At 42.4% G+C, this 57,671-nt stretch carries 59 protein-coding genes (2 of these 59 cut by a window edge); 11 read left to right on the top strand and 48 right to left on the bottom strand.

What is annotated here, in order from left to right:
- The 15 genes from M1D65_RS07760 to M1D65_RS07690 all read right to left on the bottom strand — a co-directional run.
- Nucleotides 1–15, bottom strand: partial view of a PTS fructose transporter subunit IIABC gene (locus M1D65_RS07760; protein ID WP_038829599.1) — the 5' portion only. 1,893 nt of this gene lie to the left of the window's left edge; 15 of the gene's 1,908 nt are visible here — the first part of the coding sequence; the start codon lies at nt 13–15; the stop codon falls past the left edge of the window.
- A 14-nt stretch (nt 16–29) separates the two neighbouring features.
- Nucleotides 30–941 (bottom strand): 1-phosphofructokinase, encoded by a 912-nt coding sequence (gene pfkB, locus M1D65_RS07755; protein ID WP_064671339.1) that lies wholly within the window; start codon nt 939–941, stop codon nt 30–32.
- A complete protein-coding gene (locus tag M1D65_RS07750; RefSeq protein WP_014476685.1) occupies nt 938–1,693 on the bottom strand; it encodes a DeoR/GlpR family DNA-binding transcription regulator in 756 nt (251 codons plus the stop codon). The genes pfkB and M1D65_RS07750 overlap by 4 nt, the downstream gene beginning before the upstream one ends.
- Nucleotides 1,694–1,972: 279 nt before the next feature.
- On the bottom strand, nt 1,973–3,166 hold the full coding sequence (gene skiZ / locus M1D65_RS07745) for a sporulation-delaying-protein transporter subunit SkiZ (protein ID WP_064671338.1): 1,194 nt from the start codon (nt 3,164–3,166) through the stop codon (nt 1,973–1,975).
- Nucleotides 3,163–3,855, bottom strand: a complete 693-nt coding sequence (yknY, locus tag M1D65_RS07740) for an ABC transporter ATP-binding protein YknY (protein ID WP_003232356.1) — start codon at nt 3,853–3,855, stop codon at nt 3,163–3,165. The genes skiZ and yknY overlap by 4 nt, the downstream gene beginning before the upstream one ends.
- Nucleotides 3,856–4,989, bottom strand: a complete 1,134-nt coding sequence (locus M1D65_RS07735) for an efflux RND transporter periplasmic adaptor subunit (protein WP_064671337.1) — start codon at nt 4,987–4,989, stop codon at nt 3,856–3,858.
- Between the two features lie 4 nt (nt 4,990–4,993).
- The gene (gene yknW, locus M1D65_RS07730) at nt 4,994–5,689 is read right to left on the bottom strand and encodes a toxin SDP protection protein YknW (protein ID WP_064671336.1); all 696 of its coding nucleotides are present in this window, start codon (nt 5,687–5,689) and stop codon (nt 4,994–4,996) included.
- Nucleotides 5,690–5,798: 109 nt separating this feature from the next.
- Nucleotides 5,799–7,613 (bottom strand): ABC transporter ATP-binding protein, encoded by a 1,815-nt coding sequence (locus M1D65_RS07725; RefSeq protein ID WP_017696816.1) that lies wholly within the window; start codon nt 7,611–7,613, stop codon nt 5,799–5,801.
- Between the two features lie 11 nt (nt 7,614–7,624).
- Nucleotides 7,625–9,382, bottom strand: coding sequence for an ABC transporter ATP-binding protein (locus M1D65_RS07720; RefSeq protein ID WP_064671335.1), 1,758 nt, complete (start codon nt 9,380–9,382; stop codon nt 7,625–7,627).
- Nucleotides 9,383–9,605: 223 nt separating this feature from the next.
- Nucleotides 9,606–9,839, bottom strand: coding sequence for a molybdopterin converting factor subunit 1 (moaD, locus tag M1D65_RS07715; RefSeq protein WP_014476678.1), 234 nt, complete (start codon nt 9,837–9,839; stop codon nt 9,606–9,608).
- Entirely contained in the window at nt 9,832–10,305 is a 474-nt protein-coding gene (locus M1D65_RS07710; protein ID WP_064671334.1) for a molybdenum cofactor biosynthesis protein MoaE, read from the bottom strand. Before M1D65_RS07710 ends, moaD begins: the two co-directional genes overlap by 8 nt.
- Nucleotides 10,305–10,826 (bottom strand): molybdopterin-guanine dinucleotide biosynthesis protein B, encoded by a 522-nt coding sequence (gene mobB / locus M1D65_RS07705; RefSeq protein WP_064671333.1) that lies wholly within the window; start codon nt 10,824–10,826, stop codon nt 10,305–10,307. The genes M1D65_RS07710 and mobB overlap by 1 nt, the downstream gene beginning before the upstream one ends.
- Entirely contained in the window at nt 10,787–12,079 is a 1,293-nt protein-coding gene (locus tag M1D65_RS07700; protein WP_064671332.1) for a molybdopterin molybdotransferase MoeA, read from the bottom strand. The genes mobB and M1D65_RS07700 overlap by 40 nt, the downstream gene beginning before the upstream one ends.
- Nucleotides 12,080–12,096: 17 nt before the next feature.
- Entirely contained in the window at nt 12,097–13,116 is a 1,020-nt protein-coding gene (locus M1D65_RS07695; protein ID WP_014479671.1) for a molybdopterin-synthase adenylyltransferase MoeB, read from the bottom strand.
- A gap of 50 nt (nt 13,117–13,166) precedes the next feature.
- Entirely contained in the window at nt 13,167–13,766 is a 600-nt protein-coding gene (locus M1D65_RS07690; protein WP_456270828.1) for a molybdenum cofactor guanylyltransferase, read from the bottom strand.
- Between the two features lie 136 nt (nt 13,767–13,902).
- Between M1D65_RS07690 and cse15 the strand changes: the two genes are divergently transcribed.
- Nucleotides 13,903–14,868 (top strand): spore protein Cse15, encoded by a 966-nt coding sequence (cse15, locus tag M1D65_RS07685; protein ID WP_021479381.1) that lies wholly within the window; start codon nt 13,903–13,905, stop codon nt 14,866–14,868.
- A 40-nt stretch (nt 14,869–14,908) separates the two neighbouring features.
- On the opposite strand, the gene rok is transcribed toward cse15, so the two are convergent.
- The 3 genes from rok to ahpA form a co-directional block, all read right to left on the bottom strand.
- Nucleotides 14,909–15,493, bottom strand: a complete 585-nt coding sequence (gene rok, locus M1D65_RS07680) for a transcriptional regulator Rok (RefSeq protein WP_014113628.1) — start codon at nt 15,491–15,493, stop codon at nt 14,909–14,911.
- A gap of 465 nt (nt 15,494–15,958) precedes the next feature.
- On the bottom strand, nt 15,959–16,405 hold the full coding sequence (ykuV, locus tag M1D65_RS07675) for a thiol-disulfide oxidoreductase YkuV (protein ID WP_032725606.1): 447 nt from the start codon (nt 16,403–16,405) through the stop codon (nt 15,959–15,961).
- Between the two features lie 70 nt (nt 16,406–16,475).
- Complete coding sequence (ahpA, locus tag M1D65_RS07670; protein WP_003245371.1) at nt 16,476–17,018, bottom strand: biofilm-specific peroxidase AhpA; 543 nt, start codon at nt 17,016–17,018, stop codon at nt 16,476–16,478.
- A gap of 236 nt (nt 17,019–17,254) precedes the next feature.
- On the opposite strand from ahpA, the gene mscT reads away from it, so the two are divergent.
- The gene (gene mscT, locus M1D65_RS07665; protein WP_003244994.1) at nt 17,255–18,058 is read left to right on the top strand and encodes a small-conductance mechanosensitive channel protein MscT; all 804 of its coding nucleotides are present in this window, start codon (nt 17,255–17,257) and stop codon (nt 18,056–18,058) included.
- A gap of 36 nt (nt 18,059–18,094) precedes the next feature.
- On the opposite strand, the gene M1D65_RS07660 is transcribed toward mscT, so the two are convergent.
- The 13 genes from M1D65_RS07660 to fadH all read right to left on the bottom strand — a co-directional run bounded on the left by M1D65_RS07660 (nt 18,095) and on the right by fadH (nt 27,828).
- Nucleotides 18,095–18,340, bottom strand: a complete 246-nt coding sequence (locus M1D65_RS07660) for a YkuS family protein (protein WP_003232382.1) — start codon at nt 18,338–18,340, stop codon at nt 18,095–18,097.
- Nucleotides 18,341–18,401: 61 nt separating this feature from the next.
- The gene (locus M1D65_RS07655) at nt 18,402–19,526 is read right to left on the bottom strand and encodes an N-acetyldiaminopimelate deacetylase (protein WP_015252188.1); all 1,125 of its coding nucleotides are present in this window, start codon (nt 19,524–19,526) and stop codon (nt 18,402–18,404) included.
- Nucleotides 19,527–19,595: 69 nt separating this feature from the next.
- Complete coding sequence (gene dapD, locus M1D65_RS07650) at nt 19,596–20,306, bottom strand: 2,3,4,5-tetrahydropyridine-2,6-dicarboxylate N-acetyltransferase (RefSeq protein ID WP_003218680.1); 711 nt, start codon at nt 20,304–20,306, stop codon at nt 19,596–19,598.
- A gap of 104 nt (nt 20,307–20,410) precedes the next feature.
- Nucleotides 20,411–20,866: a flavodoxin gene (locus tag M1D65_RS07645; RefSeq protein WP_032721472.1), complete on the bottom strand. Its 456-nt coding sequence runs from the start codon at nt 20,864–20,866 to the stop codon at nt 20,411–20,413.
- Between the two features lie 15 nt (nt 20,867–20,881).
- Entirely contained in the window at nt 20,882–21,775 is an 894-nt protein-coding gene (locus M1D65_RS07640) for a WD40/YVTN/BNR-like repeat-containing protein (RefSeq protein ID WP_064671330.1), read from the bottom strand.
- On the bottom strand, nt 21,765–22,241 hold the full coding sequence (locus tag M1D65_RS07635; protein ID WP_032725603.1) for a flavodoxin: 477 nt from the start codon (nt 22,239–22,241) through the stop codon (nt 21,765–21,767). The genes M1D65_RS07640 and M1D65_RS07635 overlap by 11 nt, the downstream gene beginning before the upstream one ends.
- Nucleotides 22,242–22,351: 110 nt before the next feature.
- Nucleotides 22,352–23,233: a transcriptional regulator CcpC gene (gene ccpC / locus M1D65_RS07630; protein WP_003232387.1), complete on the bottom strand. Its 882-nt coding sequence runs from the start codon at nt 23,231–23,233 to the stop codon at nt 22,352–22,354.
- A gap of 146 nt (nt 23,234–23,379) precedes the next feature.
- The gene (cbpB, locus tag M1D65_RS07625; protein WP_003218674.1) at nt 23,380–23,823 is read right to left on the bottom strand and encodes a cyclic-di-AMP-binding protein CbpB; all 444 of its coding nucleotides are present in this window, start codon (nt 23,821–23,823) and stop codon (nt 23,380–23,382) included.
- A gap of 137 nt (nt 23,824–23,960) precedes the next feature.
- On the bottom strand, nt 23,961–24,158 hold the full coding sequence (gene abbA, locus M1D65_RS07620; RefSeq protein WP_010886502.1) for an AbrB antirepressor AbbA: 198 nt from the start codon (nt 24,156–24,158) through the stop codon (nt 23,961–23,963).
- 133 nt (nt 24,159–24,291) lie between these two features.
- The gene (locus M1D65_RS07615; protein WP_003232389.1) at nt 24,292–24,810 is read right to left on the bottom strand and encodes a ribonuclease H-like YkuK family protein; all 519 of its coding nucleotides are present in this window, start codon (nt 24,808–24,810) and stop codon (nt 24,292–24,294) included.
- A gap of 109 nt (nt 24,811–24,919) precedes the next feature.
- On the bottom strand, nt 24,920–25,159 hold the full coding sequence (locus M1D65_RS07610) for a YkuJ family protein (RefSeq protein WP_003218671.1): 240 nt from the start codon (nt 25,157–25,159) through the stop codon (nt 24,920–24,922).
- A 617-nt stretch (nt 25,160–25,776) separates the two neighbouring features.
- Nucleotides 25,777–27,000: an EAL domain-containing protein gene (locus tag M1D65_RS07605; protein WP_021479390.1), complete on the bottom strand. Its 1,224-nt coding sequence runs from the start codon at nt 26,998–27,000 to the stop codon at nt 25,777–25,779.
- A gap of 63 nt (nt 27,001–27,063) precedes the next feature.
- Entirely contained in the window at nt 27,064–27,828 is a 765-nt protein-coding gene (gene fadH / locus M1D65_RS07600; protein WP_015383534.1) for a 2,4-dienoyl-CoA reductase, read from the bottom strand.
- Nucleotides 27,829–27,970: 142 nt separating this feature from the next.
- On the opposite strand from fadH, the gene M1D65_RS07595 reads away from it, so the two are divergent.
- From M1D65_RS07595 to M1D65_RS07580, 4 genes are all read left to right on the top strand, one after another.
- Nucleotides 27,971–28,831, top strand: a complete 861-nt coding sequence (locus tag M1D65_RS07595; RefSeq protein ID WP_003232400.1) for a metallophosphoesterase — start codon at nt 27,971–27,973, stop codon at nt 28,829–28,831.
- A 56-nt stretch (nt 28,832–28,887) separates the two neighbouring features.
- Complete coding sequence (locus M1D65_RS07590) at nt 28,888–29,382, top strand: L,D-transpeptidase family protein (RefSeq protein ID WP_072174092.1); 495 nt, start codon at nt 28,888–28,890, stop codon at nt 29,380–29,382.
- A 75-nt stretch (nt 29,383–29,457) separates the two neighbouring features.
- A complete protein-coding gene (locus tag M1D65_RS07585; RefSeq protein WP_014479656.1) occupies nt 29,458–30,750 on the top strand; it encodes an MFS transporter in 1,293 nt (430 codons plus the stop codon).
- A gap of 125 nt (nt 30,751–30,875) precedes the next feature.
- On the top strand, nt 30,876–31,340 hold the full coding sequence (locus M1D65_RS07580) for a YkyB family protein (protein WP_003232406.1): 465 nt from the start codon (nt 30,876–30,878) through the stop codon (nt 31,338–31,340).
- Nucleotides 31,341–31,383: 43 nt separating this feature from the next.
- Here M1D65_RS07580 and cheV read toward each other — a convergent pair whose 3' ends face one another.
- A complete protein-coding gene (cheV, locus tag M1D65_RS07575; protein WP_014476655.1) occupies nt 31,384–32,295 on the bottom strand; it encodes a chemotaxis protein CheV in 912 nt (303 codons plus the stop codon).
- A 203-nt stretch (nt 32,296–32,498) separates the two neighbouring features.
- On the opposite strand from cheV, the gene M1D65_RS07570 reads away from it, so the two are divergent.
- Both M1D65_RS07570 and M1D65_RS07565 read left to right on the top strand, forming a co-directional pair.
- Nucleotides 32,499–32,660 (top strand): hypothetical protein, encoded by a 162-nt coding sequence (locus M1D65_RS07570; protein ID WP_014476654.1) that lies wholly within the window; start codon nt 32,499–32,501, stop codon nt 32,658–32,660.
- A gap of 201 nt (nt 32,661–32,861) precedes the next feature.
- Complete coding sequence (locus M1D65_RS07565; RefSeq protein WP_064671329.1) at nt 32,862–34,043, top strand: aminotransferase A; 1,182 nt, start codon at nt 32,862–32,864, stop codon at nt 34,041–34,043.
- A 9-nt stretch (nt 34,044–34,052) separates the two neighbouring features.
- On the opposite strand, the gene kinA is transcribed toward M1D65_RS07565, so the two are convergent.
- Nucleotides 34,053–35,873 carry a sporulation histidine kinase KinA gene (kinA, locus tag M1D65_RS07560; protein WP_015252197.1) on the bottom strand — a complete coding sequence of 607 codons (1,821 nt, stop codon included), beginning with the start codon at nt 35,871–35,873 and terminating at the stop codon, nt 34,053–34,055.
- A gap of 163 nt (nt 35,874–36,036) precedes the next feature.
- The gene (locus M1D65_RS07555; protein ID WP_064671328.1) at nt 36,037–38,160 is read right to left on the bottom strand and encodes a peptidoglycan D,D-transpeptidase FtsI family protein; all 2,124 of its coding nucleotides are present in this window, start codon (nt 38,158–38,160) and stop codon (nt 36,037–36,039) included.
- A gap of 336 nt (nt 38,161–38,496) precedes the next feature.
- Between M1D65_RS07555 and M1D65_RS07550 the strand changes: the two genes are divergently transcribed.
- The gene (locus M1D65_RS07550) at nt 38,497–39,270 is read left to right on the top strand and encodes a CAP domain-containing protein (protein ID WP_003232419.1); all 774 of its coding nucleotides are present in this window, start codon (nt 38,497–38,499) and stop codon (nt 39,268–39,270) included.
- Between the two features lie 325 nt (nt 39,271–39,595).
- Here the strand turns inward: M1D65_RS07550 and M1D65_RS07545 are convergent, their stop codons facing one another.
- The 3 genes from M1D65_RS07545 to mcpC form a co-directional block, all read right to left on the bottom strand.
- On the bottom strand, nt 39,596–40,486 hold the full coding sequence (locus M1D65_RS07545) for a Vgb family protein (RefSeq protein ID WP_064671327.1): 891 nt from the start codon (nt 40,484–40,486) through the stop codon (nt 39,596–39,598).
- 393 nt (nt 40,487–40,879) lie between these two features.
- Complete coding sequence (locus M1D65_RS07540; RefSeq protein ID WP_032725599.1) at nt 40,880–41,746, bottom strand: NAD(P)-dependent oxidoreductase; 867 nt, start codon at nt 41,744–41,746, stop codon at nt 40,880–40,882.
- Nucleotides 41,747–41,883: 137 nt separating this feature from the next.
- Nucleotides 41,884–43,851, bottom strand: a complete 1,968-nt coding sequence (mcpC, locus tag M1D65_RS07535; protein WP_064671325.1) for a methyl-accepting chemotaxis protein McpC — start codon at nt 43,849–43,851, stop codon at nt 41,884–41,886.
- Nucleotides 43,852–43,985: 134 nt separating this feature from the next.
- Between mcpC and M1D65_RS07530 the strand changes: the two genes are divergently transcribed.
- Nucleotides 43,986–44,687: a GNAT family N-acetyltransferase gene (locus M1D65_RS07530; RefSeq protein WP_064671324.1), complete on the top strand. Its 702-nt coding sequence runs from the start codon at nt 43,986–43,988 to the stop codon at nt 44,685–44,687.
- Here M1D65_RS07530 and splB read toward each other — a convergent pair.
- From splB to papB, 8 genes are all read right to left on the bottom strand, one after another.
- Nucleotides 44,680–45,708, bottom strand: a complete 1,029-nt coding sequence (gene splB / locus M1D65_RS07525; RefSeq protein ID WP_003232425.1) for a spore photoproduct lyase — start codon at nt 45,706–45,708, stop codon at nt 44,680–44,682. The two genes, M1D65_RS07530 and splB, sit on opposite strands and share 8 nt — an antisense overlap.
- Nucleotides 45,709–45,785: 77 nt before the next feature.
- Nucleotides 45,786–46,025, bottom strand: a complete 240-nt coding sequence (splA, locus tag M1D65_RS07520; RefSeq protein WP_003218644.1) for a splAB operon transcriptional regulator SplA — start codon at nt 46,023–46,025, stop codon at nt 45,786–45,788.
- 90 nt (nt 46,026–46,115) lie between these two features.
- Nucleotides 46,116–47,828 (bottom strand): phosphoenolpyruvate--protein phosphotransferase, encoded by a 1,713-nt coding sequence (ptsP, locus tag M1D65_RS07515; RefSeq protein ID WP_003218638.1) that lies wholly within the window; start codon nt 47,826–47,828, stop codon nt 46,116–46,118.
- Nucleotides 47,828–48,094, bottom strand: coding sequence for a phosphocarrier protein HPr (locus M1D65_RS07510; RefSeq protein ID WP_003154654.1), 267 nt, complete (start codon nt 48,092–48,094; stop codon nt 47,828–47,830). The genes ptsP and M1D65_RS07510 overlap by 1 nt, the downstream gene beginning before the upstream one ends.
- 97 nt (nt 48,095–48,191) lie before the next feature.
- Nucleotides 48,192–50,291, bottom strand: a complete 2,100-nt coding sequence (gene ptsG / locus M1D65_RS07505; RefSeq protein ID WP_070548889.1) for a PTS glucose transporter subunit IIABC — start codon at nt 50,289–50,291, stop codon at nt 48,192–48,194.
- Nucleotides 50,292–50,519: 228 nt separating this feature from the next.
- The gene (glcT, locus tag M1D65_RS07500) at nt 50,520–51,386 is read right to left on the bottom strand and encodes a glucose PTS transporter transcription antiterminator GlcT (protein WP_124073179.1); all 867 of its coding nucleotides are present in this window, start codon (nt 51,384–51,386) and stop codon (nt 50,520–50,522) included.
- Nucleotides 51,387–51,448: 62 nt separating this feature from the next.
- The gene (locus M1D65_RS07495) at nt 51,449–52,414 is read right to left on the bottom strand and encodes a LacI family DNA-binding transcriptional regulator (protein ID WP_086343779.1); all 966 of its coding nucleotides are present in this window, start codon (nt 52,412–52,414) and stop codon (nt 51,449–51,451) included.
- 282 nt (nt 52,415–52,696) lie between these two features.
- Nucleotides 52,697–53,791 (bottom strand): di/tri-peptidase, encoded by a 1,095-nt coding sequence (papB, locus tag M1D65_RS07490; protein WP_015252203.1) that lies wholly within the window; start codon nt 53,789–53,791, stop codon nt 52,697–52,699.
- Nucleotides 53,792–53,956: 165 nt separating this feature from the next.
- On the opposite strand from papB, the gene M1D65_RS07485 reads away from it, so the two are divergent.
- Nucleotides 53,957–54,160: a hypothetical protein gene (locus M1D65_RS07485; protein WP_014476643.1), complete on the top strand. Its 204-nt coding sequence runs from the start codon at nt 53,957–53,959 to the stop codon at nt 54,158–54,160.
- Between the two features lie 38 nt (nt 54,161–54,198).
- Here the strand turns inward: M1D65_RS07485 and pfeT are convergent, their stop codons facing one another.
- From pfeT to ykvU, 3 genes are all read right to left on the bottom strand, one after another.
- Nucleotides 54,199–56,112 carry a metal-transporting ATPase PfeT gene (pfeT, locus tag M1D65_RS07480; RefSeq protein ID WP_014479642.1) on the bottom strand — a complete coding sequence of 638 codons (1,914 nt, stop codon included), beginning with the start codon at nt 56,110–56,112 and terminating at the stop codon, nt 54,199–54,201.
- Nucleotides 56,113–56,347: 235 nt separating this feature from the next.
- The gene (stoA, locus tag M1D65_RS07475) at nt 56,348–56,845 is read right to left on the bottom strand and encodes a sporulation thiol-disulfide oxidoreductase StoA (RefSeq protein WP_014479641.1); all 498 of its coding nucleotides are present in this window, start codon (nt 56,843–56,845) and stop codon (nt 56,348–56,350) included.
- 50 nt (nt 56,846–56,895) lie between these two features.
- Nucleotides 56,896–57,671, bottom strand: the 3' portion of a protein-coding gene (ykvU, locus tag M1D65_RS07470; RefSeq protein WP_014476640.1) for a sporulation protein YkvU. 562 nt of this gene lie beyond the right edge of the window; 776 of the gene's 1,338 nt are visible here — the last part of the coding sequence; its start codon lies beyond the right edge, outside the window; it ends in the stop codon at nt 56,896–56,898.

Below are 57,671 nucleotides of genomic sequence, written 5' to 3'. Positions count from 1 at the left end.
CTCAGTTATTTTCACTTGTGTTTCCTCCTCTATAGACGTGTGACCTTAACTTCAGGAAGAAGCTGCTGGACAAATTCTTCTGTTCCAAGTTCTTCAGAGAACGCGGTAGCACTGCCTGAAGTAACTCCTAAGCGGAATGCTTCTTCAAGCGGCAGCTGTTTGGAAATTCCGGCAAGGAAACCTGCAACAACGGAATCCCCTGCTCCGACTGAGTTTACCAATTTCCCCTTTGGCACGTTAGCAAAATAAACAGCTTCGTTCGTAAACAGAAGCGCTCCGTCTCCGGCCATTGATACAATTACATGTTCAGCGCCTTGTTCTACAAGCTTTTTCCCATAAGGAACGGCTTCCTCAACAGATGTAATGGCCGTGCCGAACATTTCTCCAAGCTCATGATGATTTGGCTTCATCAAAAATGGTTTCATTTCTGTTGCTTTCAAAAGAGCCTCGCCTGAGATATCCAGAACAACTCGTGCGTTCTGCTGTTTGCAGGCCTCTGCGATTTTTTCATAAGTATCGTGAGGGAGTGAAGATGGAATGCTTCCTGCAAGAACGACGATATCTCCCTCTTGCAAAGATTGGAACTGTTCTAAAAAGGCTTGGAAATCTTCATCCGAAATTGTCGGTCCCTGCCCGTTAATTTCAGTTTCATCACCAGTTTTCAGCTTTACATTGATACGGGTATCCCCTTTTACTTCAGAAAAAGCTGTTTCCAGGTTTTCTTCCCGTAAAAATGTTTTGATATATTCTCCGGTAAATCCGCCGACGAATCCGAGCGCTTTAGACGCCACATGGTGTCTTTTCAGCAGTCTCGATACGTTGATGCCTTTGCCCCCTGGATACTTGGTATCATACGAAGAACGGTTCAGGCCTCCTACAGTAAAATCTTCAACGTGAACAATATAATCGACAGATGGATTAAGTGTTACAGTGTAAATCATGGTTTCACTACCTTTACGACAGTTTTTTCTTGGTAATTATCGAATGTAAGCTCTTCAGCGTCAGTCGTAATGATTGTTGCGTCGCCTATTCCGGCGAATGCCGAAAATGAAATTTCTCCGAACTTCGAAGGGTCTGCTAAGACGTAAGCGTGTTTTGCCTGTTTGATCGCTTTCTGTTTTAAAAGGGCCTCATCAGGGTCCGGCGTTGTAAATCCAGCCTCTGTATGGACACCGTTTGTCCCCAGAAAACTCTTGTCAAATCTGTACTGGTCCATGGCAATCAATGAAGCGCCTCCAATAATCGCGCCCGTTCTGTGCTTTACGTATCCTCCAAGCAGATAAAAAGAAATTTCTTTCCTTATTAATGCATCGATATGCATCACCCCGTTTGTGACAACGACAATATCTTTGGTTTTATCCATAAAATCAATCATGTGCAATGTCGTCGTGCCTGCATCAAGGTAAATGCAATCCCCTTCTTCTAAAAGAGAAGCTGCTTTTTCAGCAATCTTCAATTTATCGTGAAGGTTTTTGGATGATTTTTCAAGCATATCGGGTTCAAGTCTGATATCGGAAAGCTTGGCCGCTCCACCATGAACGCGCTTTAAAAAACCGCGTTCTTCAAGTGTCGATAAATCTCTTCTGATTGTTGATTCAGAAGCATTAGTCAGATTTATAAGCTCTTGAATCTTTACCACATCATGCTTTTCTATTTGATCAATAATCAATTGATGCCGTTCAGGAGTTAGCATGCTTCACCTCCTAATGAAAACGTATTCATTTTGAATACAATTTCATTGTAAACGCTATTTTCGGTTTAGGCAACTAAAATCATTCAAATTCATTCAATAACTATCAAAATCTTTCACGTTTCTCCATATTAACGTATGTCTATAGGGTTTGTAAACTGTAAATTCGACAAAAATAAGGACAATTGTACGACATTTTCTTCTTATTTTAATGAAAAAAGTCTTTTATATTCATAGTAGAAATCACTAAACATAAAAAAACCTCATGCATGTTGCATGAGGCTACTCATAACGCAGCGCTTCAATGGGATCAAGCTTTGCAGCTTTATTTGCAGGAAGCATGCCGAAAATAACACCAATGAGCATACTGAACAGCACGCCCCCGCATACAACCTGCCAGGATATGAGTGACGGCCAGCCCGCAATGGCTGAAACAAGCGCGGCCCCTCCGTATCCAATACCAATCCCGACCAGACCGCCAATCAGCGTCAATACGACTGACTCAATTAAAAACTGAGTCAGAATCTGTCCCCTCGTCGCACCGAGGGATTTTCTGATTCCAATTTCCCGTGTCCGTTCTGTGACTGATACGAGCATGATATTCATGACACCGATTCCGCCGACCAAAAGGGAAATACCTGCAATTGAGCCGATAATCGTCGTCATAATTGCCGTTACCTTGCCAATTCCAGCCGCAATCTCCTCCATGTTCATCACTTGATACGAATCCTCTGTGCCATGATTGTCATTTACCAGCTGTGCTGCTTCTTTTCCTGCCGATTTTATGTCGTCTGCTGATTCGACCTGCAATGATACGTTACTGAAATCACTTGTGCCAAAAGAGGATTTCATCATATTAAATGGCACATACATTTCACTTAAACCGAAAGAAAGCAAGCCTGTTTCTTTTTTCAGCACACCGATAATTTCAACGGGCTGTCCGTTTATCCAGACAACTTCACCTAAAGGGGAGGTTCTATCGAACAGTTCTTCAGCCATCTTTTGAGAGATGATTCCGGCTCTATTCCCCGCGAGAAAGTCATTGTCGGTAAATGTTCTGCCGCTTTCGATTTCTAAAGAATTGACATTCATGTATCCATCATTTATCCCGTTAACCGTAGCATCGGTTTCTTCTTCGTGATAACGCGCTTTCATACTTTCAGAAGTCGAAGCAACGACTTGTTTAATGCCTTCTATTCCTTTTAAACCTTTAATATCGTTTTCTGTAAACGTAGATTCAGCTGCAGTGTTCGGGTTGCTTGCAAGCTCCTCGTCGCTAGGCATATAGTACAGCTCCACAGTATTTCCCGGGCCGCTGATCGACTGCTTCAGCATTTGCTCGCCGCCCTGTCCTACCGCAACGACAACAATGACAGAGCCTACACCAATGATAATGCCGAGCATCGTTAAGATCGAACGCATTTTATGGGCAAGGACAGAGCTTAGAGCCATTCTGATGTTTTCTAACAGGCTCATTCTCCCACACTCCTTTGTCCGGAGCTGGCAGGAACAATGTTTCCGTCACGCACCATGACGATCCGATTCGTGCAATCTGCTACTTCAGGCTCGTGAGTAACCAGAACGATTGTCGTTCCCTCGGCATTTAATGCTGTAAACTGATCCATAATCGCCTCGCTTGTTTTCGTATCCAGCGCGCCGGTCGGTTCATCAGCTAAAATCAATTTTGGCTCATTCACGATCGCCCTCGCAATCGCCACCCGCTGCTTCTGCCCGCCCGACAGCTCGTTGGGCATGTGGAGCATTCGATCTGCTAACCCGACCTTTTCCAATGCTCTCTCAGCCCGCTCTTGACGTTCCTTTTTGCCTATCCCGGAATAAATCATCGGCAGCTCGACATTTTTTTTTGCGTTCAGCCGCGGAAGAAGCTGAAATTGCTGAAATACAAAACCGATGGACCGGTTACGGACTGCCGCCAGTTCTTTATCTTTATATGAAGATATGTCTTCGCCGTCCAATTGATATGTACCGGAAGTCGGCCGATCAAGACAGCCGATAATATTCATGATCGTCGATTTTCCTGATCCTGACGGCCCCATAATCGAGACATATTCACCTTGATGAATGTCCAAATCAATAGAATGGAGAACATCAAACGTTTCCTTTCCGATCTGGTAGCTTTTTCGCACATTAGAAAGCTGAATCATTTAGGATTTCACTTCCATTCCGTCAGTCACCTGATCAGATGGATTCAAAATGACTTGATCATCTTGGATAAGCCCCTCTTTAATTTCTGTCAGGTCATCTGTCACTTCGCCGATTTTGACATCAACTCGCTTTGCTTTTCCGTCTTTTACTGTATACACATAATATTGGTCATCTTCTTTTTTGACTGCCTTTGAAGGAAGCGTATTTGCTTTCCGTTTATCTGTTTCAATATTCATGATAAATTTAAAGCCTGGCTTTCCTTCTGGAAGATTTCCTTTTATTTTCACTTGAAGCGGGTATTGGACCGCCTGTTCTGTTCCTTGTGCCGCAGCGCTCTCCTGCTGATCCGGAACAAGCCCGACTGCGGAAACCGTACCTTTCCATGTTTTACCCTGTATTACATCTGAAGTGAGTGTGACCTTCTGGCCTTTTTTGACTTTCAATGTATCGTATTCAGACAATTTCCCTGAGACGACAAGGTCTTTTGGGTTGCCGATATGTATGACAGGCTCTTGAATATCTGACTTTTTGGATGCCGCTTCTTGGTTGACCGAAATTACGGTGCCTTCAATTTCGCTTTTCACTTCAAGATCTGATACCCGGTTGGCAAGTGACTGTCGCTGAAGCTCAGTTTGTTTTAATTCGATCTCCGCTGTTTTTTTCTGCATTTGAAGCTCTGTCCGTTCAGATTCGATTTGTTTTTCTGCTTCTTTCTTTCCTACCTGTTTTTCCAGTTCTCTTTCTTTGCTGTCTAAGGCTTTTAACTTTTCTTGAATTTGGTCAATTTGAAGCCGGTTGGATTCAGACGTTAACTGGTTCTGTTCTTTTTCCAGGCTCAGCTGCTCATTTGTATAGGTGACTAAAGGCGTGCCCTTTTTAACTTTATCGCCTGCCTTAACTTTAATGTCTTCTAATGTCCCTTTATCCACTTCATAAAAGACATACTGTTCATTTGAAAATTTTAGCGTGCCAGGAACCATAACCGTTGATGAGATTTCATTTTCTTCAACGCTCCCCGTCTGTATCTCCTTGCCGGCGCTGCCGCTTGTCGGAGCGGCAGACCGGTATATATTGATTCCAACAAAAAGAGCGACTATAACTGCGATTCCAATTCCGATCCAGACTTTTTTCATGAGCTTATGCACCCGCCACAGAATTGATTAAACCTGAAAAAAGCGAAAATACAACTAAAATTCCGAATAGAATAATTGCTGAAATCCACCCGGCTTTTTTGGAGATGCCTCCCGTTTTGTGAAGTCCGATTGCTAATAATACAAAGCTCCAGATGCTGAAAATTTCAAAGGTATTTAACACACTGGCGAGAGCCCCGTCAGATGGGATAATCCCTGCCAGTGACGTCGTGCTGTAAAGAGGATTCACGTCAGTCGTAAAAGCAACGATTCCATTAACCAATAATCCGAGACTGCTAATCAAAGTGACAAACAGACCGAGAGAAAGCATTTTTTTATATGTCGTAACACCGCCTGATACTTTTACACAGAGCCAATAAATAAGAGGGGCAATAAATAATGCTGCGATACCGCCGATAATAGCGCCTACCATTCCGCCAACTTTGGTTATTGTTGCGAAAGTTTCCATTTGTTCAGCAGATAGCCCTTGCGTATCCTGGCTTTTCAAAAGCTCACTATAATCCGTACCGAGTGATTGCAGCACGGCACCGACGATGATAATTGCTGCAACAATCAAAAGCGGTCCCCATACAGCCGGCCTTTCTCTTATTCTTTCAAATTGAACGGACGGACTTGTGATTACTCCGAAAAGTGAAGGCTTTTCAGTCGCCGTTCCGCTGTTTTTTTCTACATTCGTTTCCATTTCAAAACCTCCTTGAGAATATCTAACAAATAGTACGGGAAGGATATCAAAAAGTTTCATGTTTTTCTAATAAATTTCCAAAAGCCTTCAATATTGAAGGCTTTTCATATTATTCTATCGCTGTGCTGTATTGCGCTTTCACAAGCCCGGCATAAATGCCTCCTTTAGCGAGCAGCTGATCATGGTTCCCTTCTTCTATTTTCCTGCCGTGATCAAGAACAATGATGCGGTCGGCGTCGCGGATCGTAGACAATCTGTGAGCGATCATCACTGCTGTACGCCCTTTCAGAAGCGTTTTTAACGCTTGCTGAATTTTTACTTCTGTCTCTGTATCAATGCTTGCCGTTGCTTCGTCAAGGATGATAATAGCCGGATCGGCGAGCAATGCTCTTGCAAATGAAATGAGCTGACGCTGACCGGCAGACAGTACGCTGCCCCTTTCCTCTACCTCTGTTGCGTATCCTTCCGCTAAATCGGAAATAAACTCATCCGCTCCGACCGCTTGGGACGCTTTCATCACCTCTTCATCCGAAGCATTTGGCCTTCCAAAACGAATATTTTCCATGATGGTCCCAGAGAAAATAAATGTATCTTGCAGGACAATGCTGATTTGAGAGCGCAGACTGGCAAGGGAAAGATCCTTAATCGGTATACCGTCTATTTTAATGGTGCCTCCGGTCGCATCATAAAAACGGCTGATTAAATTGGCAATCGTCGTCTTCCCGCTCCCTGTATGCCCGACAAGCGCAAGCGTCGAGCCCGCCGGAATAGAGAAAGAAACGGCGTAAAGGGCTTTTCGTTTTTCATCATACGAAAATTCAACCTCTTCAAAACTGATCTCCCCATTTATCTTTTCATTATGAATGGCATTCGGCTTCTCCTTGACATTTGGCTGTTCGTCCAGAAACTCAAAAATCCGTTCTGATGATGCCATCCCCATTAACAGCTGATTATAGACCTGACCCAGTCTCGAAATAGGTTCCCAAAACATTCCCAGATAGAAAGCAAAAGAAACGAAGACGCCAATCGTAATGGTTTCATTCATGATGAGTGTGGCTCCATACCAAATCAAGACAGCCGTCCCAATCGCATTCGTCATTTCTACCAGCGGACGGAACATGGCATTTTTTCTAGTTGCTTCCCGCCATGATTCATAGTTCTCCTGATTGACACCGTCAAAATACGCCATGTTTTCTTCTTCCTGCGTAAATGCCTGTGTGACCCGGATGCCCTGAATGCTTTCGTTTAGATGAGAGTTGAGCTTCGATTGCTTCAGCCGTACCGTTTGCCAGGATCGGCGTATTTTTTTTCTGAGACTTGTTGAAATAAAAAACATAATCGGCAATGTCACCATGATGGCTATAGTCAGCTCAGGGCTCAGCGTAAACAAAATGATAATCACGCCGGCCAGAAGCAGCAAGTCGGTCAACAAATTGATGACTCCGCTTGTAAAGAGCTCCTGAAGAGAGTTAATATCATTCATGATCCTGACTAAGATCGATCCCGCCGACCGCTGATCAAAAAATCGATGGGATAAGCGCTGCACATGGGTAAATAAATGCTGTCGCAAATCGTAAATGACATGCTGGCCAAGCTGATTCATCCACCTGATTCTTAACACATTGGCGGCGTAATTGAGGACATATAAACCGCTAATAATAAAAATGAGCTGAATCAGCAGCTCCGAGTTTCTCCCTGTAATCGCTTGATCAAGAACATAAACGCCGATCAAAATGGGGATCACAAGCTTCACAGCAGTGCCAATTAATACGGTGAGAAAAGAAAGCGGCAAAATTGTTTTTCGATATGGTTTGACATAGCTCAGCAGCCGCCACATTTGAGCCCAGTTAAACGGCTTTTCAATGATTTCATCTGAAGAGTAATAGAAACGCTCTAAAATCCCCTGTTTTTTCGCTTGTTTCATTTGGCCCCTCCCTATCCGACCTCATGCGGCTCATTAATCATTTTGACATCACGGTATTGCAAATCGTAAATCTTTTTATAGTAGCCGCCTTTTTCAAGAAGCTCATGATGTGTTCCCCTTTCACGAATGCGTCCTTTATTAAAAACGAGAATTTCATCGGCGTGTTTCAGTGAAGAAATGCGGTGAGCGACGATAAAGGTTGTGCGGTTTTTCATGACTTCTTTTAAGGCAAGCTGTATGCTGTGCTCCGTTTGCATATCTACTGCGCTTGTGGCATCATCCAATATTAAAATGCTCGGGTTCAAGCAGATGGCTCTCGCAATGGCAATACGCTGTTTCTGTCCGCCGGAAAGCCCCATTCCCCTCTCTCCCAGCATGGTGTCATACCCATCAGGAAGCTCCATAATAAAGTTATGAGCCTGTGCCCTTTTTGCCGCTTCGATGACGTCTTCCATTGAGGCATCCGGCCGCCCATACGAAATATTTGATCTAATCGTAGATGAAAACAGGAAGGATTCTTGAAGTACGACCCCGATATTGGAACGAAGGGTTTTTAACGAATAATCTGTGATGGGTTTGTGATCAATGGTAATCATTCCGCCAACAGGACTGTAAAATCTGGTGAGAAGCTGTGTCACTGAGCTTTTGCCTGAACCTGTCGGGCCCAACAGTCCGATTACCTTCCCGCTGTTTGCCTCAAAGCTTACATTGCACAGCGCGTTTATTTGTTCTTTCCCGTATGCAAGAGAAACATTTTTGAAATGGACATCTCCGGTTAATTTTTGTTTATGCAAAGCATGAGGATGATCTGTAATGTCTTCTTCTTTTTCCAGAATGTCGAGCAGGCGTTCCCCTGACGCTTTTGCTTGAGAGAACATATTGATGACAAAACCTAAGTTCATAATGGGCCACATCATATAATTGACAAGGCTGAAGAAAGCAACAAGCTCGCCGGGATTGAGCTGATTTTGCATAACCAAGTAACCGCCGTATGAGAGGAGAGCTACAATACAAATGTTACCAATGAACTCCATTAAAGGGAAATACGCAGACCAGATGGATGATGTTTGTAAATACTGCGCCCTGTATTCTGCATTGGCTTTATTGAAAGTGCTGATCTGAAAATCTTCCCTGGAAAGAGATTTAACCGTATTAATGCCGCTGATATTTTCCTGAACTTTTGTATTGAGTTTCGCAAACGATTTGCGGATGCCTCTGAAGGCGGGATGGACTCTTTTGTCAAACCGGTATACCGCAACCGCGAGAAATGGCAGAACAGCTATTGTCACAAGCGTGAGAGGAACAGAATAGTAAAACATAACCGACAGGCTGATGGCTACCAGCAGGCCGAACCGAATGAGCTCAGCGAGACCGTATGATAAGAAAAAACGAAGCCCTTCAACATCAGCAGTCAGCCTGGACATCAAATCTCCTGTTTTCGCGTTATCATAGTAAGAAAAAGAAAGCCGCTGCAGTTTTTCATACAGACCATTTCTCAGCCGATAAACGGATTTGATCCCGAACATATCACCTAAATACTGATGAAAAAAGGTAGCCATTCCTTTCAAAACCATTACCGCAATAAATCCTAAGCTGACCCACGCCGCAAGCTGATACTGCCGTCCCAGCACGATCTCATCAATCGTAATTTGCAGGATAATCGGATAAACGACAGTAATTGCAGTCATCAAAAGCATGGCTAGAAGCGACCACATAAACACTTTTCTGTACGGCCAATAATATATTTTTAATCTTTTAAATGTCTCCATATCCAGCACCTTTCCAACATTTATTATCTTCACTATATCGATACCCGAAATAAATTTCTATTATTTTTCAAAATTTCAGTCTAATTATGGAGTGAGTCTCTTACTTTATAGGGAGTAACATATGTAGAATAAACGCTTACAGAAAATCATTGTATGCTGGGGATACTTGGGGATATGCCAATGAAATACAGAAAAACCGGACGGCTGAAATGCCGTCCGGTTTTCATCCCCCGCTGACCGGCGGTATGATGGCTACCGTGTCACCCGAAGATACAGAGGTATTTTCTTTTACATAGCTTTCGTTAACGGCAATCATAGCCGTATCAATAGATTCAAGACCGTATTGTTCTTTTAGACTCGCTTTTATTTCATCTGTGGTTGCTTGTTCCACATCTATTTCTATTGCTTGTGTACCGGCCTGTTCAGCCAGTCCTGCAAATAAAAGAATTTTAATCATGCTGGTCTCCCTCGCTTAGATCTGGTTTTCCGTTCGGATAAGCTGTTGTTTCTAGCTGGTCGCCGATCCATTGCTCACCGTCTTCCCAAATTTCTTTTTTCCAAATCGGCACAATCTGTTTAATGCGTTCAATCGCATACTCATTGGCTTCATATGCGGCTTTTCGATGGGGAGAAGATACAGCAATCACCACCGCTGCTTCACCGATATCGAGCACACCTATACGGTGCGTGATCGCAGCTGAGGCACCTTCCCATTTTTCTTCGATTTCAGCGCCGATTTGAGCAAGCATTTGCACGGCCATCGGTTCATATGCCTCATATTCAAGCCGAACCGTTCTTTTTCCGTTTGTCCATTCCCGAACCGTACCGATAAATGTCGTAATTGCCCCTGCTTCCCGTTTCTCTACTTTTTTAATGATGTCTTCAGTATTAATGGGTGTTTTCGTAATCTCAAACCGTTCCATTATGCAGATTCCCCCTTCAGCTGTGAAAGCACAAAATCCACGGCAACCGGATCATCCGCATGAAAAACGGGTAATCCCTGATGCTCTGTCATATGCTCTTTTTTTCTATAGATGATGGCGATTATATTTACTGCTTGCAGCGCTTCCAGATCTTCCTTTTCACTTAGGATAACCACTTTAGGATAAGGGGCTTTTTTAAAGCCTTCAATCAGAAGACAGTCTGTTTCGAGAAATTGGTATAACTCGATCAGCCGTGCCAAATCCCAATTGCGGCGGGCAGTCAGCTGTAACACACCAGCACCTTCTACCGCTGTTACATCAGCACCTGCCGCCTTGTAACGGTCCGTGTCTTTTCCTTCCGTGAGCGCTTGCGGTTCACCGCCGTGACCATGATGCTTCAGGCAGCCCAAATAGACTCCTTGTTCAGAGGCTTTTTCAAGAATGCGCTCAATAAACGTTGTTTTCCCGCTGTTTTGAAATCCTACAACTTGGACGATCGGGAAAGGACGGACCAAGGCCATTCACTTCCATTCTCTTCTCTAATGAGCAGCACTTGAACCGTTCTGCCAGTTTCGTAGCCTCGCGTGCCGCCCGGCAGGATAATAAATGCATTGGCATCTGCAAGTGATGTGACAGAGCTCGACTTATCTAATCCGACGGGTGTCGCCAACAGCTTCCCTTCCTGATGGTGCACGAGCGCACGAACAAATCGGGTAAATGGGTTCGGCTTCGGAAAATCCTTGGTCAAAACAGCTTCCGCACAAATTGAATGCGGTGTTTCATTGAGCAGCCATGTCTGGATTATCGGTTTGACAAACAGTTCAAAACCGACATAGCATGCCGACGGATTACCTGAAAGGCCAAACATCAGCATATCGTTTGCATGCGCCACCGTTGTCACGCTGCCCGGGCGCATGGCAACTTTATTAAACAGCACGTCCGCTCCGAGTTTTTCATAGATCGCAGGCAAAAAGTCAAAGTCACCGACTGACACACCGCCAGTTGTGATCAGGAAGTCCACCTTTTTCATCGCTTCTTTAACTGCAGCAAAGCTTTTATCCAATTCATCAGAGATTTTCCCTAAATAAAGCGGTGTTGCGCCTGCTTCTATCGCTTGCGCATATACCATACTCGCATTGCTGTTGCGGATTTTTCCCGGTTCCAGCGGATCACTGACATTCAGCAATTCGGTACCGGTTGCGATAATCCCGACTACAGGCTTTCTCACGACAGGCACAGATGCGTATCCGAATGTTGCCAAAAGAGCCGTCACTCCTGGTGTCACCCGGGTGCCCTTTGTCAGTAAAACACTCCCTTTTTGAGCGTCCTCACCTGTTTTTGAAATATTATCCCCCGTCTGAAAGCGGCGTTTTAAAGACATAAATGACTTCCCATTCTCCTCAAAGGTTTGAGTCAGTTCAATCATGACGACTGCATCTGCCCCTTCAGGGATTTGCGCGCCAGTCATAATCCGTACGGCCTGAAACGGGCCAAGTTCTTTTTCAGATACTGCTCCTGCTCCAATATGGTCAATAACTTCAAACCGAACTGGGTTTTCACGTGAAGCTTCTGCCGTATCGCACGCTCTGACAGCAAAACCATCGTATGGCGAACGATCAAACGCAGGGACGTGGTGATCCGCAGTTATATCTTCGGCTAAAAACCGATGAAGGCTGTCTTCAAGCGCCACCCATTCTGTTTCACCTTGTTTTTGAAAATGGCAGACACGCCGAACTGCCTCGTCTACCGGTATCGGTGTTCTTTTCTCCAGCATTCTGACCCCTCCTGTTGTTACAGTCCAATCACTCTTGCCAACACGGAGTTGGCTTCTTTCACATCATTTGTTCCATGCACCAGTGCCCGTCCGTCACTGAAAATGACAATTCTGAAATCCTCGTAAAAAATATGCAGCAAAAACGCATTAGCCTCGACCTTGCCGATTGTTTTCAGCCGCTTAATGAGCTCCTGTTTCGGGATTCTTTTTAATGATTCTGACCTTACCTGCACTGTGTCACGGCCGCATAGTACAGCAGCTTTTGGTGTGTTCCAATCCTGAAGATAAGGATATACCGCATTAGCTCCGCAAGATGGGCATTCCTCACGGCGTACATGATTAACGTTAATCTTCATATGCGAATTGTTCCAGACATCAAATGTCACAAAACCCCGCTGTATTGCTTCTTTTTGGCCGGTTAACAGCTTTAATGCCTCAGCCTGCTGATATGCTGAAACGATATGCACAGCAGGCGGAATAATGCCGGCAGTATCACACGTCGCCCCGCCGACAGGAATTTGCTCAAACAAACAAGACAGACAAGGGGTTTCTCCGGGAATGACAGTCATGAACATTCCCTGGCTGCTTACACAGGCGCCATAGACCCAAGGTGTCTTTGTTTTCTGGGCAAGATCGTTTATCAGCATGCGGGTTTCAAAATTATCTGTCGCGTCGATCACGACATCTGCTTTTTCAATCAGCGGCTCAAGCGTTTCGGCTGTTCCTTCGGTAACATACGCCTCAATATGTATCTCGCTGTTAATCGCTGATAGATGCTCTTTAGCAGCCATGGCTTTCGGCATGCGGAGTTTGGCATCGCTTTCTGTATAAAGCTGCTGCCTTTGAAGATTGCTCCACTCCACATAGTCACGGTCAATAATGGTAATAGTACCGACTCCCGCTCTCGAAAGCCCTTCAGCTCCTGCAGTGCCGAGCGCTCCCGCTCCGACAATCAGCACATGGCTGTCTGCCAGTCTTTTCTGGCCCTCTTCCCCAATTTGCTTAAATCTGATTTGCCGTGAATAACGTTCCTCCATCAAACCTGTTCTCCTTATCTTTTATGTCATCTTATCATGTTATTGCCCCGTCAGTCCCGCTTGAGGGAGTTCGATTTTTCTTCCAAACAGCTAAAATCATCACGTGTATTAATGTTGATAAACTCTGCCGGGTTTGCTCCGATATTTTCAGCCTGTACGTAACAAACCGAAATTCTGCCTAATAAATCTGATATTCTCAACCTCTTCTCAGAAAGCTGATCGTATAGAACTGGCATGATACGTTTGTGGTAAATCGCAATCAATGGCTGCACTTGTCCGTCTGAAATTGGGACTACCGCGTCCGCACCGGCAGTCATCAGACATTTGAGCTCCAGCATCGTCCTTCTTTGTATCAGCGGTGTGTCACAGGAAAGAACAGTATAAAGATCACCGTCTGTCTTTTTAAAAGCGGTATATATACCAGCCACTGGCCCCATGCCTTGAAATGGCTCAGCATCTTGATACACTTCATTTTCACCGTTTTCTTGAAATCTATCAATAAATTCGGGACGGCTGATGATAACCGTTTGTTCTCCAAGTGCCTCTTTAGCGCATTCGTAAAGCATCCTGCCCTTCCATTTGACAAACGCCTTCGGTTCTCCAAAGCGACGTGAGGCTCCCCCTGCCAGCAGTACGTTTACATGCTTCATATCATCTCACCTCTAGTTTCGTTAAAAGCATAGCAAAAGCAAAGGCTCAACGCTACTGCTTGTCTGTTTATTAAAGAGGAATAGCTGTTCAGTATTTGCATATTGTAGTGTTAACATCATGAGGGAGATGGTTCGAATGAAAAGATCAGGTCCTTTTTTCCACGACGTGTCTCAGGAGAACCTTTATTTAAAATCCGAGCTTTCAAGGTGCCATAAGCTGATTTCTGAACTTGAAGCAAGCTACTTTCATCAGAAAAATAACAAACTGCTCAAAGAAAATACCGATATGAAAGAAAAACTCCAGCAGCTGTCTGCCGAATTAACACATATGTCAACAAAAGAAAAACATGCCTCCCACACCAGCCAAACCCTGCACCAAATAAGAGCTGAACTGCTTGATAAAATCGTTGTTTTGCAGGAGCTTCTATCTGCTGAAACCTATAAACGCAGAGCCGAAATCGAAGAAAAACATAAACTTCATATTGCTAAAGTCAAAATCGAAGAAGAAAATAAAAATCTTCATAAACGGATCAGCGAACTTCAAGCCTCGATTGAGCAGGAACAAAATGCACTGCTTCAGGCAAAACAGCAAGCCGAATTGATAAAAGCCGAAAACGGGCGTCTAAAAGAGCAAATGGTAGAAAAAGAATATCAGCTAAAACATATTAAAATAGAAGTTGATCATATGAAAGATCGAATCATAGAAACGAAAGAAAGACTGCTAGACATAGAAAAAACGAAAGAAAAATTATTTCACGAAACTATTATATCGTATAAACGGCAGCTTGATGAAAGCGATGCCTGGATTGCTTCTCATTTTGCTGATATTGATGGCGGCACAAAACAAAAAGAAAAAACGGAAGAAGAAGCTCCAGCGGCCTACGCGCAGCCATATCATGTAGAGACCATCCTTGAAGATGTCACCAAACAGATACATGTGCTCCAAAAACAGCTTGCCCGCGCCCAATCATCAGACCAGGCCAAGAGCCATACAATCGAAGAGCTGAAAAACAGAGCCGCTGAAGAAAAGCCTTATCAAAAGTGGGTGTATAAGCTTAATCTTGAAAAAGAAAACAAACCTTCACAGAAAAAACCTCAATAAAAAAACTGCTTGAGCGATGCCAAGCAGTTTTTCTTTATATTTATTCATTAGCTGATTCAGCTGATTCTGCAGATTCGATTTCACCCTCTAAAATGTACTGCCCGCGATATGGTTTTTTCACTTCCGGGTACATTTTAATTAAGCTTTGCATAAACGTTGTCATATTAGGGATTTCAAGACCGCTTTCTTTTTCAATCTCTTTTTGAAGCTCGGAGCTCTTAATCGCCGCGTTGTGGCGTTTTAATGTTTTAATAGCAGCTTCACGCAGCTTCGCTGCTTTTGATCCCGGTCTTGCCGTTCCTCTTCTTCTTCGTGTTGTTCCGTCTGGTATACCGGCAGGAAGAGAGGAAATAGATTGAAGCTGAGGCTGGACAGACTGCTGCTGTGATTGCGGCTGATAGCTTCTGATTTCCTGAGCCGCAAGCTCAGCGAGAACCGGCAGAGAGTCAGGTTTTTTTTCAGAACGGAAATCCTTTTTGATTTCGGAAGGGCTTCCATTTCTGTCCAGCTCTCTTAATTTTGCGTATATTTTATCACGTTCAATTTGATATTCACGAATGACTTTCACTTCAGCTTCATTTAATTGTTCTAACCGCAAGCGCAAAGCTTCTCTTTCATTAAACATTCCTCAATGTACCCCCTATCAAAATTAACATCTTTAATTAAGATATTAGATTACAAAAGTAATTTTATCAACTATTATTTTAGCATTTTACTATTATATTTACTCTATGAAAAATTCCTTATTTTCTGAAAATGTTTTATTTTTCAAAAGAGTCCTTTATTCTCAAGGGATTAAGGGGCTTTCTAGTTTATTTGGTATAATGTTGAAAATATATATTTTACTTACTTCTTTAAAGAAATTTAGTGTAATATCTACAATTTTCGAGTTATGAGATATGAGATTTATCTAAAATTGAGGAAAAACATCAAAAATTAGCTGTGTTTTCTAGCGTATCAATCAAACAAACCATCAATTCCTATACCCAAATTTGGAAAAATAAGCTTCTTACTCTTCTTCCATTGCTTTTTGCACAAATAAAAAACCTGATGTGATCAGGTTTTTAGGAAATACTATTTAGTCAGATACCTATTCCGTTTCAGTTAGAACGCGGTTCACACGTTTTTCAAGCATTTTCATACCGCTCCCGCCGGCTTGGAAGTGACGGAGCTGTCCTGTTTTATCAAACACATAATACGCAGGTACGTATTCATTTTCAAATGCATCGGTTAAAGCATGGTCACTGTCAACAAAAATCGGCTGAGTGATATCGTGTTCAGCAGCTGTTTCTTTAATTTTACCAAGGTCAAGATCATCTTCGGAACGGGGCATATGCACAGCTACAACATTCAGCTGATCTTTATATTTATCACGAAATTCATTCACTTGCGGCATCGCTTCTTTGCACAAGTGGCAGCTGATGGACCAGAAATGAATAAGCGTCGGCTTTTCCCCAATCAATTGCTCTCTCGTCACTTCACCATTTAACCAAGCTTTTTCTCCCGTCAATTCCGGCATGGGCTGACGTAATTTCATTGCTTTTTCCCTCCTATTTAACATAGTGGCCTAACGAATATGCTAGACCGCTTTTCGTTCTTGGAAAGAATTAAAGTGTTTTTTGGCCTGGTTTCCAGTTAGCCGGACAAAGTCCGCCAGTTTGCAGCGCCTGGAGAACACGAAGCGTTTCATCAACATCACGCCCAATATTGTTATGGAAAACAGTTTGATATTGAAGCTCCCCTTCAGGATTAATAATAAACAATCCGCGCAAAGCCACACCTTCTTCTTCGATTAAAACGCCATATTCCCGGGATACCTCATGGTTTGTATCAGCAGCAAGCGGGTATTTCAGCTGGCCAAGACCGTTTTCTTTGCGGTCTGTATTGATCCAAGCTAAATGAGTATGGATGGTATCAGTTGAAACCCCAATGACTTCTGCATCAAGATCTTCGAACTCGTCATAGCGGTCAGACATTGCTGTAATTTCTGTCGGACAAACAAAAGTGAAATCCATTGGATAGAAGAACAGCACTGTCCATTTGTCGTTTTTCATGTTTTCCTCAAGACTTACTTTACCGAATTCTTTGCTTGCAAGGACTGCTTCCATTTCAAAACGAGGAGCTTGTTTACCTACCATACGTTCTGCCATATGTATCCCTCCAATTTATTGTTTGGCTTAAAGGTCAAAATCGCATGAAAATAAAGGGTGATTAACCATTTTTAGTTATATCGCAATGCCATTATATAAAAGCAGATTTCCCGAGTCAATTTTTAACAAATCATGTATGTCTTTGGCTTCGACATTTTTGAATAAAACGTTTAACATGGTCATGTACAGGGTAACTAGTCTCAATGTGCAGCAATCAATTAGAAAAGGAGCTCAACATGGACTTTATTAAACAATATGATTGGGCGGGACTGATTACAAATGCCGGTGTTCTGCTCATTAAACTCGCCATTATGATATTGCTCTATTTTATCGTTCGATCATTAGGCATGAAAATCATTAAACATCTTTTTGCAAAATTCGAGGAGCAGAATAGCTTGTCTATCGGACGTGCACATACGCTCCGAAGCCTGACTCTTAACATATTTGCTTATACATTGATTTTCATATTTTTCGTCATGGTTCTAGATTTGTTTCATTATGATCCAAGCGCTCTTTTAGCGGGGGCAGGAATCGTCGGCCTGGCTGTCGGATTTGGCGCCCAAGGGCTTGTCAGTGATATCGTGACAGGTTTTTTTATTTTGCTTGAGAAACAATTGGATGTCGGAGATTATATTACCGTTTCCACCTTTGACGGAATTGTCGAGCAGGTTGGCTTAAGGACAACTCAAATCCGCAGCTTTGACGGAACACTGCATTACATCCCCAACAGAAACATCACAAACGTGAGCAATCATTCTCGTGGTACCATGCAGGCTCTTGTTGACATTAAAGTGCCGGCTGAAAGAAATATTGATGAAATGATTCATATTTTACAGCAGGTTTGTGATGAAACGGCAGCGGCTCTTCCACAAATAAAAGAAGGCCCAAATGTCATCGGGATTCAAGAACTGGGGACTTCTGAAATTGTAATCAGGGTCATTGCCAAAACAGAAAATATGGAACAGTGGCGAGTCGAACGAGTGTTGAGAAAAGAAATAAAGAACGCGTTCGACCGCGCTTTCCCTAAAGAAACAGAATAAATAAAAGAACCGAAGCTTTTTGCTTCGGTTTTTTTATTACTGAATTCTGCTCTCAACTTCGCTACAAATTTCTTCAGCCGTCATCCCGGAAGCTGTAATGACAGGTGCTTGTGTTACCGTATCGGCTATCCCTTGCACATTATTATCAAGACCTGTTACGACACAGCAGTCACAGCCTTGAGCATCAGCAGGGCTTTTCATCATTACAACGTCATATCCTTTTTCTTTTAAAGCAGCTTCTACATCTGATAACGATTGTTCAATTCCAATTTTTTTAGCCATTTTTGAACACCTCCGTTTACTAGAGTGCTCATTTTATGGAATTTTATTCTTTCATTTGTACTTAATTGGCATAAACAGAAAAATAACCTGTCATGACATTAACCGCTGTTTCTATCGCATTTTCATCGGGATTCAGCTTAGCATGATGAAGCCCATGTTCAGAATCAGCGCCGAGCCAGAACATGAAGCCGGGATATTTTTTCAGCATGTAGCCAAAATCCTCCCCAGTCATTGCTTCTTTTGCTTCAATTACTGTCGCCAGTTGATGTTCAGCAACAAAAGACATAAATTCTTCTGTTAATCCGCTCGTATTGTAAACTTGGTGATATACAGACGGATATGTCACTTTTCCTTTGCAGCGGAATCCGATTTCGATTCCTTTCACTACATCTTCAATCCGTTCCTTTACCTGTTTCATCGATTCTTCAGAAAGCGTGCGGATCGTGCCTTCCAGGTGGGCCGTTTCCGCAATGATATTTTGTGCCGAGCCTCCGGTAATGGTACCAACTGTAATAACAGCACTGTCTAGCGGATCTGTGTTTCTAGAGATAATCGTTTGCAGCTGGGTGACAAGTGTACTTGCTGCTACAACCATATCCTCAGCCAAATGCGGATATGCCGCATGTCCCCCTTTGCCTTCCAGATCGATGACTAGCTCTGATGTATTCGCAAATAGAAGGCCGCTTTTTGTCGCAATGGTGCCTACCGGAAGCTCTGGAGCAATATGAAGCGCAGTGATGAAATCAGGCTGCCACTTTTTTAATACATCGCTCTCAAGCATTGGTTCCGCACCGCCAGGCCCTTCCTCTGCCGGCTGAAACAGAAAAAGCAAATCTTGTTTGACTGGGTGGTGAACAAAATGATCAATAATGCCGAGTGCAATCGTCATATGCAAATCGTGACCGCAGGCGTGCATGTTGCCGTGATGCTCTGATGCGAATGGAAGACCAGTTTGCTCTTCTATAGAAAGCGCATCGATATCCGCTCTGTACGCCAGCATTTTTTCCGGCGCCGTCCCGTTCACTTTTACAAAAAGCCCTGTTCGCCATTTCTCAATTTCAATTCTGTCTTGCGGATATTGTTCCAAGACATTTAATAAATACTGCTGGGTTTTGAACTCCTGAAATCCAAGCTCCGGTATACGATGCAGATCTCTGCGAATTGCGATGAGCTCCTCTTTCTTCATTTCTATTCCTCCTGCCTATACGAATAAGGCGTGGATATATTATCCACGCCTTTTTTATCAAACTTTTCCTTACAGCTGGCGTAATTCCTGCTTGATTTCAGTTTTGCCTTTTGTTTTTTCATCAATGTCTTTGATTTTTTTAGCTGGTGTGCCTGCAACGACAGTGTATGGCTCAACGTCGTTTACCACGATCGCTCCCGCAGCAACAACAGCTCCTTTACCTACTGTTACACCTTCAAGCACAACAGCATTTGCGCCGATTACGACGTCGTCTTCAATCACAACCGGTTTAGCGGATGGCGGCTCAATAACGCCCGCAAGTACAGAACCCGCGCCGATATGGCAGTTTTTTCCGACAGTAGCTCGTCCGCCAAGCACAACGTTCATATCAATCATTGTGCCTTCGCCGATGACTGAACCGATATTAATAGAAGCACCCATCATGATGACTGCGTTATCACCGATTTCAACTTGGTCGCGGATGATCGCGCCCGGCTCGATACGCGCTTTGATGTTTTTAAGATCAAGCATTGGGATCGCAGAATTGCGGCGGTCATTTTCAACCACATAGTCTTCGATTTTGCTTTGGTTTTCTTCGATTGCTGTTTGGATTTCGCTCCACTCACCGAAAACGACACCAGTGTTTCCGTTGATAAAAGCTTTCGCAGATTCGCCGAAATTGATTCCTTCCAGCTCACCTTTCACGTAAACCTTTACAGGTGTTGATTTTGTACTATTTTGAATAAATGAAATAATTTCATTTGCGTCCATCATTTTCATATGTATAGTCCTCCTCCTGATTTTCTACCTCATTACTGTATCAAAGGAAAGATACAAAGACAAGAAAAAAAGGAACAGCCGTTTTAGCAGTTCCCAGTGAGTGATCAGACAGCGCACCCGCTTTTCTTTGCGAATTGTCTCCCAAAGTTTATTAATTCTTCCTCTTCTTCACCTTCTGGATTATTTTCGATTTTTACCGAAGGCAGCACAATGTCTCCACCGCGTTCTTTTATTTTTGCCTCTAGCGTATCAACCGCTCCGCAGAAAAATTCATATGCTGTATCACCGGAACCGAATACAGCGCATGTTTTGCCGGAAAAATCAATCTCATCCATGTCTTCAGCCAGATCTAAAAATTCATCAGGCAGATCTCCGTCTCCCCACGTATAGGTTCCCATTATGATATGGTCATAATCGGTAAACAGCTGGGCATCATCAATATCCATTGCTTCGAAACGGTCTACTTCTGCTTCCGCCTCCTGAAGCCCCTTTTCAATCAAATCTGCCATAGCTTCAGTGTTGCCTGACATTGTTGCATAAACGAGCAAAATCTTCGCCAATTCCTTGTTCCTCCTCTAATGAATCATTGCTGAAACTTCGTACGGCTGGACAAATTTACATTCATACAAGCCTGCGCAAAAGAAATTCTCTTTCTGATTGGCCACTCTCCATCCATGTCCCTTAATGGTATCGAACCATTTTAACGACCGGGCTTCGAGATCAGCCTGGTAAATTCTCGAAAAACCGTTTTCATCTTGTGTTGTAGTGACATATATAATGCCATCATCCTCTGAAAGATCAAGAAATGACTCTTCTTTTCTGATCATACTGGATTGAATGATGAATTCTTCACCATTCAAAAGATTCCGTACAGTGACAGCACCGTGCTTTCCTTTCACAGAACCCATCGCCGCCACCAGCCAATTTTCATTGAACACGAGCATGGATGCCGTCATCCGGTTTTTTTCTTTTTTGACAACTTGGACAGTGTCACGCTTAATGTCGTAAGCCCAAATGCCGCCAAAATATGCGTGTATTTGCGTGCCGATAAAAAGATTACCCCCGTGAAGGCATAGCGACCGGATAACAGGGGGATTATGAAATTCGGCAAAAGGTTTGGCTACGCGCCATGAGACACCAAAATCATCCGATACATAAATACAATGCTTACCGTGGGCGCAGACAAACCCGTTGTTTCTGCCGGTAATCGCCCACACTGTTGCATTTGTCGGAAAGCTCGACATCGTCCAGGTTTTCCCTTCATCAGCCGAACGAATGACTGTTCCCTTTTCACCAACGCCAAATAAGTAAGGCCCTATGTAGCTGATACAGTGTATCTTACTTTTCAAACGAAAAAGCTTTCTCCAGCCCTGCTCCAAAGAATAATGAAAAATGCCTTCTCCTTGTACCGCCACAAAATATCCAGAAAACGCCGATGCCGTAACAGCAGTTGCTCCTTTATGAAACATGGCTTTTTTCCTTGTTCATATAATCTGCCCATGCAAGAAAACCTCTCGCAAACGCTCGGCAGCTTTCCACATCTTCATCTGTTTCAGGCCCTAATTCAATTTTTAGTGTTTCCTGGTAAACAGCAGCTCCCGCCTCTTGCAGCATGGCATTGAACAAATTCACCGCTTCGCAAAACTTTGGATAAGAATAATCGCCAGACCCGAAGCAGGCTGTTTTTAAACCATTAAGCTGAAGCTGTTTGACCTCTTCGAAAAAATCCTCCGCTTCGTAGGGCAAATCGCCGTCCCCCCATGTATAGGTGCCAATCAGTACATAATCATAGGAGGTTAAACAAGACACATCCACATCATCTATCTCGACACAATCGATATCCAACTCATATTCCTGAAGCGTATCTTTTATTATGAAGGCAATGTCTTCTGTATTTCCTGACATGCTGGCATATGTAATCAAGGCTTTAGCCATGTTATCACCCCATTAATTGATAATGATTTTCAATATCATATGTATCACTTTAAATGATAATGATTTTCATTGTCAACAGATAAATAAAAAAAGACAGCACCTCGCTGTCTTTAAAATGGATTTTCCTGATCCAGCATATCCTTTATCACTTGTACAAAAGCTTGGACTTGTTTCAGTTCAAAGGCAGGCTCATAGCCTAATAACCATGTATCCCGACCGATCGGATGCCCTTTCATGTCTAAAAGAGGCATTTTATTCACTTTATCTTCATTTTGAAGGGTAACAGACGGCAAAATGGCATACCCGATTCCGTGCAGCGCCATCTGTTTGCACGTTTCAATCTGATCAACCAATATCGTCTGTTTCGGTGACGTTTTAAATTTTTGATGCCACCAGTGCTGAATTTCCTGAAAATAAGTGCTGTCACTTTTAAACTGGATAAACGGCCGTTCTGTATGGGCAATATCTTCGATGCAGGAAATTTCAGTATCCACTAAATACAGATGATCTGTCATTAAGTAATCTTTGCGCCCCTTCCACTCAGGGTTGCCTCTTATAATGCCGATATGAACCTGATCCTCATACAAGCTTTTCAGCATTTCGCTGCTCCACCCGGTTATGAGCGAGATCTTTGCATTCGGATACTTTTCCACATACGTCTTCAGGACTTTAGGGAGCCAATGCTGACCGATTATGGAGGCGACGGCAAGCTTCAATGTGCCGTGAATTTCACCTTCAAGCTCGTCAATATTTTCTCTTATTCTTTCCTGCTCTAATGTCACATCATTCGCAAACTGAATGATTTTCTCACCGGCGGGCGTTACCGTTAATCCTTTTTGGGATCTTAAAAAGATTTTTGTTCCCCACGCCTTTTCAATGGTTTGTAAGCGCTGAGATAAAGCCGGCTGAGATACAAAAAGCCGTTCTGCCGCCTTTCTCATATTTAATTCCTCAGCTAAAACTACGAGCATATGAAGCTCTTGAAGCTGCATGTCGTCCTCCTTTTTGTTATCAATAAGTTTTTCTTATCTCCCATTCTAATAAAATCTTAGTTTCTTATTCAAGCCCTATTCTCGTTTAAATTATGTATGCGCTTTCTTTTTCACTCTGGCTATATAATAAAAATAGGCCGTACAGCCTACTTATTCAACGAGCGTATATGCTTATTCAATTCCTTTAAAACGACTCTTCTCGTAAAAATCCCTTCAAATACCTGCTCGTCATTTTCAACACAGACAAATCCGTTATTAATGACCATGCCGAATCCCTTCATAATCGGATCATTGATATGAAGGCGCGGAATGTCGGTCAGCATGACTTCCTCAACAGTGATTTGGTCAAGCTTTTCAAACTCAATTCGCTCAAGTCCAAAAATACTGTTCATGATCATATTTGTCCCGATTAAGCCATGTAAACGGTAGGAAGGATCCAGAACCGGGATGGCTGTGTATCCGGTTTTTGTCAATACTAATAATGCGTGCTCAAGGTTATTTCCGACTTGCACGTGCGCTACTTTGTCCGCCTCAATCATAAATTGTCCGACTGTTGCCTCAAGAAGTTGATCTGATTGTAAGCTTATCATGTTTTCGACCCCTTTTCATTTTCATCATCAATACATTCCCTATATTGCAATAATATAAACTTTATCAGTATTTGTCGAAAAGTTTCCTTTCAATAAAAAAGATACTCTTTGTGGAGTATCAATTATAGGGTGTCCCATTAATTTTCAAATCGAAATCGGTCGTATAGCGTTACAAGTTTTTTGTAGGTGGTTCCGTCAACGTTTTTGGTCCCTGTCTCTATATCGTTGATCTCACTGCTTAATAGCTCGATGGCATACTCATGGTTGATCAGGATATTCAGCAGAAGTTTTTGTTCTTCTTCTGTAAATCGTTCACCGATAAGACTCATTCGCAATCAGGCCCCCTGTTTTATACTGAATACCTCTGAAAGCAAGACAACTTACTTTCAGCTCTACCGCTAGAATAAGTAATCAGATAACAAACGTCAACCGCATAATTCGACATTTACCTTGGCTTTTTCAGTCAAATTATTTTGTGAAACGATTTGCATAGCTGAAGGCAGTGTATGAATCCGGCTTTATTTTGGCCTCAATCCCCATGGAGGTAATACGTCCAGTCATTTCTTGGATCAGATCTTTTGTAAGCCCTTTTTTCCCAATATCCAAGTGAACTTCAAAGGTAAGATCCGCCCCCTCACCGGTAAAGGGCAGGAGCAGATCGGTAATATCCATTAAGTGTCCATCAAGAATATGAGCGGCCGTTTCTTGGCTGTACGCCGTTTCTAACGAAATCTTCTCCCGAAGGCTATGTATGGGTCTGTCGACTGTATGATTTTTCAAGCAGCCCCAAGCTCCCTTGCCTGTACGATGCAAATGCAATGCGGTAATAAACTTTGTGTAATCGCGGTAAACCTGTGAATCGGTTCCGATCGATAACACATAAGAAGAACGGGGGTCCTTTTGAACAAAGGCTTTAAGCCGTTCCATCACATCTTGAAAGGTCATCTGTGCTTCTGAAAGATTATAAAACAGAAAAGAATCAGCCATCACGACACTCCTTTTCAAGGATTTACAACCATGAAACAAGTATGTTCCTTACCGTTTATTTCGATTACTTTTGCAAAGGCGGAAGCTTGTTCCCCCTATTTCAGGAATCTTACTGAAGAAGTTCAAAGATTTCGATGGAAACCATGTCGATATTATCAAACGGATATGTGTTAGGTTTTTCACCTTTTTGGAAAACCGTCAGTTCAAACGTTTGATTTTTTTCGAAATATTTAACACTGCATATTTTCTCACCATTCACTTCGAAATAACGCTGCATTGGCTCGTTAGCCGCTTCCGCTGTTTCTTGCAGACTTTGCAGCCGTGTGATGATACCCATTAATTGTGACATTCTAAAAAAAGACTCCTTTCAAAAAGCAACTTCAAATCAACAAGTATTTATTATAATACAAGTTCTATTGAGCATCATACCATAAAGTCGGACAGGATGGCATTTTCACTGCTGAATTTAAGCAAAGAAAAAAAAGTGAAAAAAACTATTTTTCTTTAGTTTGAGGCTTTTTTTGAATGTCATGCACACAATTATAATTTTTTTCGAATCTTTGGCAGCATTAAGAATGCCTTTTTGCAACTTTGTCAAAACCTTCTTTTGAATGTTATGGTGAAGTTCCGCGTGGCCATAATCAATGGGAGTCATGCTGGATAGAGGTAAACAACGGAACTGAACACCCGTGCAGCAGTGTCAGGGGTGTTCGGCACTCAATGTTTCTCCCCGTGTTAAACGTTTACCACTAGTTAGGTTTATTGTTTCATTGGATTGTCCTATGCTTTGACAAATAAAAAACTTGGCGGGGGTAGCGCCAAGTTTTTTCGGATCTTGATCTGATAGAGGGGTTGGGGAACAGAGAGTAGCTTCTCTCTATAATTAAATGATAATGATTCTCAGTATCAATGTCAATCGTTTTTTGATATTTTTTTCATTTCATAAAAAAAACGGCCTTTCAGCCGTTAAATCAGTCCGTCCTGCTCATATAAATAAGAATAAGGCAAGTCTATAAATAAATACATTTGATCATCCATCGGATATGAAAACGTTCTGATCATTTCACCTGTTTCCAAATCACTGTACAGATCACTGAAAAAACCTTTTCTGAGATTTCTCATTCGCATAATGTTCTCCAGAAAATAAGGACGCCAGCTCCAGTTCTTTTCCGCATATTCCGGCTGATAAATCCATTCCCCATCCTGCTTAAACACATTTCCCGTCAGCTGATCGCCTTCTTCATCACACATGTAAATCCTGAAGCTGCAATCTGTCAGCTCTTCCGCCAGCTTTTTAATAAAGTCATCATCAGAAGACAGATTGTTTTTTCTCAAAGAGGTCACAGCCTGATGCACTCGTTTGTAAAACTGTTCAGAGTGCTCATAGACGGTTTCCAGTTTCTTTTTCTCATGTGTGATAAATTGGTGAAATTCAGTTTTTAGTCTATGTTTCAATACATCTCTCTCTAGAAACGTTTCAGATGGAGACACTAAGTAATAGCCCTGAAAATAGCGGCCTCCGTTTCTCCAGGCGTACTGAAGCTGGAAGTTCGCCTCAATGTCTTCATACAGCAGCGCCGCACCGATTTTTCTTGCTAATAAAGATATGCTGTACAGCACATGCTCATATGACGGTGACGGCTGTGACACTTTCAGCGCCTGCAAATCGATTTTTAACAGATCTGGTGAGAGCAGCGCGATTCTGTCCAAGTTGCTGCTTTCTTTTCCGATGTTGTCAACTGCGATTTTAATTCCGTATGTACGATAGTATGCAAGCATATGGTAGAGCTGCTCAATATCCCCTTCAAAATTGTGCTCTGTAATTTCAAGCACAAAACGGTGGAGTTCGATTCCCTTCGCTTCATATTCTTTCAGAAGCTCCAGAAAGCTTTCACCATGATCCAGCATCAGCAGATTGGCATCCTGATTCATAAAAATCAGCAGATCAGAATCCGCCTCTAAAAAGCGGTCAAGAGCCTGGCGGATAATTCTGTTATCAACCTCTAATTTATATTCTTCGGGTATCCCCGCATCTAAAAAGAAGGGCCCGAGACTTTGGATTTCTGAATCTGCCAAAATTCGTCCAAGCACCTCATATCCGACAACCTTCTGTTCCTCGGCACTGAAAATCGCCTGGTAATATGGAAGGACATCATCAATGTTCGTTAAAATATCAAGTGGATCCAACATGTTATCACCTGCTTCTCTATCTTTGTCTGATTATACCACATTGAATCCAAAGATTAATATTCTTTAAAACGGATAAGGATTCAGCCATTGCCCTCCGTCCATTGTGATACAATCCCCGTTTATATAGGATGCTTCATCAGAAAGCAAAAACGCTGCCAAAGCGGCGATTTCCTCCGGTGTGCCCAATCGGCCGAGCGGCACACTGTTCATCGTGCGGGCCATCGCTTTTTCCGATTCAAATAGCTTCTCCGCACCGCCTGTTCGTTCAATCGGTCCGGGGGCTATCGCGTTTGTACGAATGCCGTATTTGCTCCCCCATTCAACGGCCAGCGTTCTTGTCAATGACAATACCCCCGCTTTGGCTGCAGCGGAATGAACGACCCCCGCTCCCGCTCCCCAAGCGTACGTGGCTGCCATATTTAAAATGACACCCTGCTGCTTCTGGTCAATCCAATGCCTTGCCGCTGCTTGGCTGCAAAAAAATGTGCCGTTTAAAACAATCTCAATAACGGCTTTCCATCCATTGGGCGTTAGCTTTTCTGCCGGACAAATAAAGTTTCCGGCCGCGTTGTTAATCAGCGCGTCAAGCCGGCCAAAGGCTTTTATCGCTTCTTTAATCATGTCTGAAGCGGCGGAATCGGAACGGACATCCATTTGAAAACAAGCGACCTGTCCCTCAAAGGTCTGAATTTCTTTTTTTGTTTCCTCAAGTGCTTCATGGTTCCTCCCTGTCACCATAACGTGCCACCCTAATTCAGCCTGTTTTTTTGCCATTGCTTTTCCCATGCCGCTTGACCCGCCGGTAATAATTACCGCTTTTTTTTCCATGTTTATCCCTCCAATTGTGAATGAGTATTCATTCAATAATATTCTATCATTATATCCCTACCTCTGTCAGCACATGCTCATATGAGATTTTTGTCAGATACAGATGATATAATAGAAAAACTCTATTAAAGGTTGGTTTGAAATGAAAAAGATGTCCAGAAGACAATTTCTAAAAGGAATGTTCGGCGCTCTTGCTGCCGGGGCTTTAACGGCCGGCGGGGGATATGGCTATGCCAGGTATCTCGAGCCTCATATGATCGAGACAACCGAACACACAATAAAAAGCTCTCTCATCCCGCACGGATTTGACGGTTTTAAAATCGTGCAGTTCAGCGATGCACACTTGAGTGATTACTTTACTCTCGAAGATTTAAAAACTGTCATTCTTACAATTAATGAATCTAAACCTGATCTCATTGTTTTTACAGGTGATATTATCGATAATCCTGATACGTACCAGCACCACCAGGCAGTCATTCCATTATTGAGAAAGCTTAATGCTCCCTTCGGCAAGCTTTGTATTTACGGCAATCATGATCACGGAGGCTATGGAACTGCCGTTTACAAAAGCCTGATGACGGCCGGAGGTTTCACGGTATATCGCAATGGCTATCAAACATTGTCACTCGCAGATGGCAGCAAAATCGAAATTGCTTCGCTTGATGACTTAATGCTGGGAAACCCAGATTATGAAGGCACCCTTTCAAGGCTGAGCGACAGACTTTTTTCCATTCTTCTCGTCCATGAACCTGATGCGGCCTTGAAAACAACAGATTATCCCGTGAACCTTCAGCTTTCCGGCCATACACACGGCGGCCAGATTCAGCTGCCTTTTTACGGACCGATTATTACGCCTCCATATGGAAAAGTCTACACAGAGGGAATGTATCAAACGGGCAGCACTCATATTTACGTAAACCGAGGCCTCGGGATGACCAGGCTGCCTTTGCGGTTTCTGGCCAAGCCTGAAATCACTGTCTTCACCTTAAAAAGCACAAATTAATGTAGCAGGATGGGCTCCTCATCAATACTTATAAGTAAAAAAGGAGGATGAGGAAACTGCTTACGTACCAAGTGAAGCAAGGTGATACACTGAACAGCATCGCGGCTGATTTCAGAATCAGCACGGCTGCATTACTCCAGGCTAATCCGTCACTGCAGGCAGGGCTCACAGCGGGACAGTCCATAGTCATCCCCGGACTGCCGGACCCTTATACAATTCCGTATCATATCGCAGTCTCAATCGGAGCGAAGACCCTTACGCTGTTCCTAAATAATCGGGTAATGAAAACCTATCCCATCGCCGTTGGTAAAATACTAACGCAAACGCCTACTGGCGAGTTTTACATTATTAACCGCCAGCGCAATCCCGGCGGCCCATTTGGCGCTTATTGGCTGAGCCTTTCAAAGCAGCACTACGGAATACACGGGACGAATAATCCCGCTTCGATTGGTAAGGCTGTTTCTAAAGGCTGCATTCGCATGCATAACAAAGACGTGATTGAACTTGCTTCAATTGTGCCAAACGGAACAAGAGTCACGATTAACCGGTAATGTTTTCTTATTTGTTTCAAAAACAGGCGGTTTATAATATGATAAAGTGGGACCTTTAGGGTAAGGAGCGTTTTTATGGATATATTTAAAAATCGTAATTTTGTTCGTCTATTTTTCGCAGCACTCGCTTCTCAAATGGGCACGACAGTAGGCAACATGGCCTTTGCATTTTTTTTGCTGGACCGATTCAGCAGCCAGCCTTCATATACGACCTTGGCGGAGCTGATGTATTCTCTTCCGACCATATTTGTATTTCTGATCGTGGGAGTCGTCGCGGACCGGTTTGACAGAAAAAAGGTGGCAGAAAATTGTGATTGGATCAGAGCAGGCCTGACTGTCGTGCTTTTTTTCACTTTATTTACCGGCAATATCCCTCTTGTTTTTTGTATCTTATTTATCAGAAGCGCTGTAACAAAGTTTTTCTTTCCGGCAGAAAACAGTTTGGTACAAGCCATTCTGCCGAAGGAGCATTATGCGAAAGCGGCAGGGCTTAATCAGATGCTTTTTAGCATTTTTATGGTGTTTGGAGTCGGTATAGGCGCGTTTATGTACAACACCATCGGTATTGAAGGCGCCATTATTCTTGATTTTGTCAGCTTTATCATTTCCGGGCTGCTGATCCGCAGCTGCCGGATTCCAAAAGAAGCCCGACAGCCAAACGGTGCATTCAGCTGGAGAAAGACTTCTGTTAAGGATTCAATAAATGACTTTAGAGAAGGCATCCTCTATATTTTAAAAAACAAATTGCTGGCATCTCTTATTTTTGGCTTTTTCATTTTTGGATTTGTCAACGGAGGATTCGCTGTATTGCCGATGTTTACAATGAAATATGGATTGGCTCCTGACCGTTATGAGTGGCATACGTCTGTATTTACGATCGCACTCGGGTTTGGGCTTCTGGCAGGCAGCGTAATAGGCACGATCATCTCTAAAAAAGTGAAGCCGCACTTTTTAATGTCGATACCGATTTTCATTGCAGGTTTGCTGATCTTCGTCCTCGGCTACACCAATATTTTATGGGTGTATTACGCGGCAGCTTTTGCACTGGGAATGTGCATCGGACCGATCAACATTGCAATCGGAGGGTGGATGCCCAAAATTGTTCATCCAAAACTGATGGGACGTGTAAGCGGCATGCAAGACCCTTTTATGATGTTTGCACAGTCTTTGACACTTGGCTTAGTCGCACTGTTATTCCCTAAGTTTGTATCAAACATTGATTATCTTTATTACGGCATGGGTGTTATTATCCTGCTCGTTTTTATTTTTTATTTTATTGCACTGCCAAAATACAGTGCTCAGGCTGTGGAAGTGAATGTTCAGGAAGCATTTCAAGAACAGCCGAAAAAGAAGGCAAGATCTGTATAATGCAGGTTAAAAATGCGCTTTTTTTCTTAGAAAAAAGCGCATTTTTACATTCAATATTTGCATTTCAACTTTAAAAAAGTATAATCTAAACATATAGAAATTGATAAGAGCAAAGGAGAGAAATAATGGACGACCATGCATATACGAAAGATCTGCAGCCAACCGTAGAAAATCTTTCAAAAGCAGTTTACACTGTGAACCGCCATGCAAAAACCGCCCCCAACCCTAAATACCTATATCTGCTGAAAAAACGGGCTTTGCAAAAGCTTGTCAAAGAAGGTAAAGGAAAGAAAATAGGGCTTCATTTTTCAAAAAATCCAAGGTTCAGCCAACAGCAATCGGACGTGCTTATCTCAATCGGAGACTACTATTTTCACATGCCTCCAACTAAAGAAGACTTCGAACATCTTCCGCATTTAGGTACACTTAATCAATCGTACCGAAATCCTAAAGCTCAAATGTCTTTAACAAAAGCGAAACACCTTTTGCAAGAATATGTCGGCATGAAAGAAAAGCCGCTAGTGCCAAATCGCCAGCAGCCAGCTTACCATAAACCGGTCTTTAAAAAACTTGGCGAGAGTTACTTTTAAAATAAAAACAGCCGTGCCTCTTTCTGGCAACGGCTGTTTTTATTTATTCAATAACATACGTATCCACTTTTTTAATCAAATCACTGATCTCAGGCTTGCTGATTTGCTCATCTGCGCCTACAACTTCGCCGCGGTGACGCAGATCATCCGTAATTAACGATGAGAAAATCATAACCGGCACATCTGAGCTTTTCGGATTTTCCTTCAGCAGCTTTGTGAGCCTGTGTCCGTCCATTTTTGGCATTTCAATATCAGTGATGATCATATCAATCTGTTCTGATAAATCAGTTTCGTTTTCAGCAAGGTTCATAATGTATTCATATGCCTCTTTTCCATTTTCAAACGAAGCGATATTGTTGTACCCTGCTTCTTTTAATTCATCTTGCAAGAGGCGCATCAAAAGCGGTGAGTCCTCTACAATGATAAGCTTTTTATCAGTTCTTCTTTCATCGAAGCCCTCGGTATGCATATTATACGTGTCCACACCTGAATCTGATTCAATGTCATAAATAATTTTTTCATAGTCAGGCAAAAAGATCATCAGGTCTTCGAGCTTAATAATCCCGGTAAGGTGCCGCTCCATTCCTTGATTTAACGATGTCGGCTTTTCAATCGCTTCCCAGGATACTCTGTGAATTTGAGAAACAGAGCCGACATGAAAAACAATTTTCCGTTTATTAAATTCAGTCACGATATATTTCTCATCTTTTGATCCTTCAGGCTCTACTCCAAAAAATGAGAAGAGACTGATCACAGGGAGGATTTCTCCTCTGAGTTTAATCATTCCTTCTACATGCTGATGGGAGTGAGGCACTGATGTCACCTCGACAGGCTGAATAATTTCTCTTACCTTCATGACGTTAATTCCGAAAGCATTTTCACCCACGCCAAACTTCACAATTTCTAATTCATTTGTACCAGAATCCAATAAAATTTCGTATTGTTGTAACGACAATTCAATCCCTCGCTATTCGCATTCAGTATTGTACTGTATATATCGGCGTAATTTGTAAAAAGTGAATGGCAGCTCTTCAAAATCGAATTCCGAAGGCAACAAGCCGAGTTCCTCAAAAAAGAAACTTTTTTCCTAATAACCATTGACTTTCCAACTAACAGTGATAAAATAGTCAAGGATTTTTCCAAAGAAGGGTGTAAATAATGGGTACCTTAGTAATATTTAAAGAAAACGAAATGACTGTTTTAGAGGATATCAGTGAAGAAACTTACCTGAATATGAAGAAAGAATCAGCTGACCTTCGAGAAGAGCATCCTCCGTATCTGATTTGGCACGAAGACCTTCATTTTGATTATGGCTATTAATGAAATTGGCACATATAAACAATAATAGAACATGATACAATAAAGACAATCAAATCGCTGGTTGTCTTCTTTTTTTCTGAAAAGAAAGGTATGTTTAGAAAAAAGGCGCATACAATCGAAATATATCAGTTAAAAAGGTGACAAATGATCAGCTAGTGGTAAAATAGGATAAACTCATTATATTTGTTAAGGTGATGAATTATGGAACATTTGCTGAATCCGAAAGCAAGAGAGATCGAAATTTCAGGAATACGCAAATTCTCGAATCTTGTAGCCCAACACGAAGACGTCATTTCACTTACAATCGGCCAGCCTGATTTTTTCACACCGCATCATGTGAAAGCTGCCGCAAAAAAAGCCATTGATGAAAACGTGACGTCATATACTCCGAATGCCGGCTACCTGGAGCTGAGACAAGCTGTGCAGCTTTATATGAAGAAAAAAGCGGATTTCAACTATGATGCTGAATCTGAAATCATCATCACAACAGGCGCAAGCCAAGCCATTGATGCTGCATTCCGGACGATTTTATCTCCCGGTGATGAAGTCATTATGCCAGGGCCTATTTATCCGGGCTATGAACCTATTATCAATTTGTGCGGGGCCAAGCCTGTCATTGTTGATACTACATCACACGGCTTTAAGCTTACCGCCCGGCTGATTGAAGATGCTCTGACACCCAACACCAAGTGTGTCGTGCTTCCTTATCCGTCAAATCCTACCGGCGTGACTTTATCTGAAGAAGAACTGAAAAGCATCGCAGCCCTTTTAAAAGGCAGAAATGTCTTCGTATTGTCCGATGAAATATACAGTGAATTAACATATGACAGACCGCATTACTCCATCGCAAACCATTTGCGGGATCAAACAATTGTCATTAACGGCTTGTCAAAATCACACAGCATGACCGGTTGGAGAATTGGATTTTTATTTGCACCGAAAGACATTGCAAAGCACATTTTAAAGGTTCATCAATACAATGTGTCATGTGCCTCATCCATTTCTCAAAAAGCCGCGCTTGAAGCTGTCACAAACGGCTTTGACGACGCATTGATTATGAGAGAACAATACAAAAAACGTCTCGACTATGTTTATGACCGTCTTGTTTCCATGGGACTTGATGTAGTTAAACCGTCCGGTGCGTTTTATATCTTCCCTTCTATTAAATCATTTGGAATGACTTCATTTGATTTTAGTATGGCTCTTTTGGAAGACGCTGGTGTGGCACTCGTGCCGGGCAGCTCGTTCTCAACATATGGTGAAGGATATGTAAGATTGTCTTTTGCGTACTCGCTGGACACACTGAGAGAAGGCCTGGACCGTTTAGAATTATTTGTATTAAAAAAACGTGAAGCAATGAAGACGATAAACAACGGCGTTTAAGCCGTTGTTTTATTTTTTTGGAAATGAAATTTTAAACGCTGTGCCTTTTTCAGGATGGCTGTCCACATGTATAACTCCCTGATGGTTTTCAATGATATTAAATGTCACCATTAATCCAAGCCCCGTACCTTTTTCTTTTGTTGTTAGAAATGGCTCTCCAATCCGGTTTAGTACCTTTTCAGGTATACCTTCCCCTTCGTCTTTGACAGTAACATGAACAGAATGCTCATCTTCGGTTATGATAATGTCTACTGTTCCCCCATCAGGCATTGATTCAACTGCATTTTTGATTAAATTAATGAATACCTGCTTTAATTGGTTTTGATCCCCGTTTATATAAATGCTGTCTTTTTCATAACTTGTTCTGATAAAAATGCCATTTAAATTCGCCTGCGTTTCTAACAGGGCTGAAACCTCACCAATTAATTTTTTCAAGTTCAAATATTCTTTGACAGCATTTTGCTGAGGTTTCGCCAACATGAGCAGTTCACTGAGTATTAATTCGATACGGCTGAGTTCAGAAAACACAATATCAAAGTAATGTTCGTTTCCTTCCATTGTCGGTTTCATCAGCTGTAAAAATCCTTTGATCGCTGTAAGAGGGTTGCGGATCTCATGGGCGATTCCCGCCGCGAGCTGCCCTGCGATTGATAATTTTTCCGATTTCAGCATCAATTCTTCTGTTTGTTTTCTCTCTGAAATGTCCCGAAGAATGACCTGGACGGCCGCTTCACCAAAAAAGGTCGTCGGAATGCAGACCATCTCCGTATAAATGACCCTGTTCTGAAAGGTGAACCAGGATTGCTTGACAATTTCAGATTCTGTTTTTTGCTCGGCGATGTTTTGGATTCTCTCTTTTACATCCTCGTGATCGCAAGGATGCAGCTGATCGTATATGTTTTTGCCAATTAAGTCCTCATAAGTAGCCGCTTCAAACAGGGAAATTCCCGATTCATTCATAAACACCCATTTTCCATTGTGAATCACCGCAATGGTATCAATGGAATTTTGAATCAGCAGCTGATATCGTTCACGGCTTTTTTGCAGGATGGTTTGGAATTTTTTCCTTGAAGAGATATCGATCAGCAGCAGCAGCTCAGCCTGCTGGTTTTTGTAGACGGTCGGGGATGCTTTCACTTCTAAATGAACAGGTGTGCCATCAAGCCTTTTCCACGTCTGTTCAATCATTCCGACTTCCATTCCTTTTTGCATTCGTATAATCCTGTTTTTCACGATATCATGATATTCTTCTTCAATAAATTCATAGGACCATTTACCAATAATAGCATCCTTGCTTTTTGCTCCCAGCATTGAGAGCATCGCGCTGTTTACATAGACGATCTTGCCTTTGACACTGATGCATAGCGGACTCGGGAGATTTTCAACCAACCGTTCATAATCATCCGTTATATATGTAGTCGATTCCGGGCTTGCAGGTTCGATTTCATGTTTTTCGCAGTTTAGGGATTGATGGCCTGTTTCTTCTTCAAGAACCTTCATTTTCAAAATGATTTCCCGTTCTGTCCGCTCAGCTCTTGTCGTAACAATTTCTACCGCAGCCTCCACCCACACAATCGTATGATCTTTTTTAATAAAACGAAAGGTGCACGGCATCAGATGATGTTCATTATAAAAATAGCTTTCAACTAAAAATTGGTCTTCCTCATGCAGAAACGTTTTGAGGAATGATCCGATCATCTCTCCTTGGAGATAGCCCAAATGCAGTTTGGAGTTGGCAGATATATAAATGATGCGTCCATTAGAGGCCAAGACTGCATGAATATCGGTTTTTGTTTGAAGTGGTTTAACATGCTGCGTATCCTGTTCCACAGAATCCCTCCTTTGCATGATCATCGTGTTTCGACATATACAGATTGACTTTTACCTAGTATGATTCGCTAGAAAATGAGTATTCTCCTTCTATTCTTATGGTGAACGTCAATTTTTGAATAAAAGAAAGGGCACACAATCTTTTAGTTGTGCACCCTGTTTTTTATTTTTTACTGTGTTTTTTTTCGAGCTCTGCGTAGGCGTGGATAGCTCTTTTGGCAATGAGTTTGTTGATCGGGTCGTGGTCGTTCGCTACAGAAGGGACAACAACACTGAATGCCACTTTTGGATTTTTTGATGGATAATAGCCGACAAATGTTAGATTGTACGTGCTTTTTCCCCACCAATTACGATTTGTTCCGTAATAAAATGTTTGAGCAGTTCCAGTTTTTCCGGAAACATCCTCTGCAAACGTATTTCTAGCTGTTCCCGAAGTGGTAACTAGCTTCATTCCAGTCTTCACCTGCTGAATGTCACTTTCTGAGTTGTTAATTTTGTTGAGAATGTTTGGCTTTCTTTGTTCAATGGTCTTCCCAAGGCCTTCTTTTTTGCTGGGCTCATGAACACTTGTAACAATTCTTGGCTGAATGCGGTACCCCCCATTGGCAATTGATGAGATGTACTGAGCCATTTGAAGCGGTGTATATGTATCATATTGTCCAATGGCCAAGTCTAAAATTAACCCCCCTACCGCATCAGGTGTAGTTTGCATACCGGCTGATTCCTGCGGCAGATCGATACCTGTCTTTACTCCCAGGCCAAATTGGCTGTAGTAATTTCTCATTTTGTTTAAATCCTTCTGGTCAGCAGGAAGAGGTCCATGCGGCTTGTATGTGACACCGGCAATGTGCATGGCGACATTAAACATGTATACGTTTGAGCTTTTTTGCAATGCCGTTAATTCATTAATAGTTCCCATATTCATATACGACTTCTTAGGCTTATTACCGTTTCCTGCAAAATACAGTGGCATGTCAACAAAATATTTATAATGCGGGATCCCGTCCTGATAGCCGGCTAGTACGGTGGCCCCCTTTACTGCTGATCCCATTTCATATTGGGTGGTAAATGCCCCTATCGCATAATCTTCAATTTTGTTGGTTTTTAAATCTATCTTTTTGCCTGCCATCGATAAAATATCGCCGTTATTCGGGTCCATCATCACGGCAAAGGCTCTGTCAAGCATGTAATTTCCGCGTGCACGGCTGTTTCTTACTTCTTCTTCAATGATCTTTTCTACCTTTGCCTGAAGCTCCATGTCAAAAGCAAGCTGAAGATCGTATCCCCTGCTGCCTTTATCAATGGTTTTTTGGCTGACGACATTTCCTTTATTATCTTCTACGTATTCCACTTTTTCTTTATGCGAATTTAAATATTCTTCATATTGATACTCTAAATAACTTTTTCCCACCCTGTCATTATTCGCATAGCCTCTTGTTAAGTAGAAATCTTTCCGGTCGCTCAGCAGGCCCTGATCAGGTGTCGTGACGCCCCCGAAAACAGAATAAAGGGTTTTGTCATAAGGATATTTTCGTGTCCAATCGTTTACGATATCGATTCCCGGAAGTTCTTCTAAATGCTCAGAAACAATGGAAATTTCATCATATGTTAAGTCATTTTTTGGTCTTTGCGAGGAGTTTTTCTTCTCATCAAGCAGCGCTCCGTTTTTTCCATTGCTATTGCTCTTATTTGGATTCATTGCCTTTACGATTTGAGGTTCGTAAGCATTTCCGCTTGAAAACCTAGTATATATCGCAGCAGTTTCCATTTCTTCGTCATCTTGCTGAATAGCCTTTAATTCTTGATCCGGAACACGCTCTATTTGAAGCTTGTAAGCCTGGTCTCCTTTCAGATTGCTTTCTGATTCCTTAAGCAGAGCGGCGGCTTTTTTCGGATGAGCTGCGATCCAGTAATCACGAAGATCCCTTTCCTTCAAAAATTCGGTATCAATATGAATGAAAGAAGCAAGCCGCTTCGCTGTTTTGATTTTATCTTCTGTTTTTGTGCTAGATGTTGATACATACACAATTTCTGGAACGCTCTGGTTATCGACAGCAACTTTCTGATTTCTGTCGTACATCTTCCCGCGAGGCGCAGGATAGTAAGCTGTTTTTGCATTTGATTTCTCAGCGTCTTCTTCATGCTGTTCGCCTTCAACAATTTGAACAACCCCGAGCTTAAAAATTAATGCAGTGAATAGAACAAAGACAGCTAAGAAAAAAAGGTTCATTCTGATTGCTCTGTTTCCTTTGCTCTTTTTCTTTGGTTCACGTCCTATTTCAGTCACTTCTGGTTACCCCTCTCAAATCATTCAATATATTTACATATACTGAGATTAATTGTAACACCTTTGTAATAGTTGTTACAGCGAAAAGGAGTAAAAAAAGCTGTCAATATAAAAACACATTAAAATATAACTAACGGTTCAAAAAAAAGGAAGATATGTAACGGTACGATAAAATCATATATACCGCTGATTCCCTTATTCTTAGTGATTCAACGGATTTACTTTACGAAAATGACAATCTCTATTTGTCAAAGGAAAGTGCTGGAATCTTTATGACAAAAAAGCTATGTTATGATTTTTCTGTAGAAACAAACAACTCTAGGAGGTTACGAACTAATGAAGAAAGCATTTATTTTATCTGCTGCCGCTGCGGTTGGATTATTCACATTCGGGGGCGTACAGCAAGCATCAGCGAAAGAACTCTCCTGCCAGCCTGTGGTTACAGTAAAAACGGGGAACACAGTACAAAACATGTCACTTAACGATGCAGTGAAAAAACTGCATATTAACACAAATATCAAAACGTTAAACGCTGCAAACGAAAAAGAGATTAAGCAGTTTCTTCAAAAACATGCGAAGCAATCTAACGTGAAAGTTCAGGATGTTCAAAAGACAGAAACGGCAAAACCTGCACAAAAGACTACTGAAAAAGCAGCTGCTGATCAAAACACTGCTTCTAAAGCACCTGCAACTGCTGAAAAAACAAACACAACGACATCTGCACCTTCATCTGTAAGTGCATATGAGAAAAAAGTTGTTGAGCTTACAAATGCAGAAAGACAAAAACAAGGCTTAAAGCCGCTTCAAATTGATGAAACGTTAAGCAAATCTGCACGAGCAAAATCTCAGGATATGAAGGACAAAAACTACTTTGATCACCAAAGCCCAACATACGGCTCACCGTTTGATATGATGAAATCTTTCGGAATCAGCTACAAAACAGCAGGTGAAAACATTGCGAAGGGCCAAAAGACACCAGAAGAAGTAGTAAAAGCTTGGATGAACAGTGAAGGACACAGAAAAAACATTCTAAACCCTAACTTTACTCACATCGGTGTTGGCTACGTTGAGTCTGGAAGCATCTGGACACAACAATTCATCGGAAAATAATCCTGTACGATACAGGTAATCTTCAGCTTGTAGAGAAAACCATGTTTTTTCTACAAGCTTTTTTTGTATTCATCTAAATGTATGGAGAAACAGAAAAAAGCTGCCAGACCCCCAGCCAAGCAAGGTCAAGTTACGGCAGTCTTCTTCATCCGGCTGCGAAGGGAACATATTCACTACAATCCGTTTTTCTTTCACCTTCAATAGCAAAGCTGCTGCAACAGATTTATGCCATTGATAGATTTGACTTTTTATAATAAAGGAGAAATGTTTGGGTCAGGTTGAGCAACATAGGTTTCGCATGAGATGCAAAGGATCCTCTTTTCCTTTATTTAGTTAATTTTAATTTCCCTATTTTGTTACATTCTAATGCAAACCATACTGTGCCATCATTATCGCATCCTATTCCATGAGGCTCAGCATGAGGTGTGTTGATTGTATATTCTTCAATTGTTTGATCACTTGTCAGCCTTCCGATTTTATTTCCCCCCCATTCGGTAAACCATAAATCAGATCTTACACCTGCAGCGATAGCGTGAGGCCGTGCATTTGGTGTAGGGATATCATATTCAGTTATGTCACCGGAAACCGTAATCTTACCTATCTTATTACCCACTATCTCTACAAACCAAAGTGCATCATCATGCCCTTTTGTAATGCCTACCGGTCCTGCTGCTGGTGTAGGAATCGGAAACTCCGTTAACTCACCTGATTCAGTTATTTTACCGATAGCATTATTCTGGTTTTCAGTGAACCAAAGTGAGTGATCTGAACCCAACGTAATAAAAGAAGGGTACGATCCTTCATTAGGCAGTTCGTATTCATGAATTTTGCCCTCTAATGTCAATTTACCTATACGATTTCCATTCATCTCAGTAAACCAGATATCTCCGTCTGGACCTTCCGTAATCCCATATGGGGCTGAATGTTGATGCGGCAATGGATATTCTATAAATTGCCGTTTTGCTGTCAGTTTCCCTATCTTATTAGCCCTATTTTCTGTAAACCAAATATCACCTTCTGAAGACACCGTTAAACACATGACTCCAGCATCAGGTGTCGGAACAATATACTCTTGCATTTGGCCCATCTTATCAAGACAGCTGATCTTGTTAGCTTTATGTTGAGTAAACCATACCTTTCCTTCGGGTGAAATGGCTATCCCGTATGGACCAGAATCAGAATGTAAAATATTTATTTCTTGCTGTTCAAGCTTCATATCAATACCCCCATCAATAATAATCTACAAAAAAAGCCTCCTATACTCACTTTTCTGAGATAGGAGGCAATGCTAAATCGACTTCACTCCAAAACCGCTTTAGTAATAAGAATATTCCCCCATAATCCTATCTCAGAGAATAAATCAATAAACAAAACAAATAAGCATTTAGATCATCAGAAAAATAGTCACTGATGTTGAATGTATAGGTTAAGCTATTGATTCTTTCTTAAAGCTAGAATTATAGAATCATGTTCTTATTTTCACCCTTCCGTTTTGTCAATTAATTAAAACAAGTGGTATTTTTCTCTTTTACGCACTTATAGTCCAAAAAAAGGCTATCGAGATTTTCACGACAGCCTGATGGTTGCCTGCAGGATACAAGCAGTCCTTTTATTTCACCCAAAGCTTATATATACTCTGTGTTCCGCTGTTTTCTTCACCTTGAGCAGCTAGCTTGTCATATAAGGATTTTGCGAGCGACAAGCCTGGCATTTCTTCCCCCATTAATTCTGCTTCCTCTAGTGCAATTCCCATATCCTTAATAAAATGCTTCACATAAAATCCCGGTTCAAAGTTGCCTTGAAGCATACGGGGAGCAAGATTTGACAATGACCAGCTTCCGGCTGCGCCCGTTGTGATGCTTTTCAGAACATTTTCTGGCTCTAGGCCTGATTTTTGGGCATAAGCCATCGCTTCAGCAACACCGATCATACCGGCTGCAATTGCAATCTGATTGCACATCTTGGTATGCTGTCCGCTTCCAGCCGGTCCTTGATACTGAATATTCTCTCCCATTAAAGAGAAAATCGGCATGCAGGCTTCAAAAGCTTCTTTTTCTCCACCGACCATAATCGCGAGTGTTCCGTTTTGTGCACCGACGTCTCCACCGGAAACAGGAGCGTCTAAAGCGAACAATGCTTTTTCTTTGGCCGCTTCAGCAATCTTCTTCGCAAGCGAAGGCTTAGATGTCGTCATATCAATAAGATATGCGCCTTCTTTTGCGTTTTCAATAATTCCATTGCTTCCGAAATACACTTCTTCAACATCATTGGGATAGCCGACCATTGTAATGATGACATCCGCTTCTTTCGAAAGATCTTTGACCGTATCTTTCCAGATCGCGCCTTTTTGAAGTATGCTTTCTGCTTTTTCTTTTGTCCGGGTGTACACCAAAACAGGGTGGCCGTCATTCAGAATATGTGATGCCATGCTCTTTCCCATCACTCCAAGACCGATAAAACCAATTGTTTTTTTCAAGGTCATTCCTCCCAGATGTTTCGTTTTGATTTTAGTTAAAATTTATCATTTTCCCTTCATTTTTTAGACTACCATATCTATTCATCTTATAAAATAAAAAATCCCCAAAACAAATGATGTTTGGGGATGTAATTGGATTACAATGTGAATTTTGCAATTGTGTTCATAAGCTCTTGGCTTGCATGCTTTAGTGTTTCCGTTGAGTGTTTGACTTTATCAAGGGTGACAAGCTGTTCATCGGTTGATGCGTTCACTTCCTCTGCTGCGGCAGCTGATTCCTGTGATATGGCTGAAATGCTTTGAATAGCTTCAGAAATCGCAAGCTGTTCTTCACTCATTCTTTGAATTTCCGCGTAAATGTGATCAATACCTTGTACCAGTGACTGCATTTCTGCAGTTATCGTATTTAATACCTCTCCAGTTTCGTGAATGGCACTGTTTTGTTCATCATTCATTCTGCTTGCCTCAACCATCGCGTGAGAGGCCTCTTTTGTCTCAAGCTGGATAAGCTTCACAGTCTCGCTGATATGCTTTGTAGAAAGGGCTGATTGCTCAGCTAACTTTCGCACTTCATCGGCTACGACGGCAAAACCGCGCCCGCTTTCTCCGGCTCTGGCTGCCTCAATACTGGCATTTAAGGCAAGCAAGTTGGTTTGATCAGATATGTTTGAAATCGCTGTAACGACTTCTTCAATATTCTTAGTTTGATTTTCCAAATCCAGCAGCATCGTTTCAACCTTTTTCGTCTCCATATTGGCTTCGTTTGATTTCATCAGCAGCTGGCCGAGCGCGTCAAGTCCTTTATAGCTTGCATCCTCGGACGATTTTGAGCGTTCTTTAATTCCGCCTGCCTCCTCAGCGATTTGCCTGATTTTCGTTGACAGGCTTTCCGATTTTTCATTAATGGTTTCAACTTCAGAAGCCTGTTCCGATGCCCCTGCGGCTACTTCTTCAATCGCTTTTGCAATTTGTCCGCTTGTTTCATTAGTTTCGGCAGAGACAGCCGTTAGTTGTTCAGAGGTGTCAGATACTTTCCCTGAAGAGAGTCTCACTTGCTCAACCATTTCCTTCATATTTTCAACCATCAGATTGAAATCTCTTGTTAAAATACCGACTTCATCCTTAGATTTTGATTCCGCGCGCACTGTTAAATCGCCTGCGGAAACAGCTTTCGTTTTTGCGATCAGCTGCTGTATCGGACCGGTTATCGTTTTGGCCAGGAAGTAGCTGAGAATAATTGTTGTGATAAGCGCAATCAATGATATCCAAAGATTTGCCCGATTCATTTTATCTGAAATCCACATTAATTGATCGGTATCAAATTGCGTTCCGACCTTCCAGCCTGTCTCTCCAATCGTTTGGTACACAACCATTTTCCCATTCACATCTTGTATCCCTTTTTTCTCGGATGTGATGGTTTGCAGTGTTTGATCCTTTGATATATTTTTTCCTTGATTTGACGGATGGGCTAAAAGATTGCCGCTCGCATCAGCTAAAAAGGCAAATCCTTTGTAAGGCACCTTTTGTTTATTGACCATACTCTGGATAGCAGAGAGTTTCAAGTCATAGCTGGCAACCCCTATCACTTTTTGCCCGTCTAAGATCGCTTTCGATGCAGTAACAATCATGTCTCCTGTCACGACATCTTTATAAGGTTCCGTCCAAACAACTTGATCCGGGGTTTCAGCTGCAAGCTTATACCATGGTCTTGATGCTGGATCGTAATCCTCAGCGAAATCCGCTTTTGGATATGTAAACATTTCTTTTTTTGCGGTGCCTATGTAAGCCATCGCAACATAATCATCGTTGTCTTTGATTTGCTTAATGTCATCGTGAAACAGCCGAGCAGCTTCTTTACTTGGTTTCTTTACAAATGTATGCGTTAATTCCCCATTAGCCAATCTTGATAACGAAATGGCATAACTCTTTAATTGCAATTCAATATTTTGTTCAAGTGACTGCGTCACGTTTTGAGTTGTATTTTTCCCATCCTCTGTAATCATCGGTTTTAGCGTCAAATAAGAAGACAGCATTAATAGAACAACTGTGACGATTAACATAATCGAAACAAAAACAGCAATCTTCATGTGAAGTTTTTTAAACAAACCAATCCCCTCCTAATTTCTATATCGGCCCTTTCGTTTGAAAAATGAATAATCAAAAAATAAATTATAAGAAAATCAGAATATATTTACTGAAAATTCAATTTTCGTTATAATGAAACAACATAAGGAGAGTGATGATCATACTAAAACAAATGTATGTGCACGACGGCAGAAAATTTGAGGCTCTGACCATCAGAAACTACACTGAGACTGACATCGAGAGGCTGATTTCTCTTCAAAAAGAATGTTTTCCTCCTCCGTTTCCCCAGGAATTGCTGTGGTCAGAGGACCAGCTTGCCAGCCATATCAAAACCTTTCCAGAAGGCGCTTTATGCGCGCTCATCAATGGCAGAATTATCGGTTCCATGACTGCTCTTATTGTACAATTTGAGCCTGAATCTCCTGACCATACATGGGCACAAGCAACAGACAACGGATCGATTAAAAACCATGAACCTTATGGAAATACTTTATATGTAGTGGATATTTCTGTTTCTCCTCATTATCGAAAGCTTGGAATCGGAAAATGGCTGATGAATACGATGTATGAGCTGACTGTTGATAAGAGACTGGAGCGCCTTCTCGGCGGCGGCCGCATTCCTTTATATCATAAATACGCACACGAGATCAGTGCTGTTCAGTACGTTGAAGATGTGATGGAAGGCAGGAAAAACGACCCTGTGCTGTCCTTTCTCCTCCGTTGCGGGCGTTCACCTATTCGTGTAGTAAGCAATTATGTAGAGGATAAAGAATCATTGAATTACGGCGTTTTGATGGAATGGAAAAATCCTTTTTATAAAAAGAGAGCTGTTGATCACAACAGCCCGTTTAAGTGAAATATTCAATTTTCGCGTTAGGGAAAAAGGTATCAATATAGGATTCAAGTGCTTCTCGAAGTGCATGCTCTTCATCTTTCTGATAAATATATTTTCCGATCCCGTAGCGTCCCCATTTATAACGGCGCTTTTCTTCATCTAATTCGAGCTTCGTCTTCGGATAATTTTTCTCTATCACTCGTTTGGCCGGTTTTGTAAAACGGTGTTGAATTAATTCAAACGTTATGTCATGCCTAACGTCCTGCGGCAAAGCAGCATCAAGCTTTTCAAACAGATGTCTGTATCCTTCTTCCCAGCCTTCATGAATATAAATCGGAGCAACAATAAAGCCTAGCGGGTAGCCTGCTTTTGCAACTTTTACTGCCGCCTCTATCCGCTTATCAAGAGGTGAAGTTCCCGGCTCAAAGTTTTTAATCACATAGTCGGCATTAATACTGAATCTGAATCTCGTTTTCCCGTTATGCTTTGCGTCTAATAGGTGATCGACATGATGAAATTTCGTTACAAATCGGAGCTTTCCGAGATCACTTTGGCCAAAATGTTCAATGGCGCGCTTCAGCGTGTGTGTCAGATGATCAATTCCTACAATGTCTGACGTACATGATGCTTCGAACCTTGTGAACTCTGGTGCGCGCTCCTTCATATACTTATCTGCCTGATCCAAAATCTCTTCGACGTTTACATAAGTTCTGATATACGGCTTTGATCCCATGGTTGTTTGCAGGTAGCAGTAATGACAATGCCCCATGCAGCCTGTTGCAAACGGAATAGCATACTCAGCCGAGGGTTTGGATGAATCAAACTTTAATGTTTTCCGGACACCGATAACTAAAGTTGATTTCGCATTGCGATATTGCTGAAGATGATTTTTCCCAGGAATATTACGCACCTGATTGTGGGATGTTGTTTCTCTGATTTCAATGCCCATATTCTCAAATTTTTCTTGTAATTCTTGGCCTAGCGGATATTCCAGCGCCCTCGGTTCTATATATACAAGCTGCGGAACAAATGGGTTCTGCATGATGCCACATCCTTTTCCTTTACTAACGTTACTTTTCTCACTAGGCGGAAAGGATATGAGTTGTAATGATTTCCTTGTTACTCATACGGATCAATATCAAAGAGTTCTTTGTAAAGCGATTTAGCTTCTTCATAGCTTGCAAACACAGCATCGTCCTCTGCGAACGGATGATAGGTTTCATAAATAAACAGGGAAAGCTCGCCTTCATGGTATGGATGGTGCACAATTTCGGCTTCCTTTATGTGGGCTACATTGGCGGCGTGCGGATTTCTGTAGATCACATAAACAGTATCTCCTGCGTTAAATTGGTTTGACATACTATCCCTCCTAGCCATGTTATTGTGTCCTTCTATACCCTTACTTATGAAAAAAACCAGACAGGCCGGAGGCCGTCTGGTTTTTGTACATTACTTGAAGGTTTCTTTTACGAACGCGACAACTTCTTCTGTCGTGCTCATAGATAAGATTTTCTCTTTGAATGACTCAGCTTCTTGTTTAGACAATTTGCTGATCTGTGTTCTTGCCGGAAGAATAGACGTTGCGCTCATTGAGAACTCATCTAAGCCTAAGCCGAGAAGGATTGGAATCGCAATCTCGTCTCCTGCCATTTCTCCGCACATGCCAACCCATTTTCCTTCTTTGTGTGCTGCTTCAATTACCAGTGTAATTAAGCGAAGGATTGCCGGGTTGTATGGCTGATACAGGTAAGATACACGTTCATTCATACGGTCAGCTGCCATTGTGTATTGGATCAAATCGTTTGTTCCGATACTGAAGAAATCAACCTCTTTAGCAAACTGATCAGCGATGACTGCAGTTGACGGAATCTCAACCATCATTCCGACTTCAATATCGTCAGATACAGCCTGTCCCGCTTTTACGAGCTTTTCTTTCTCTTCAAGAAGGATCGCTTTTGCTTCTTTGAATTCGTTAACTGTCGCAATCATAGGGAACATGATTTTCAAGTTTCCGTATGTACTTGCACGAAGCAGCGCGCGAAGCTGTGTTCTGAAGATTTCTTGCTCTTCAAGGCAAAGACGAATCGCTCTATATCCCAGGAACGGGTTCATTTCTTTAGGAAGCTGCAGGTAAGGAAGCTCTTTGTCTCCGCCGATATCAAGTGTACGCACGACGACTGATTTTCCTTCCATACGCTCAAGAACCGTTTTGTAAGCATCAAACTGCTCATCTTCTGTAGGCAGCTGATCTCTTCCCATGTAAAGGAATTCTGTACGGTAAAGGCCAACTGCTTCTCCGCCGTTTTCAAGAACACCTTTTACATCATCAGGAGTACCGATGTTCGCTGCAAGCTCTACATGATGTCCGTCTTTTGAGACAGTCGGTTCATTGACAAGCTTCGCCCACTCAGCTTTTTGAGCCAAATAAGCATTATGTTTTTCTTCATACTCTTTTACAGTTTCCGCAGATGGGTCAATAATGACATCGCCATTGATACCGTCAACGATAACAGTCACGCCGTTTTGGATCGTGCCTGTAGCCGCTTTCGTTCCAACAACTGCTGGAATCTCAAGAGAACGTGCCATGATGGCAGAGTGAGATGTGCGTCCGCCGATATCAGTAGTGAATCCTTTTACGAACTCACGGTTTAATTGGGCTGTGTCAGACGGTGTTAAGTCTTCAGCTACAATAATAACCTCTTCTGAGATCATGCTTGGGTTTGGAATTTCGACGCCAAGCAGGTGGCCGGTTACGCGTTTTGTTACATCGCGGATATCTGCCGCACGCTCTTTCATATATTCGTTGTCCATAGATTCAAACATGGTAACGAACATAGAAGACGTTTCTTTTAAAGCGAATTCAGCGTTCACTGAATCAGTGCTGATTTTTTCTTTCACAGGGTTCAGAAGCTCAGGGTCACTGAGAACTAAAAGGTGAGCAGAAAAAATATCAGCTTTATCCTGACCCAGTTCTTTCAAAGCGTGCTCTTTGATTTTTTCGAGCTCTTCTTTTGAACGTGCAATCGCTTCATCAAAACGGCTTACTTCCGCTTCAGAATCAGAGATGTTTTTCTTTTCAACCGTTAAATCTGGCTCTTCAAGCCGGTATGCTTTTGCAATCGCGATGCCGGCTGAAGCACCAATCCCTTTTAATTCTTGCATTACTCGCCGAGTCCTTCGCTTTTCATTGTTTCTTCTAAAGCGTTAAGAGCATCGTTTTCGTCAGCTCCGGAAGCAGAGATTGTGATCTCAGCGCCTTTAGCGATACCTAAAGACATAACACCCATAATAGATTTAAGGTTAACTGTTTTGCCGTTATATTCTAAATTAACGTCAGCGTCGTATTTGCTAGCAGTTTGTACAAGAACTGTCGCAGGACGAGCATGGATTCCAGAATCTGCAGTTACTTTAAATGTTTTTTGTGCCATTTTTATCATTCTCCTTTTAACTTAAAGCTTTATTACTTCACAATATTATATCATACAACCGTACTTGTCATCTGACAAGCACGGCGTACTAACACCCTTATTTTTCAATCTTCACAATATCTTCTTGTTCTCTGTTGACTGAACCGCTTGCTTTAATGCTGACTGTTTCTCCTTCAGCAAGGTTTGTAAATACAATCGGTGTCATGAGAGATGGTACATTCGGTTTGACTGCATCCAGATCAACTTCAAGAAGTTTTTGTCCAGGCTCAACGCGGTCTCCTTCTGATACGAAAGACGTAAATCCTTCGCCCTTCAGGCTGACGGTATCAATACCAAAGTGGATTAAAATTTCTCTTCCGCCGTCGGATTGCAGGCCGATCGCATGTTTCGTCGGGAACACATTGAGAATTTTTCCACGAACCGGTGATACGACAATTCCTTCAGAAGGGAGAATCGCAAAACCGTCACCCATCATTTTCCCTGAGAAGACTTGGTCAGGAACATCCGTAATCGGGTGAATTTCCCCGGTAATCGGAGAAACGAAAACTTCCTCGCCGATTTCATTTTGCAGCGGTTCTGCAATCACTTCCTCAACCTGCTGGCCTACTTCCTCTTGAGCAGATGTTTTCGGCTCAGGTCTAGGCTTGCGTCCCGCAATAATGTCTTGCATTTGCGTTTTTAACCCGTCAGAACGCGGTCCGAAAATAGCCTGAATGTTGTTGCCGACTTCCAGCACTCCGGAAGCGCCAAGCTGTTTCAGACGGTCTTTATCAACCTTTTTCTGATCGTTTACAGTCACACGCAGACGAGTGATACAAGCATCAAGGTGTTTGATGTTTTCCTGGTCACCCATTGCCTGCAGAATCTCATAAGGAAGATCCCCTGCTTCACCTGTTTTCCCAGGTGCTGCTGTTTCTTCCGCAGCATCCTCGCGTCCAGGTGTTTTCAGATTAAATTTGCGGATGGCAAATCGGAATCCAAAGTAGTAAATGACCGCTAACCCTAAGCCGACAGGGATGACAAGCCACCATGCCGTCCGGTTTGGTAAAATACCGAATAGGAAGTAGTCAATTAAACCGCCGGAGAATGTCATACCAATCTTAACATTCAACAGCTGCATGACCATGAATGAAAGTCCCGCAAACACACAGTGAATCGCAAACAGGACTGGAGCAACGAATAAGAAAGAAAATTCCAATGGCTCTGTGATCCCCGTTAAGAAGGATGTCAAGGCCGCTGAACCCATAATACCTGCAACAAGTTTTTTGTTTTGCGGTTTTGCTTCATGATAAATGGCAAGCGCCGCAGCAGGCAAACCGAACATCATAAATGGATATTTACCTGTCATGAACGTACCTGCCGTTAACTGTACGCCGTCTTTAATCTGCGCCATAAAGATACGCTGATCCCCGCGGATGATTTCTCCTGCTGCACTCTTATAGCTGAAGAATTCATACCAGAACGGCGAATAGAAAATGTGGTGCAATCCGAATGGGATAAGCGAACGTTCAATCACCCCGAAGATAAATGCAGCAAGGGTTGGATTCGCTTCCACTAATCCTGTTGAAAAGGCATTCAATCCATGCTGGATCGGAGGCCAGATCACTAACATAATAAGACCCAGAATCAGTGCAGAAATTGACGTTACAATTGGAACGAAACGTTTACCCGCAAAGAAACCAAGGTATTGCGGCAGTTCAATTGTGTAAAATCTGTTAAACAATAATGCAGCTAACACACCGACGATAATACCGCCGAACACCCCTGTCGCCAGGGTAGGTATACCTAGCATGTTTACATATGCAGGATGGTTTTCCGTAAAGAACTTGGCTCTTTCAACTGAATCCGAAGGAATGGTTCCGTTTGCAAGAAGAACCGCACTCATGGATACATTCATTACAAGATAACCGATAATTGCTGCAATCCCTGCAACTCCATCACCATTGGCAAGCCCGATGGCTACACCTACTGCGAAAAGAAGCGGAAGGTTATCGAAAACAATCTGCCCAGCGCTCTCCATCACACCTGCTACAAGCTGAACATTGTCATTGCTCAAGAAATGCAGGACCTGAATCATGTCCTTATTTTGCATCGCATTCCCGATCGCAAGCAAAATACCCGCAGCCGGAAGGATCGCAACTGGAAGCATAAGCGCACGCCCAATTTTTTGAAGAACGCCGAATAATGCTTTAAACATAAGAATTGACCTCCTCTTTTTACTAGTCTGACCTTACAGCTAAAAATCATGACAACGAATTCACAGGCGTAAGTCTTCCAGTTTAACCGTTTACATTTGCCCTTTTACACAACAAAAAGGCATGAGCAAAATTGGGTGCGCAAAAGAACGAGAATGAACTTCCCGTTTTTTCCCCTCAATCACTCATGCCTGATCGAATCAGTAACACGTTATAAGGATAAACTGAATTTATGAAATTTTATTGGTTAATCGGTACAGATGAAGCGTCAGATAAACCGCTTCCGCCTCATGAACTGGTTTCTTCAATGTTTGCTGCAAGATTTTAATCAATTTCCAAGCTGTATTGTAGCATAGCGGATATTCATTTTTCAATAACAACATTAATTTTTCTGGTTCTTTAGTCGGTTCTTCCTTTTTAATTCTTTCTATTGTAAATCTGATATGCCTGATCAGCCGCAAATAGTTGACACTTTCCTTATTTACTTTCATTTGAAATGAGTCTTCAATCACCTCGACAAGCTGCGCCATGAGCTGAGAGTGCTGATTGACCTCGGACAGCGGACGGTTTGTCAACGCTGAATGGATATGCAGAGCGATAAAACCAATCTCCCCTTCCGGAAGGCTGATTCCCGCTTTTTCATTGATCATATCTATGACTTCTTTGGCAATTTGGTACTCCTCAGGATATAGTGACTGAGTCTCCATTAGAAATGGATTTTTCATATCAAATCCCTGCTGCTGCCTTTTGATCGCAAATGCGATATGGTCTGTCAACGCAATGTGAATATGTTCATTTAATGAGTGATTAGTCCTATTGCTTATGTGATAGATGACATCGTTTGAAATATCAACGAGCTTTTCATCAACATAGTCAAGGAGCTTTTTAAACTGTTTTTGTTCCTTCTCGTCTTTTAAAATGAACATTTTATCGTAGCCTTTATCTTCAATGACATCATCTTGTTTTTTTCCGAAACCAATACCTTTTCCGATTAAAACGACTTCGCTGTATTTATGATGAGAAGCAATTAATACGTTATTATTCAGTACCTTTTTCACTGTGAAGGACCCATTCACGATCCTCAGCTCCTTTGTCATTCAATACCTCATATCGTACATAACGAACAGAATGCACGTCAAACCTTTTTTCAATGCATTCACTAAACAGTCGATCTTTCGACGAGACGGTAATCCAGAACTTTCCTTTCAATCGGCTGTCCTTGAATTCTTTTTTCCAGTATGGCAAATGCCTGCTTTCCCATTTCCCTTGTCTGAATATCGATCGTTGTGATTCCAAGCGCTTGGCTGATTTCGTGGTTATCAACGCTTAAGATTGCAAGCTCATCCGGTACTGACACCCGCTGGTTCTTTGCTTCAAGAAAAAGCCCTGCTGAGACTTGGTCATTGGCAACAAAAATAGCCGTCGGCTTTTCCTTCCACGTATTCCATTTATGAAAAAGAGCCTTCCCATCATTGATTGTAATCGCTTTCTCGATTACCCAGTCTTCACGAAATGCCTCACCGATCTCTTCCAATGCCTCTTTGTAGGCTTTGATTCGAAAATGACTGTTCATGCCTTTTTTTCTTGCCAAACAGATGGCTATTTTTTTGTGCCCTTTGGCAATTAAATAGTCCAAGCCGTTCCGAAATGCTTCTCGATGAGGAATGCTGATGGTTGGGAAGCGGGCATTATCTGAATTCTGGCAAAGCAAAATCGGGCCCTCCCATTCCATGAGTTTCTCATCAGCAAGCGCCTTTGAGCAAAAAATCAGGCCGTCAACCTGGCGCTGCTTTAATTGGGACAGCGCAAAGATTTCTTTTTGTACCTCATAGTTTGTTTGGAATAAAGAGAGGTGAACCCCGGATTCCGCGGCTGCGTCGGCTATTCCTGCAATCAGCTCTGCAAAATATGGCAGATTAACCGTCGGCAAGACAACACCAATCATGTTTGAAAATCCTTTCGACAAATGTACAGCGTGAATATTTCTCGTGTACTCCAATGATTCCATTGCCTCAAACACTCTTTTTCGTTTGTCTTCACTGACGTATGGATGATTGTTTATGACTCGGGAAACCGTTGTAACAGAGACACCGGCTTTCTCTGCAATGTCTTTAATATTAGCCATAGATTCCCTTCTTTCTAAATCCCCTTGATCTGGAATGCGTTTCATACAATATGATATGGACGTACCAGATATCTTTTTGTGTTTTTAGCTGAAAGGAGAAGATCACATGGGTTTCTTCATTTTAATTGGGTTATGTCTCACTGTTCTCGGTGGCAGCTGTCTTGCTGTAAAACCTCTCAACCAAAAACATGAAATTAAACCCTTTCGAACATTTGATGATTTTTTTATTTAATGCAGATAAAAAAGGACGATGTCGAGAACAAAGTCCTTTTTTATTTCTTATTACGGCAGTATGATTAATTCCTTTGGATATTGGGTCAGAGCAACTGCCCCGTCCTTTGTTACGTGAACGTCATCCTCAATGCGCACGCCGCCGATTTCAGGCACATAAATCCCCGGTTCGATCGTGTAGACCATGCCTTCCTGCAGCAGTGTATCGTTGGCCTGGCTCATTGATGGATACTCATGGACAGAAATTCCGAGTCCATGCCCAAGCCGGTGAGGAAAATAGTCACCGTATCCCGCTTTTTCAATGATTCCGCGGGCGGTTAAGTCCAGATCTCCGATTCTCACACCGGGTTTGCTTGCCTCAATCGCGGCTTTTTCCGCTTGAAGTACAGTCTCGTAAATGGCCTCCTGCTTCGGATTGATGGTTTTGTAAGCAAACGTTCTTGTAATATCAGAGCAATAGCCGTCAAGAATAACACCGAGATCAAATAATACAAAATCACCTTTCTTCAACGTGGCTGTACCAGGATTTCCATGTGGCTGGCCTGATTTTTCTCCGAATAAAACCATTGTAGAGAAAGACATGCCCTGAATTCCTTTTTTCTTCAGCTCATACTCAATTTGAGCGAGCACTTCCACTTCACTGATGCCTTCACGCAAAGCGGCTGTGCCGACTTCAACACCGTAATCCGCAAGCTTTGCCGCCTCTTTCAGCAAACGAATCTCATTGTCTTCTTTAATCAGGCGAAATTGATTGAGTGTTTCTTCTGCTGAAACAAATTGAGCCCCGCCAGTCGCATGCTTCAGCTGTTCTGCACGTGATAGCGAGATTGAATCCTTTTCTACCGCAAGCGTATGTATGCTGATATTTCGCTTTTTCAAGGCCTTCTCTATCAGCTCCCACGGATTTTCGTGATCCGCATAGCCAATGATTTCATGATTCCAGCCTGCGTTGCGGGCCTGTCCTGCTTCCATTCCTGGACAAACAAAGAAAGGCTCCTCTTCTTGAAAAACAAATAACCCCATTAATCTTTCATGCGGCTCTGTGTAAAAACCGGTTAAGTAAAAAACATTTTCTTTTGTATGAATAAATGCGGCAGTATGCCCCGCTTCCTTCAGCCATGAAGAGACGCGTTGTATTCTATTCACTTCTTGTTCCTCCCTGCCATTTGCAATGCATTGTTCTGTCTTCCATTGTAACAGGTTTTACCGGTGTTTGCCTTTCACGACGCCTTCATTTTCTGATGCATTTTATTTCCTGCTCCTCTTCCTGTATACTGACAGTAACGTTCAATCGCAGGGGGGTTGTTCCGTTTGCTGATGAATTTTTTCAGACGAAAAGCAGTTATGCTCTTAACGGTTTTGGGAATTTCCGCTCCTTTTATCGGGATGAAGATGGTGGGCTTTTATTATTACAGCTCTATCATAGGCTGTGCAGCGGGTTTCCTTTGCTGCATCCTCGCTCTCATCCTGGTTATGAAAAGATCTGATAAAGACAAAAATGAAGGGAAAGCTTGATACATAAAAAGCCAGCAGCCTGATTAGGGCTGCTGGTTTTATTTTAGGAGTCTTAAACCGTTTAGTATGACCAAAATCGTGCTGCCCTCATGACCAATCACGCCAAATGGCAATTCCATCACCTGCAAAAAGTTTGCACAAATCAGCAGGCAGATTACAGCTAGAGAAAACACGATATTTTGTTTGATGATCCTGTTCATTTTCCGAGACAAGCGGCACATGTTTACGAGCTTTTTCAAATCGTTTTTCATGAGGACCATATCAGCGGTCTCAAGTGCTACATCTGTTCCGCCGCCCATCGCAATGCCGACATCCGCCGCTTTGAGTGCCGGCGCATCATTGATTCCGTCACCCACCATTGCAATCGTTCCGAATTCTTCTTTTAACCGTTTGATTTCATTCACTTTTTGGTCAGGCAGGCATTCTGCTACGACAGTTGTCATGCCGGCTTCCTTGGCAATCGCTTGAGCCGTGTCTTCGTGATCTCCTGTCAGCATGGCCGTTTTAATCCCAAGTCGGTTCAGTTCTTCCATGACCTCTTTTGCTTCAGGCCTGATTTGGTCCTTCAGTGCGATACAGCCTGCTATTTGATCATCCTTTTTCACAAATACAATTGTATGACCGCTTTGAATGACATCTGATGCTGTTTGTTTCAAAAATTGTGCTGCCATTTCCTCGCCGATAAAACCTGCTTTACCGACCTTCCATTTCGCACCCGACACTTCTGCCATAACGCCAAACCCTGAGGTTTCTTCTATAGATATGTAGCCGGACTGATTCACGCCGCGGCTTTCAGCGTACGCCGTTATGGCTTGGGCGAGCGGATGGCTTGATTGCATTTCGATGGCATAGACAGCCTCAAGAACTTCCGCTTCACTGAATCCTTCTGCTATTCTAATCGTCTCTACGGCAGGCTGGCCTTTTGTTACAGTGCCGGTTTTATCAAAGGCGATCATTTGCACTGAGCCCAGCTGTTCAAGAAAGACGCTTCCTTTCACAAGCATACCGTTGCGGGCGCCATTTGAAATCAGGGACAGCGCCGCCGGCATAATAGAGGCGACAAGCGCACAAGGTGACGCGACAACCATAAACACCATTGCGCGGTAGAAGGTTTCACTCCAGCTCCAGCCCAGCGCAAAGTGCGGGACGAATAAAAGGAGCGCCACCGCAATTAGCACACCTTTCACATAAGCATTTTCAAATCGTTCGATGAAAGCCTGCGCGGGTGAAACACTATTTTGCGCTGATTCAACCAGTTTGATAATTTTTCTGAATAACGAATCTTCATTTGCTTTCGTGACACGGACAGTCAAGGAGCCATTGCGATTCACCGTTCCTGTGAATACAGCGTCGCCTCTGTTTTTTTCTACAGGCATTGATTCACCTGTTAAAGCCGACTCGTCAAGACTTGTCGAGCCCGATTCAATGATACCGTCTGCCGCTACGCGTTCTCCAGGTTTGATCACAATCATATCACCGGCCTGCAAGTCTGAAACCGGAACTCTTTTGGTTTCACCATTGACCATCAATGTCGCTTCTTCAGGCTCAAGCTGCATTAAAGACGTTAAATCTCTGCTGCTTTTATTCATCGTGTATGTTTCTAAAGCTCCGCTTAAGGAAAAAATAAATATTAAAATAGCACCCTCTGCCCAGTATCCGATCAAGGCGGAACCAACGGCAGCGAAAATCATTAAAAGTTCTACATTCAGCGTTTTGGATTCGAGTGTTTCTTCGATTCCTTCCTTTGCTTTAGCAAATCCGCCGATCACAAAAGCCAGCAAGAAAAGTATTATGGATAATACCTGATATCCGGATAAGAGCCAGCCTGCCAAAATAAGAGCGCCTGATACAAGTGCTGCAATAAGCTCCGCGTGCTGTGCCCAGTTTTTTTCCCTCTTGTCTGTTTTCAATGGCTCATGCGGGTCGCGTTGAACGATAACTTGTTCATTCATATCGAATTCTCCTCTCTAATTGAGAACGTAAATCATCTTCATTTCTCTTATAAAAACAAAATCGCTGCCCAAAAGGCAGCTTTATCGTCAGTTATTTCTTGATGTCTTCCTTTATTATAGCACGCACGAAGAGAATTTCAATTATAATTATTTTAATTTCTTTTTGATAATAATTATCATTAATGTTTATTCACTTCTTCTCTATATGAAAAAAGCTGAGAGTCGATGCTCTCAGCTATTCTTCCGTCCATTCCTTCAGTTGTTCCGCCGTCATCGGGCCAATTTTTGTTTTTTCAATTTCTCCCTTTTCATTCAGCAAAAATGATGTTGGGATCGTGATGATATGATACTCCTTCATCAATTCCCCTTTTGAGTCAAGGACAATTGGAAACGTCAGCTTGTTCGCTTTAATAAAGTCTTCAACGACTTGCTGATTTTGTTCCGAATTCACTAAATTCACCGTTACCAGCTTTACACTGTCGGATGGATGGGCATCATAAAACGATTGAAACTGTGGAAGCTCCTTTTTGCAGGGCGGACACCATGACGTCCAAAAATGGAGAATTGTTTTTTGCCCTTTATTCGGAATCGAGATGTCCTCCCCTTCTATCGTTTTCATAAGAAAAACAGCGGGAACAGCAGGCTGTTTTTCCTCAGCTTGTGCCGCACATGGAAACCATGCAATCAACCCTAATAACATAATGTATATAGTAAGCAAGCGCTTCGTCAACATGGAATCTTCCTTTCATGCTTTTCAATTAGCTTGCCCCTGCTGTTCCTTTATCATCCTTCAATTCGCGGCGTTCTGGTCCCACCCGTAAGAAATACGGATACCTTCAATGCTTTGCAGATCGTGGCATAGTGCAAGCTCGTCAAAAGAATCATGCCAGTGTTCATTCCAAGGATAATCCCGAGCATTTGCAGATTCTCCATTGATCCCAGTACATACATCATACTTAGCGCAACGATATGGCTCCACACATTGTGATAAAAAGCCTCTTTCACAAAACCCATCCCGATTAAGCACGCCTGCAACGGCATGACAAACAGATGAAAGAGAAAGTAAGGCCACAACAGCTGCAAGTAATACTGCGCTTCAGGAGAGTGAAAAAACAAATGCGTGAGAGGTCCCGCAAACTGGAACATGACCCAGACGGCAGGTATACCGTAACCTAATGTAATGAAAATCGACTGCTTCAGCCTTTTTAACACGATGTCATACTGAGAAAGTGCATAAGCTTCCGAAATACTCGGTATCATGACGACCATTAACGAATGGGCAATAAAAGCAGGGAACGACCCTATCGTCACAGCCACTCCTGCCAGCATTCCGTATTGATCGATCGCCGCTGTCCCGGCAACGCCCGCAGCCAAAAGAGCTCCTTTTACTAAAAAGGGTTCAATTGCATTGACAACCGCATGAAAAATACGCAGTCCTGTTGTAGGAATTGAAACAGCAAGCAGTCTTTTCCTTACATCCTTTCCGCGCAAATGAATGTGCTGCTGGCCGGATAACGCCCGCCTTGCCATGATAAATTGTGAATATAAGTAAACAAGCA

Source organism: Bacillus sp. JZ39 (genome assembly GCF_053903145.1).
This window is presented reverse-complemented; position numbering and strand designations above follow the sequence as displayed.

What these genes read in the sequence shown, in the direction of transcription:
- pfkB (WP_064671339.1), bottom strand. Translation starts at nt 941, where the DNA reads ATGATTTACACTGTAACACTTAATCCATCTGTCGATTATATTGTTCAC.
- M1D65_RS07750 (WP_014476685.1), bottom strand. Translation starts at nt 1,693, where the DNA reads ATGCTAACTCCTGAACGGCATCAATTGATTATTGATCAAATAGAAAAG.
- skiZ (WP_064671338.1), bottom strand. Translation starts at nt 3,166, where the DNA reads ATGAGCCTGTTAGAAAACATCAGAATGGCTCTAAGCTCTGTCCTTGCC.
- yknY (WP_003232356.1), bottom strand. Translation starts at nt 3,855, where the DNA reads ATGATTCAGCTTTCTAATGTGCGAAAAAGCTACCAGATCGGAAAGGAA.
- M1D65_RS07735 (WP_064671337.1), bottom strand. Translation starts at nt 4,989, where the DNA reads ATGAAAAAAGTCTGGATCGGAATTGGAATCGCAGTTATAGTCGCTCTT.
- yknW (WP_064671336.1), bottom strand. Translation starts at nt 5,689, where the DNA reads ATGGAAACGAATGTAGAAAAAAACAGCGGAACGGCGACTGAAAAGCCT.
- M1D65_RS07725 (WP_017696816.1), bottom strand. Translation starts at nt 7,613, where the DNA reads ATGAAACAAGCGAAAAAACAGGGGATTTTAGAGCGTTTCTATTACTCT.
- M1D65_RS07720 (WP_064671335.1), bottom strand. Translation starts at nt 9,382, where the DNA reads ATGGAGACATTTAAAAGATTAAAAATATATTATTGGCCGTACAGAAAA.
- moaD (WP_014476678.1), bottom strand. Translation starts at nt 9,839, where the DNA reads ATGATTAAAATTCTTTTATTTGCAGGACTGGCTGAACAGGCCGGTACA.
- M1D65_RS07710 (WP_064671334.1), bottom strand. Translation starts at nt 10,305, where the DNA reads ATGGAACGGTTTGAGATTACGAAAACACCCATTAATACTGAAGACATC.
- mobB (WP_064671333.1), bottom strand. Translation starts at nt 10,826, where the DNA reads ATGGCCTTGGTCCGTCCTTTCCCGATCGTCCAAGTTGTAGGATTTCAA.
- M1D65_RS07700 (WP_064671332.1), bottom strand. Translation starts at nt 12,079, where the DNA reads ATGCTGGAGAAAAGAACACCGATACCGGTAGACGAGGCAGTTCGGCGT.
- M1D65_RS07695 (WP_014479671.1), bottom strand. Translation starts at nt 13,116, where the DNA reads ATGGAGGAACGTTATTCACGGCAAATCAGATTTAAGCAAATTGGGGAA.
- M1D65_RS07690 (WP_456270828.1), bottom strand. Translation starts at nt 13,766, where the DNA reads ATGAAGCATGTAAACGTACTGCTGGCAGGGGGAGCCTCACGTCGCTTT.
- cse15 (WP_021479381.1), top strand. Translation starts at nt 13,903, where the DNA reads ATGAAAAGATCAGGTCCTTTTTTCCACGACGTGTCTCAGGAGAACCTT.
- rok (WP_014113628.1), bottom strand. Translation starts at nt 15,493, where the DNA reads ATGTTTAATGAAAGAGAAGCTTTGCGCTTGCGGTTAGAACAATTAAAT.
- ykuV (WP_032725606.1), bottom strand. Translation starts at nt 16,405, where the DNA reads ATGAAATTACGTCAGCCCATGCCGGAATTGACGGGAGAAAAAGCTTGG.
- ahpA (WP_003245371.1), bottom strand. Translation starts at nt 17,018, where the DNA reads ATGGCAGAACGTATGGTAGGTAAACAAGCTCCTCGTTTTGAAATGGAA.
- mscT (WP_003244994.1), top strand. Translation starts at nt 17,255, where the DNA reads ATGGACTTTATTAAACAATATGATTGGGCGGGACTGATTACAAATGCC.
- M1D65_RS07660 (WP_003232382.1), bottom strand. Translation starts at nt 18,340, where the DNA reads ATGGCTAAAAAAATTGGAATTGAACAATCGTTATCAGATGTAGAAGCT.
- M1D65_RS07655 (WP_015252188.1), bottom strand. Translation starts at nt 19,526, where the DNA reads ATGAAGAAAGAGGAGCTCATCGCAATTCGCAGAGATCTGCATCGTATA.
- dapD (WP_003218680.1), bottom strand. Translation starts at nt 20,306, where the DNA reads ATGAAAATGATGGACGCAAATGAAATTATTTCATTTATTCAAAATAGT.
- M1D65_RS07640 (WP_064671330.1), bottom strand. Translation starts at nt 21,775, where the DNA reads ATGTTTCATAAAGGAGCAACTGCTGTTACGGCATCGGCGTTTTCTGGA.
- M1D65_RS07635 (WP_032725603.1), bottom strand. Translation starts at nt 22,241, where the DNA reads ATGGCTAAAGCCTTGATTACATATGCCAGCATGTCAGGAAATACAGAA.
- ccpC (WP_003232387.1), bottom strand. Translation starts at nt 23,233, where the DNA reads ATGCAGCTTCAAGAGCTTCATATGCTCGTAGTTTTAGCTGAGGAATTA.
- cbpB (WP_003218674.1), bottom strand. Translation starts at nt 23,823, where the DNA reads ATGATAAGCTTACAATCAGATCAACTTCTTGAGGCAACAGTCGGACAA.
- M1D65_RS07615 (WP_003232389.1), bottom strand. Translation starts at nt 24,810, where the DNA reads ATGGCTGATTCTTTTCTGTTTTATAATCTTTCAGAAGCACAGATGACC.
- M1D65_RS07610 (WP_003218671.1), bottom strand. Translation starts at nt 25,159, where the DNA reads ATGTCACAATTAATGGGTATCATCACACGGCTGCAAAGTCTGCAAGAA.
- M1D65_RS07605 (WP_021479390.1), bottom strand. Translation starts at nt 27,000, where the DNA reads ATGTTGGATCCACTTGATATTTTAACGAACATTGATGATGTCCTTCCA.
- fadH (WP_015383534.1), bottom strand. Translation starts at nt 27,828, where the DNA reads ATGGAAAAAAAAGCGGTAATTATTACCGGCGGGTCAAGCGGCATGGGA.
- M1D65_RS07595 (WP_003232400.1), top strand. Translation starts at nt 27,971, where the DNA reads ATGAAAAAGATGTCCAGAAGACAATTTCTAAAAGGAATGTTCGGCGCT.
- M1D65_RS07585 (WP_014479656.1), top strand. Translation starts at nt 29,458, where the DNA reads ATGGATATATTTAAAAATCGTAATTTTGTTCGTCTATTTTTCGCAGCA.
- M1D65_RS07580 (WP_003232406.1), top strand. Translation starts at nt 30,876, where the DNA reads ATGGACGACCATGCATATACGAAAGATCTGCAGCCAACCGTAGAAAAT.
- M1D65_RS07570 (WP_014476654.1), top strand. Translation starts at nt 32,499, where the DNA reads ATGGGTACCTTAGTAATATTTAAAGAAAACGAAATGACTGTTTTAGAG.
- M1D65_RS07565 (WP_064671329.1), top strand. Translation starts at nt 32,862, where the DNA reads ATGGAACATTTGCTGAATCCGAAAGCAAGAGAGATCGAAATTTCAGGA.
- M1D65_RS07550 (WP_003232419.1), top strand. Translation starts at nt 38,497, where the DNA reads ATGAAGAAAGCATTTATTTTATCTGCTGCCGCTGCGGTTGGATTATTC.
- M1D65_RS07545 (WP_064671327.1), bottom strand. Translation starts at nt 40,486, where the DNA reads ATGAAGCTTGAACAGCAAGAAATAAATATTTTACATTCTGATTCTGGT.
- M1D65_RS07530 (WP_064671324.1), top strand. Translation starts at nt 43,986, where the DNA reads ATGATCATACTAAAACAAATGTATGTGCACGACGGCAGAAAATTTGAG.
- splB (WP_003232425.1), bottom strand. Translation starts at nt 45,708, where the DNA reads ATGCAGAACCCATTTGTTCCGCAGCTTGTATATATAGAACCGAGGGCG.
- splA (WP_003218644.1), bottom strand. Translation starts at nt 46,025, where the DNA reads ATGTCAAACCAATTTAACGCAGGAGATACTGTTTATGTGATCTACAGA.
- ptsP (WP_003218638.1), bottom strand. Translation starts at nt 47,828, where the DNA reads ATGCAAGAATTAAAAGGGATTGGTGCTTCAGCCGGCATCGCGATTGCA.
- M1D65_RS07510 (WP_003154654.1), bottom strand. Translation starts at nt 48,094, where the DNA reads ATGGCACAAAAAACATTTAAAGTAACTGCAGATTCTGGAATCCATGCT.
- ptsG (WP_070548889.1), bottom strand. Translation starts at nt 50,291, where the DNA reads ATGTTTAAAGCATTATTCGGCGTTCTTCAAAAAATTGGGCGTGCGCTT.
- glcT (WP_124073179.1), bottom strand. Translation starts at nt 51,386, where the DNA reads ATGACAAAGGAGCTGAGGATCGTGAATGGGTCCTTCACAGTGAAAAAG.
- M1D65_RS07495 (WP_086343779.1), bottom strand. Translation starts at nt 52,414, where the DNA reads ATGGCTAATATTAAAGACATTGCAGAGAAAGCCGGTGTCTCTGTTACA.
- pfeT (WP_014479642.1), bottom strand. Translation starts at nt 56,112, where the DNA reads ATGAATGAACAAGTTATCGTTCAACGCGACCCGCATGAGCCATTGAAA.
- stoA (WP_014479641.1), bottom strand. Translation starts at nt 56,845, where the DNA reads ATGTTGACGAAGCGCTTGCTTACTATATACATTATGTTATTAGGGTTG.